51 protein-coding genes (1 of these 51 cut by a window edge) are annotated in these 56,239 nt (G+C 69.7%); 24 read left to right on the forward strand and 27 right to left on the reverse strand.

Annotation, left to right across the window (positions count from 1 at the left end; all coding sequences use genetic code 11):
* Nucleotides 1-88 precede the first annotated feature (88 nt).
* Complete coding sequence (locus tag ACFV9G_RS10670; RefSeq protein WP_378727423.1) at nucleotides 89-799, reverse strand: TetR/AcrR family transcriptional regulator; 711 nt, start codon at nucleotides 797-799, stop codon at nucleotides 89-91.
* Between the two features lie 135 nt (nucleotides 800-934).
* Between ACFV9G_RS10670 and ACFV9G_RS10675 the strand changes: the two genes are divergently transcribed.
* On the forward strand, nucleotides 935-1,864 hold the full coding sequence (locus tag ACFV9G_RS10675) for an NAD-dependent epimerase/dehydratase family protein (RefSeq protein ID WP_378727424.1): 930 nt from the start codon (nucleotides 935-937) through the stop codon (nucleotides 1,862-1,864).
* A 14-nt stretch (nucleotides 1,865-1,878) separates the two neighbouring features.
* On the opposite strand, the gene ACFV9G_RS10680 is transcribed toward ACFV9G_RS10675, so the two are convergent.
* Together ACFV9G_RS10680 and ACFV9G_RS10685 are read right to left on the reverse strand one after the other, a co-directional pair.
* Complete coding sequence (locus ACFV9G_RS10680; protein WP_378727425.1) at nucleotides 1,879-2,658, reverse strand: 3-hydroxybutyrate dehydrogenase; 780 nt, start codon at nucleotides 2,656-2,658, stop codon at nucleotides 1,879-1,881.
* Entirely contained in the window at nucleotides 2,655-4,040 is a 1,386-nt protein-coding gene (locus tag ACFV9G_RS10685; protein WP_378727426.1) for an MFS transporter, read from the reverse strand. Before ACFV9G_RS10685 ends, ACFV9G_RS10680 begins: the two co-directional genes overlap by 4 nt.
* Nucleotides 4,041-4,134: 94 nt before the next feature.
* Between ACFV9G_RS10685 and ACFV9G_RS10690 the strand changes: the two genes are divergently transcribed.
* From ACFV9G_RS10690 to ACFV9G_RS10700, 3 genes are all read left to right on the forward strand, one after another.
* Nucleotides 4,135-5,043 carry a LysR family transcriptional regulator gene (locus ACFV9G_RS10690; RefSeq protein WP_378727427.1) on the forward strand — a complete coding sequence of 303 codons (909 nt, stop codon included), beginning with the start codon at nucleotides 4,135-4,137 and terminating at the stop codon, nucleotides 5,041-5,043.
* 93 nt (nucleotides 5,044-5,136) lie between these two features.
* A complete protein-coding gene (locus tag ACFV9G_RS10695; RefSeq protein ID WP_378727428.1) occupies nucleotides 5,137-6,303 on the forward strand; it encodes a hypothetical protein in 1,167 nt (388 codons plus the stop codon).
* The gene (locus ACFV9G_RS10700) at nucleotides 6,303-6,968 is read left to right on the forward strand and encodes a hypothetical protein (protein ID WP_378727429.1); all 666 of its coding nucleotides are present in this window, start codon (nucleotides 6,303-6,305) and stop codon (nucleotides 6,966-6,968) included. Before ACFV9G_RS10695 ends, ACFV9G_RS10700 begins: the two co-directional genes overlap by 1 nt.
* A 4-nt stretch (nucleotides 6,969-6,972) precedes the next feature.
* Here ACFV9G_RS10700 and ACFV9G_RS10705 read toward each other — a convergent pair whose 3' ends face one another.
* Nucleotides 6,973-7,893: a hypothetical protein gene (locus ACFV9G_RS10705; protein ID WP_378727430.1), complete on the reverse strand. Its 921-nt coding sequence runs from the start codon at nucleotides 7,891-7,893 to the stop codon at nucleotides 6,973-6,975.
* A 138-nt stretch (nucleotides 7,894-8,031) separates the two neighbouring features.
* Here ACFV9G_RS10705 and ACFV9G_RS10710 point away from each other — a divergent pair, with 138 nt between their 5' ends.
* Nucleotides 8,032-11,409 (forward strand): pyruvate carboxylase, encoded by a 3,378-nt coding sequence (locus ACFV9G_RS10710; protein ID WP_378727432.1) that lies wholly within the window; start codon nucleotides 8,032-8,034, stop codon nucleotides 11,407-11,409.
* A 97-nt stretch (nucleotides 11,410-11,506) separates the two neighbouring features.
* Here the strand turns inward: ACFV9G_RS10710 and erm are convergent, their stop codons facing one another.
* The 3 genes from erm to ACFV9G_RS10725 form a co-directional block, all read right to left on the reverse strand.
* Nucleotides 11,507-12,265 (reverse strand): 23S ribosomal RNA methyltransferase Erm, encoded by a 759-nt coding sequence (erm, locus tag ACFV9G_RS10715; RefSeq protein WP_378727433.1) that lies wholly within the window; start codon nucleotides 12,263-12,265, stop codon nucleotides 11,507-11,509.
* A 303-nt stretch (nucleotides 12,266-12,568) separates the two neighbouring features.
* Nucleotides 12,569-13,969, reverse strand: a complete 1,401-nt coding sequence (locus tag ACFV9G_RS10720) for an NAD(P)H-quinone dehydrogenase (protein ID WP_378727435.1) — start codon at nucleotides 13,967-13,969, stop codon at nucleotides 12,569-12,571.
* A 36-nt stretch (nucleotides 13,970-14,005) separates the two neighbouring features.
* Nucleotides 14,006-14,518 (reverse strand): DinB family protein, encoded by a 513-nt coding sequence (locus ACFV9G_RS10725; RefSeq protein ID WP_378727436.1) that lies wholly within the window; start codon nucleotides 14,516-14,518, stop codon nucleotides 14,006-14,008.
* Between the two features lie 120 nt (nucleotides 14,519-14,638).
* Between ACFV9G_RS10725 and ACFV9G_RS10730 the strand changes: the two genes are divergently transcribed.
* Nucleotides 14,639-15,172 carry a TetR/AcrR family transcriptional regulator gene (locus tag ACFV9G_RS10730; protein WP_378727437.1) on the forward strand — a complete coding sequence of 178 codons (534 nt, stop codon included), beginning with the start codon at nucleotides 14,639-14,641 and terminating at the stop codon, nucleotides 15,170-15,172.
* Nucleotides 15,173-15,178: 6 nt separating this feature from the next.
* Here the strand turns inward: ACFV9G_RS10730 and ACFV9G_RS10735 are convergent, their stop codons facing one another.
* Nucleotides 15,179-16,246, reverse strand: a complete 1,068-nt coding sequence (locus ACFV9G_RS10735) for an SDR family NAD(P)-dependent oxidoreductase (protein ID WP_378727439.1) — start codon at nucleotides 16,244-16,246, stop codon at nucleotides 15,179-15,181.
* Nucleotides 16,247-16,380: 134 nt separating this feature from the next.
* Here ACFV9G_RS10735 and ACFV9G_RS10740 point away from each other — a divergent pair, with 134 nt between their 5' ends.
* Nucleotides 16,381-18,186 (forward strand): flavin-containing monooxygenase, encoded by a 1,806-nt coding sequence (locus ACFV9G_RS10740; RefSeq protein WP_378727440.1) that lies wholly within the window; start codon nucleotides 16,381-16,383, stop codon nucleotides 18,184-18,186.
* A gap of 4 nt (nucleotides 18,187-18,190) precedes the next feature.
* Here the strand turns inward: ACFV9G_RS10740 and ACFV9G_RS10745 are convergent, their stop codons facing one another.
* A complete protein-coding gene (locus tag ACFV9G_RS10745; RefSeq protein WP_378727441.1) occupies nucleotides 18,191-19,006 on the reverse strand; it encodes an oxidoreductase in 816 nt (271 codons plus the stop codon).
* An 89-nt stretch (nucleotides 19,007-19,095) separates the two neighbouring features.
* Between ACFV9G_RS10745 and ACFV9G_RS10750 the strand changes: the two genes are divergently transcribed.
* Complete coding sequence (locus ACFV9G_RS10750) at nucleotides 19,096-19,665, forward strand: TetR family transcriptional regulator (protein WP_378727442.1); 570 nt, start codon at nucleotides 19,096-19,098, stop codon at nucleotides 19,663-19,665.
* Between the two features lie 62 nt (nucleotides 19,666-19,727).
* Here the strand turns inward: ACFV9G_RS10750 and lpdA are convergent, their stop codons facing one another.
* Complete coding sequence (lpdA, locus tag ACFV9G_RS10755) at nucleotides 19,728-21,131, reverse strand: dihydrolipoyl dehydrogenase (RefSeq protein ID WP_378727443.1); 1,404 nt, start codon at nucleotides 21,129-21,131, stop codon at nucleotides 19,728-19,730.
* Between the two features lie 72 nt (nucleotides 21,132-21,203).
* Between lpdA and ACFV9G_RS10760 the strand changes: the two genes are divergently transcribed.
* The 3 genes from ACFV9G_RS10760 to ACFV9G_RS10770 all read left to right on the forward strand — a co-directional run bounded on the left by ACFV9G_RS10760 (nucleotide 21,204) and on the right by ACFV9G_RS10770 (nucleotide 24,778).
* Nucleotides 21,204-21,656 carry a gamma-glutamylcyclotransferase family protein gene (locus ACFV9G_RS10760; protein ID WP_378727444.1) on the forward strand — a complete coding sequence of 151 codons (453 nt, stop codon included), beginning with the start codon at nucleotides 21,204-21,206 and terminating at the stop codon, nucleotides 21,654-21,656.
* A 29-nt stretch (nucleotides 21,657-21,685) separates the two neighbouring features.
* Nucleotides 21,686-22,483 carry a purine-nucleoside phosphorylase gene (locus ACFV9G_RS10765; RefSeq protein ID WP_378727446.1) on the forward strand — a complete coding sequence of 266 codons (798 nt, stop codon included), beginning with the start codon at nucleotides 21,686-21,688 and terminating at the stop codon, nucleotides 22,481-22,483.
* Between the two features lie 645 nt (nucleotides 22,484-23,128).
* Complete coding sequence (locus ACFV9G_RS10770; protein ID WP_378727447.1) at nucleotides 23,129-24,778, forward strand: phospho-sugar mutase; 1,650 nt, start codon at nucleotides 23,129-23,131, stop codon at nucleotides 24,776-24,778.
* 40 nt (nucleotides 24,779-24,818) lie between these two features.
* Here ACFV9G_RS10770 and ACFV9G_RS10775 read toward each other — a convergent pair whose 3' ends face one another.
* Nucleotides 24,819-25,388: a hypothetical protein gene (locus ACFV9G_RS10775; RefSeq protein WP_378727449.1), complete on the reverse strand. Its 570-nt coding sequence runs from the start codon at nucleotides 25,386-25,388 to the stop codon at nucleotides 24,819-24,821.
* A gap of 45 nt (nucleotides 25,389-25,433) precedes the next feature.
* Here ACFV9G_RS10775 and deoC point away from each other — a divergent pair, with 45 nt between their 5' ends.
* Together deoC and ACFV9G_RS10785 are read left to right on the forward strand one after the other, a co-directional pair.
* Nucleotides 25,434-26,102, forward strand: a complete 669-nt coding sequence (gene deoC / locus ACFV9G_RS10780; RefSeq protein WP_378727450.1) for a deoxyribose-phosphate aldolase — start codon at nucleotides 25,434-25,436, stop codon at nucleotides 26,100-26,102.
* A gap of 47 nt (nucleotides 26,103-26,149) precedes the next feature.
* A complete protein-coding gene (locus ACFV9G_RS10785; protein ID WP_378727451.1) occupies nucleotides 26,150-26,761 on the forward strand; it encodes a uridine kinase in 612 nt (203 codons plus the stop codon).
* Here ACFV9G_RS10785 and ACFV9G_RS10790 read toward each other — a convergent pair.
* A complete protein-coding gene (locus tag ACFV9G_RS10790; RefSeq protein ID WP_378727452.1) occupies nucleotides 26,736-27,815 on the reverse strand; it encodes an adenosine deaminase in 1,080 nt (359 codons plus the stop codon). The two genes, ACFV9G_RS10785 and ACFV9G_RS10790, sit on opposite strands and share 26 nt — an antisense overlap.
* Before the next feature lie 35 nt (nucleotides 27,816-27,850).
* Between ACFV9G_RS10790 and ACFV9G_RS10795 the strand changes: the two genes are divergently transcribed.
* Entirely contained in the window at nucleotides 27,851-28,306 is a 456-nt protein-coding gene (locus ACFV9G_RS10795) for a MaoC family dehydratase (RefSeq protein ID WP_091052783.1), read from the forward strand.
* Between the two features lie 7 nt (nucleotides 28,307-28,313).
* Here the strand turns inward: ACFV9G_RS10795 and ACFV9G_RS10800 are convergent, their stop codons facing one another.
* From ACFV9G_RS10800 to ACFV9G_RS10810, 3 genes are all read right to left on the reverse strand, one after another.
* Nucleotides 28,314-29,357 carry a S66 peptidase family protein gene (locus ACFV9G_RS10800; RefSeq protein ID WP_378727453.1) on the reverse strand — a complete coding sequence of 348 codons (1,044 nt, stop codon included), beginning with the start codon at nucleotides 29,355-29,357 and terminating at the stop codon, nucleotides 28,314-28,316.
* A gap of 163 nt (nucleotides 29,358-29,520) precedes the next feature.
* Entirely contained in the window at nucleotides 29,521-30,804 is a 1,284-nt protein-coding gene (locus tag ACFV9G_RS10805) for a thymidine phosphorylase (RefSeq protein ID WP_378727454.1), read from the reverse strand.
* A gap of 17 nt (nucleotides 30,805-30,821) precedes the next feature.
* Nucleotides 30,822-31,235: a cytidine deaminase gene (locus ACFV9G_RS10810; RefSeq protein WP_378727456.1), complete on the reverse strand. Its 414-nt coding sequence runs from the start codon at nucleotides 31,233-31,235 to the stop codon at nucleotides 30,822-30,824.
* 179 nt (nucleotides 31,236-31,414) lie between these two features.
* Here ACFV9G_RS10810 and ACFV9G_RS10815 point away from each other — a divergent pair, with 179 nt between their 5' ends.
* The 4 genes from ACFV9G_RS10815 to ACFV9G_RS10830 all read left to right on the forward strand — a co-directional run bounded on the left by ACFV9G_RS10815 (nucleotide 31,415) and on the right by ACFV9G_RS10830 (nucleotide 36,688).
* Nucleotides 31,415-32,503 carry a BMP family protein gene (locus ACFV9G_RS10815; RefSeq protein WP_378727457.1) on the forward strand — a complete coding sequence of 363 codons (1,089 nt, stop codon included), beginning with the start codon at nucleotides 31,415-31,417 and terminating at the stop codon, nucleotides 32,501-32,503.
* 95 nt (nucleotides 32,504-32,598) lie between these two features.
* On the forward strand, nucleotides 32,599-34,113 hold the full coding sequence (locus tag ACFV9G_RS10820) for an ABC transporter ATP-binding protein (protein ID WP_378727458.1): 1,515 nt from the start codon (nucleotides 32,599-32,601) through the stop codon (nucleotides 34,111-34,113).
* On the forward strand, nucleotides 34,110-35,399 hold the full coding sequence (locus ACFV9G_RS10825) for an ABC transporter permease (RefSeq protein WP_378727461.1): 1,290 nt from the start codon (nucleotides 34,110-34,112) through the stop codon (nucleotides 35,397-35,399). Before ACFV9G_RS10820 ends, ACFV9G_RS10825 begins: the two co-directional genes overlap by 4 nt.
* 5 nt (nucleotides 35,400-35,404) lie before the next feature.
* Nucleotides 35,405-36,688 carry an ABC transporter permease gene (locus ACFV9G_RS10830; RefSeq protein WP_378727463.1) on the forward strand — a complete coding sequence of 428 codons (1,284 nt, stop codon included), beginning with the start codon at nucleotides 35,405-35,407 and terminating at the stop codon, nucleotides 36,686-36,688.
* Between the two features lie 5 nt (nucleotides 36,689-36,693).
* On the opposite strand, the gene ACFV9G_RS10835 is transcribed toward ACFV9G_RS10830, so the two are convergent.
* The 7 genes from ACFV9G_RS10835 to ACFV9G_RS10865 all read right to left on the reverse strand — a co-directional run bounded on the left by ACFV9G_RS10835 (nucleotide 36,694) and on the right by ACFV9G_RS10865 (nucleotide 45,438).
* The gene (locus ACFV9G_RS10835; RefSeq protein ID WP_378727465.1) at nucleotides 36,694-37,878 is read right to left on the reverse strand and encodes an amidohydrolase; all 1,185 of its coding nucleotides are present in this window, start codon (nucleotides 37,876-37,878) and stop codon (nucleotides 36,694-36,696) included.
* Nucleotides 37,879-37,890: 12 nt separating this feature from the next.
* On the reverse strand, nucleotides 37,891-38,889 hold the full coding sequence (gene meaB, locus ACFV9G_RS10840) for a methylmalonyl Co-A mutase-associated GTPase MeaB (RefSeq protein ID WP_378727521.1): 999 nt from the start codon (nucleotides 38,887-38,889) through the stop codon (nucleotides 37,891-37,893).
* A 149-nt stretch (nucleotides 38,890-39,038) separates the two neighbouring features.
* Nucleotides 39,039-39,416, reverse strand: coding sequence for a type II toxin-antitoxin system VapC family toxin (locus tag ACFV9G_RS10845; RefSeq protein WP_378727466.1), 378 nt, complete (start codon nucleotides 39,414-39,416; stop codon nucleotides 39,039-39,041).
* Nucleotides 39,413-39,670, reverse strand: a complete 258-nt coding sequence (locus tag ACFV9G_RS10850) for a hypothetical protein (RefSeq protein ID WP_378727468.1) — start codon at nucleotides 39,668-39,670, stop codon at nucleotides 39,413-39,415. The genes ACFV9G_RS10845 and ACFV9G_RS10850 overlap by 4 nt, the downstream gene beginning before the upstream one ends.
* A gap of 49 nt (nucleotides 39,671-39,719) precedes the next feature.
* Entirely contained in the window at nucleotides 39,720-41,411 is a 1,692-nt protein-coding gene (locus ACFV9G_RS10855; protein ID WP_378727469.1) for a serine/threonine-protein kinase, read from the reverse strand.
* 53 nt (nucleotides 41,412-41,464) lie between these two features.
* Nucleotides 41,465-43,651, reverse strand: a complete 2,187-nt coding sequence (gene scpA / locus ACFV9G_RS10860) for a methylmalonyl-CoA mutase (protein WP_378727470.1) — start codon at nucleotides 43,649-43,651, stop codon at nucleotides 41,465-41,467.
* Nucleotides 43,648-45,438, reverse strand: coding sequence for a methylmalonyl-CoA mutase family protein (locus ACFV9G_RS10865; protein ID WP_378727471.1), 1,791 nt, complete (start codon nucleotides 45,436-45,438; stop codon nucleotides 43,648-43,650). The genes scpA and ACFV9G_RS10865 overlap by 4 nt, the downstream gene beginning before the upstream one ends.
* Before the next feature lie 89 nt (nucleotides 45,439-45,527).
* On the opposite strand from ACFV9G_RS10865, the gene ACFV9G_RS10870 reads away from it, so the two are divergent.
* Entirely contained in the window at nucleotides 45,528-45,983 is a 456-nt protein-coding gene (locus tag ACFV9G_RS10870; RefSeq protein ID WP_378727472.1) for a hypothetical protein, read from the forward strand.
* On the opposite strand, the gene ACFV9G_RS10875 is transcribed toward ACFV9G_RS10870, so the two are convergent.
* From ACFV9G_RS10875 to ACFV9G_RS10885, 3 genes are read right to left on the reverse strand one after another with little or no spacing between them, the layout of a single operon-like run.
* Nucleotides 45,980-46,333, reverse strand: a complete 354-nt coding sequence (locus tag ACFV9G_RS10875; RefSeq protein WP_378727473.1) for a DUF1707 domain-containing protein — start codon at nucleotides 46,331-46,333, stop codon at nucleotides 45,980-45,982. The genes ACFV9G_RS10870 and ACFV9G_RS10875 overlap by 4 nt on opposite strands.
* Entirely contained in the window at nucleotides 46,330-47,874 is a 1,545-nt protein-coding gene (locus ACFV9G_RS10880; RefSeq protein WP_378727475.1) for a sulfatase-like hydrolase/transferase, read from the reverse strand. Before ACFV9G_RS10880 ends, ACFV9G_RS10875 begins: the two co-directional genes overlap by 4 nt.
* A 48-nt stretch (nucleotides 47,875-47,922) precedes the next feature.
* Nucleotides 47,923-49,494: a sulfatase-like hydrolase/transferase gene (locus tag ACFV9G_RS10885; RefSeq protein ID WP_378727476.1), complete on the reverse strand. Its 1,572-nt coding sequence runs from the start codon at nucleotides 49,492-49,494 to the stop codon at nucleotides 47,923-47,925.
* Between the two features lie 104 nt (nucleotides 49,495-49,598).
* Here ACFV9G_RS10885 and ACFV9G_RS10890 point away from each other — a divergent pair, with 104 nt between their 5' ends.
* From ACFV9G_RS10890 to ACFV9G_RS10905, 4 genes are all read left to right on the forward strand, one after another.
* Nucleotides 49,599-50,702, forward strand: a complete 1,104-nt coding sequence (locus tag ACFV9G_RS10890; protein WP_378727478.1) for a glycosyltransferase — start codon at nucleotides 49,599-49,601, stop codon at nucleotides 50,700-50,702.
* A gap of 108 nt (nucleotides 50,703-50,810) precedes the next feature.
* The gene (locus ACFV9G_RS10895) at nucleotides 50,811-51,530 is read left to right on the forward strand and encodes a succinate dehydrogenase cytochrome b subunit (RefSeq protein WP_378727480.1); all 720 of its coding nucleotides are present in this window, start codon (nucleotides 50,811-50,813) and stop codon (nucleotides 51,528-51,530) included.
* Between the two features lie 13 nt (nucleotides 51,531-51,543).
* On the forward strand, nucleotides 51,544-53,598 hold the full coding sequence (locus ACFV9G_RS10900; protein ID WP_378727482.1) for a fumarate reductase/succinate dehydrogenase flavoprotein subunit: 2,055 nt from the start codon (nucleotides 51,544-51,546) through the stop codon (nucleotides 53,596-53,598).
* Nucleotides 53,595-54,335, forward strand: coding sequence for a succinate dehydrogenase/fumarate reductase iron-sulfur subunit (locus ACFV9G_RS10905; protein WP_378727484.1), 741 nt, complete (start codon nucleotides 53,595-53,597; stop codon nucleotides 54,333-54,335). Before ACFV9G_RS10900 ends, ACFV9G_RS10905 begins: the two co-directional genes overlap by 4 nt.
* Nucleotides 54,336-54,486: 151 nt before the next feature.
* Here ACFV9G_RS10905 and ACFV9G_RS10910 read toward each other — a convergent pair whose 3' ends face one another.
* Nucleotides 54,487-55,389: a hypothetical protein gene (locus tag ACFV9G_RS10910; RefSeq protein WP_378727486.1), complete on the reverse strand. Its 903-nt coding sequence runs from the start codon at nucleotides 55,387-55,389 to the stop codon at nucleotides 54,487-54,489.
* A 300-nt stretch (nucleotides 55,390-55,689) separates the two neighbouring features.
* Complete coding sequence (locus ACFV9G_RS10915; protein ID WP_378727487.1) at nucleotides 55,690-56,106, reverse strand: organic hydroperoxide resistance protein; 417 nt, start codon at nucleotides 56,104-56,106, stop codon at nucleotides 55,690-55,692.
* 48 nt (nucleotides 56,107-56,154) lie between these two features.
* Between ACFV9G_RS10915 and ACFV9G_RS10920 the strand changes: the two genes are divergently transcribed.
* Nucleotides 56,155-56,239: the 5' portion of a MarR family winged helix-turn-helix transcriptional regulator gene (locus tag ACFV9G_RS10920; protein ID WP_378727489.1), read on the forward strand. Its footprint extends 377 nt past the window's final position; the window shows 85 of its 462 coding nt (coding positions 1-85); it begins with the start codon at nucleotides 56,155-56,157; the stop codon falls past the right edge of the window.

The raw sequence follows: 56,239 nt of genomic DNA on the forward strand, positions 1-56,239 counted from the left end.
GGAGGTACCTCGGTGAACGGCCGCTTCTCTTGTGGAGCTCCACGAGGGAAGTACGCGCTCACCGAGTTACCTCGGTGAGCATTCCGGTTCACAACCCGAGCTCGTCCGCCAGCACGTCCAGATGGAGCTCGAAGAGGCCGGCGGGGTCGCCGAACGCGTCGGGGCCGAACTGACCGAAGACCTCGAAGCTGACCCGGCCGAAGAGGCTGGTCCAGACGAGTACGCCGCGGGTGAGCCCCGAGTCGGGCAGGTCGAGACCGAGCTGGTCGCGGATGCCCTGAAGACCCACCGCGAGCGCGGGCGAGATCTCCTCCGGCTCCTCGGGCAGTCGCAGCCGCCCGGCGGCGAGCGCGCCGCCACACACCCGCAGCATCGCGGTCGGGACCCGGGTGCCGGGCACGCTGGTGCGCTCATCGGGTGCGGCATAGCCGGGGACCGGTGACCCGAAGAGCAGGGCGTACGTTGCCGGCTCCGCGAGCGCCCAGGACCTGACCGCGCGGCCGAGGGCCTTGAACTGGGCGCGGTAGTCGTCCGTGGGGGCAGCGGCGACGGCGGCGTCGACGGCGTCGCCGAGCTCGTCGTACCCGGAGACGAGGAGCAGGGTCAGCAGCTCGTCGCGGTTCTTCACGTAGCGATAGACCGCCGACGAGACGACCCCGAGGTCGCGGGCGACCGCACGCAGCGAGAGCGCGGCGGCACCATCGACCGCCAGGTGCTCGCGACCGATCCGGACGATCTCGTCCATGGTCTGCGCCCGTGCCCGCTCGCGGGGCGTGCCGTCTCGTGAGGTCGCTGTCATGCCGCCATCGTGACCCGTCCCGGAGAGCGCTGTCAACAAAAGTGAGCACTGCTCTTGCTTTTGGCCCCAACCCGCGCCACACTCATTCCGAGAGCACTGCTCTCGGAATCCCGCCCCACACTTCAGGAGACAGCCATGAACAGCACCTACCTCGTCATCGGCGCCGGCCCCGTCGGCGCGACCATCGCCCAGCAGCTCGCCGCCCGCGGGGATCGCGTACGCCTCCTCACCCGCTCGGGCAGCGGCCCGGTGCACGCGAGCATCGAGCGGCTCCGCGGCGACGCCACGGATCTCGACACCGTCACCCAGGCGGCGGCGGGCGTGAGCGCCGTCTTCCACTGCATGCACGGCAGCGCCTACGCCGCCGACACCTGGCGCGCCGAGCTCCCGCGGGCCGAGAAGGTCGTGCTCGAGGCCGCCGGACGGGCCGGCGCCGTGGTCGTCTTCCCGGAGAGCCTCTACGCCTACGGCCACGTCACCGGACCGATGACCGAGCAGACGCCGCGCGACGCCGACTTCGGCAAGCCCGCGGTGCGGGTCGACCTGCTCCGCGCCCGCGACGCCTCCCCGACCCCGACGGTCAGCGTCGCGGCCTCGGACTTCTATGGCCCGCTGGTGCGCAACGCCCACGCCGGCGAGCGCATGGTCCCGACGGTTCTCGCCGGCCGGACCATGCGCGTCCTCGGCGACCCGGACGCGCCGCACTCCTGGACGTACGTCCCGGACCTGGGCGCCGCGATGATCAAGGCGGCCGACGAGGAGACCCTCTGGGATTCCTTCCTGCACGCCCCCACCGCTCCGGCGATCTCACAGCGTGCCCTGGTGCAGCTCTACGCCGACGTGGCGGACGTCGCCGCCCCCAAAGTCAGCCGCATCCCCACCTGGACGATGAAGGCGGTCGGCGCGGTGCACGGCGGCACCCGGGAGCTGGCCGAGATGATCTACCAGTTCGACAAGCCGTTCGTGCTGGACTCCTCGGCCAGCGAGTCCCTGCTCGGCCTGGCTCCCACCCCGCTCGAGACCGGGGCCAAGGCGACGGTGGACTGGTGGCGTACGCAGGCCTGAGCGGGAGGCTGGGGCTAGCGGGCGCTCCAGCCGCCGTCCATGGCCCACGAGGCACCGGAGACCATCGAGGCGTCCGGGCCGGTGAGCCAGCCGACCAGGGAGCCGACCTCGTCCGGCTCGACCAGCCGCTTCACCGCGACGTCCTGCAGGAGCACCTGCTCGACGACCTCGGAGGCAGGGACACCGTGCACCCTGGCCTGGTCGGCGATCTGCTTCTCCACCAGCGGCGTACGCACGTAGCCCGGGTTGATGCAGACGCTGGTCACCCCGTGCGGACCGCCCTCGAGGGCGGTCACCTTCGAGAGTCCCTCCAGGCCGTGCTTGGCCGAGACGTAGGCGCTCTTGAAGGGGGAGGCGACCAGGCCGTGCACGGAGGAGATGTTGACGATGCGACCCCAGCCATTGGCGTACATGTGCGGCAAGGCGGCTCTGACCAGCAGGAACGGAGCGACGAGCATGATCGAGTGGATCCTGCGGAAGTCGTCGGGGTCGAACTCCTCGATCGGGCTGACCCGCTGGATGCCGGCGTTGTTGACCAGGATGTCGACCTCCAGCGAGAGGTCGTCCAAGGCCTCGGTGGCGGTCAGGTCCACCACCCACGCCTCGCCGCCGATCTCCTCGGCGAGGGCATGGGCGGCATCGCCGGCCAGGTCGGCGACGACGACCCGCGCGCCGCGGGCGGCGAGCTCGCGAGCGACTGCCGCACCGATCCCCGAGGCGCCGCCGGTGACCAGGGCCTTCCGGCCCCGCAGCGTACGTCCGGAAGGACCGCCACCCGAGACGGCCGAGGTCACGCCGGGCTCACCTCGCGCTCGGCCTCACGTGCGGCGTCGGCACGGTCCAGGGCCCGCAGCGACGTTCCCCTGGTCTCCTTGAGCGTGAGCACGACGAGCGCGGTGAGGATGCCGGCGACCGCGAGGTAGATCGCGGTGTTGGTCCAGGTGCCGGTGTCCTTGAGCCAGGCGATGGCCAGGAGCGGCGCGAGTGAACCGGCGAAGATCGAGGTCACCTGGTAGGAGATCGAGATGCCGGAGTAGCGCATCCGGGTCGGGAACATCTCGGCCATGATCGCGGGCTGCGTGGAGTACATCAGCGCGTGGATGGCCAGACCGGCGATCAGCGCCGCCACGATCGCGAGGTTGTTCTTGGTGTCGAGCATCGGGAACGCCCAGAAGCCCCAGGTCGCGCCCAGCACCGCACCCACCAGGTAGACAGGCTTGCGGCCGATACCGTCGGCGATCCTGCCGACGGCGAGGATGAAGAAGAAGTGGCAGGCGTGGGCGACCGCGATCAGGCCGAGCAGCGCGCCCTGGTCCATCTTCTGGTCCTCGACCAGGTAGACGATCGAGAAGGACACGACCAGGTAGTACATGATGTTCTCCGCGAACCGCAGTCCCATGCCCTTCAGCACGCCCAACGGGTAGCGGCGGAGCACCTCGAAGACTCCGTAGCCGGTCGAGGCGGCATCGCTCTGCTCCGCCTTCGCCTCCTCGAAGATGGGCGAGTCGGTCACCGAACGGCGGATGAAGTAGCCGACGACGACCACCACGGCCGAGAGCCAGAACGCGACTCGCCAGCCCCACGCCAGGAAGGCGGCGTCGGAGAGCGCGAGGGTCATCACGGTGAGCACCAGCGTGGCGAGCAGGTTGCCCACCGGCACCGCGGCCTGCGGCCAGGCCGCCCAGGTCGCGCGCCTGTCGTCGGGGGCGTGCTCGGCGACCAGCAGGACAGCACCGCCCCACTCACCACCCAGCGCGAGCCCCTGCACGAACCGGAGCACCACCAGCGCGATCGGCGCGGCGAGGCCGATCTGGTCGTACGTCGGCAGGCAGCCCATCAGCACGGTGGCGACACCGATCAGCATGATGGTCAGCTGCAGGGTGTACTTGCGGCCGAGGCGGTCGCCGATGTGGCCGAAGACGACGCCGCCCAGGGGGCGGGCGACGAACCCGATGGCGTACGTCACGAAGGCGGCGATGATCGCGTCGTAGGCGTTGCCGGTGGCCGGCATGATCACCTTGGCGAAGACGAGCGCCGAGGCGGTGGCGTAGAGGAAGAAGTCGTACCACTCCACGACCGTGCCGGCCATGGAGGCCGCCACGGTCCTGCGGAGCAGGCCCTGCTCGTCGACTGGGTCGTTGGGGGCGGCGGTGGCGCCCGGCTGTGTCGTGGACATGGCTCGGAGTGTGACAGCGATCATAATGTGCTTGCAACGCGCATGTTGGCACACGGCATGAACGAAAATGCACATTCGCCGATAGGGTCAACTCATGGCCACCCCTCCGTCGACGCCGCCCTCCGCCGACCAGCTGCTGGTGCTGCTGGAGGTGGCCCGCAGCGGCCGCTTCACCACCGCCGCGCGCTCGCTCGGCCTGACCCACACGACGGTCAGCCGCAACATCTCCGCCCTCGAGCGCGCCCTCGGCGGCCGGGTCCTGGTGCGCGGCTCCGACGGGTGGGCGCTGACCGCTCTCGGTGAGCGCGCCGCGCGGGCCGCCGAGGGAGTCGCCGAGTCGCTGGCCCGGCTGGCGGCCGACGAGCCGGCCGACCCGGTGGCCGGCGTGGTCCGGATGTCGACGACCGACGGGTTCGCCGCGTACATCGCCTCGCCGGCGGTGGCCGCGCTGCGGCAGGACCACCCCGAGCTCTCGGTCGAGATCGTCACCGTGACCCGGCAGGCGGCGCAGCACCGCTCCGGCGTCGACATCGAGGTGGTGGTCGGCGAGCCGGCGGTGAACCGTGGCCGGGCGATGCACCTGGGCGAGTACGAGCTCGGCCTCTACGCCTCCCCCGGCTATCTGGAGCGTCACGGCGCCCCCGGCACGATCGAGGAGGCCGTACGCCACCGCCTGGTCTACTTCGTCGACTCGATGCTCCAGGTCGACGACCTCGACATCCCCCGGCGGCTGCTGCCCGGCATCCGCGACGCGGTCACCTCGACGAACGTGTTCGTCCACGTCGAGGCGACCCGGGCCGGAGCCGGCCTGGGCCTGCTGCCCTGCTTCATGGCCGACCGACACCCCGACCTCGTCCGGATGCTCCACGAGGACATCCACCAGCGGCTGCCCTACTGGGCGGTCGTGCATCCGGAGTCCTGGCGGCGGCCCGCCGTGGCCGCCGTCGTGGGCGGCCTGCGGGAGCAGATGGACGAACAGCGAGACACCCTGATCGGCCGGTGACGCCCGCGGATTCGTTGGTACCGGCCCGGCGCCGGATGCCTGATCCTGGGCCCATGCTCCGCCGTTCCGCCGACCATCAGCGACAATTCACGGGTGCCACATTCGACTCGGGCAGCCGCCGTGCGTCTGGTGGCGTTCTTCGTGGCCGGGATGCGGCTGGCGACCCTCGCACAGATGGCGCCGTCGCTGCTGACGGCGATGCCCGCGCTCTCCCGTGTCGACCACCCGTGGCTGACCGGGGCCAGCTGGATCCTGGCCACCGGCATGCTCGTCGCCATCACGGCGATCACCCTGGTCACCCGGCGGCCGCCGGGGGTGACGTACGCCGTGCTCGACGTCGCCGTGGCCGTGGCGCTGTTGGTCGTGGGGCTGTGGACGGTCCCTGTGGAGCTGCGGACAGGCACCTGGGTGGGGTTCCAGCTGGGCTACGCGCTGTGCGTGTCCTGCGGGCTCTCGGCCGTACGCTCGCGATGGCTGTGGATGTTCCTGCTCGCCTCGCTGGCGGTCGCCGAGGTGGTCTACATCGCGCCGACCGTGGACGGCTGGGCCGACCTCACCGGCGCACTGAGCACCTGCCTGACGCTGCTGGTGCTCGGGCCGCTGGCCTGGTTCGGCTGTCAGACGATCGTGCGGATCGGGACGGAGGCCGATGAGGCGCGGCGCTATGCCGCTGAGGCGGCCAAGGCCGAGGAGGAGCGGCGTGCCCGGCTCGCGATCCACAACGGCACCGCGATGATGCGGCTGCTCGTGGAGACCGACTCCGCCGGCGGCAACGGCGCGCTGCGGTCGCAGGCCGAGGTCGAGCTCAACCGGATGCGCGCGTATCTGAGTGGTCAGACCCCGCCGCCGGTGAGCGAGGCGACCAACCTGGCCGCGGTGGCCACCGCCGTCGGCGCGGAGTTCGACGACCTCCCGATCACGGTCGTCGCAGACCTCGCCCAGGACGTCGCGCTTCCGCGGGATCTCGCCGACGACCTGGCCGCCGCGCTGCGCAGCCTGCTCCTCAACGTACGCCAGCACGCGCAGGCTGGCCGGGTCGTCCTGCACGCCGCCGAGGACGAGGACGGCACCGGCTGGGAGGTCACCCTGCACGACGACGGCATCGGCTTCGACACCTCGGCGACCGCCTTCGGCGTCGGCCTGCGGGAGGTGGTCGTCGAGCAGCTGGCGCGCTCGGGCGTCTCCGTCGAGATCAGCAGCATCCGCGACCTCGGGACCACGGTCACGCTCACGCAGACGACCGTCGCGGAGGTGTCGTGATGTCTGAGATGACCTCCGGGCCGCGGTTCACCCATGTGGACGACGCGACCGCGATGCGCGCCTCGCTCGGTCTGCTCCTGCCCGATCTCACCTTCGTGTCCAGCCACGGATCCGTCGAGGACCTCCTGGGCGCACGGCCGGAGGCCGACGTGGTGATCCTCGACCTCCACCTCGCCAACACCGGTCAGCCCGACGCCTCCCAGGGAACCACGGCCATCCGGCGCATCGTCGAGGCCGGGTACCGGGTCTGCGTCTACTCCCAGGAGGAGCGCCGGTTCGTGCTCGCGGCCTGCCTCGCCGCCGGCGCGACGGGCGTGGTCTCCAAGTCGGCCACCCTGGCCGAGGCCGAGGCGGCCTTCCGGGCCGTGGCCTCCGATGAGCCGGTGATCCCCCCGGGCATCACCGGCCTCATCGAAGTTCTCGTACGCCGCCGCACCATCACCGTCCTCACCCCCCGGCAGCGCGAGGTCCTCGCCCATCGCGCCCGCGGACTGACGTACGCGGAGATGAGCCGGTCGATGTATCTGTCCGAGTCGACGCTGCGCGGCTACTGGATGGAGCTGGCCCAGCTGGTCTCGGAGTATCTGCGCGAGACCTCGCCCGGCGACATCGAGCACGCCCTCGGGCTGCGCCCGGGGGACCTGCTCGATCTCTGGCCGGAGTGAGCAGCTAGTTGCTGATCCCGGTCCACTTCCAGGTGCCGTCGGTGCCGACCTTGGACGAGGCCGAGAAGGTCGTGCTGTGCCCGATCCCGCTGCTCTGGCGGATGCGCACCGCGTTGCCGGTCGTCGGGTTGATCAGCACGATGTCCTTGGCCGCGACCGAGCCGTCGGCGTCGTAGCAGTTGTGCACCGACAGGTAGCGCCACCCCGTGCCGAGGCTGCGGACGACGTACTTCTTCGCCTCCGCCGGACGGTCGGGGCGGACGACGATCTGCTCGAGCTTGTTGGTGCTCGGGTTGATCGAGTAGAGCAGGTTGTACATCACCCCGTTGTGGCTGGTCCACACGCCCGCGACGGTCGTCGTGCTCGGCAGGGTGACCGGCAGGTTCGTGACCGTACCGAGGCGGGCGCCCGCGCTGGAGTAGGAGAGCGCGGTCTGCTGGACGACGCCGGAGGTCGTGACGCTGTAGACCTCCGTCGTCGGGCCGTTGACGACCTTCTTGGGACTCCAGCCGGTCACCGCGGAGCCGTTGGTGCGGTAGAGCTGCGCGGACTTCGTCTCGGTCAGCACGGACTGCCCGATGGTCCCGCCGATGGTCACGGTGCGGCCGGTGCCATCGGTGCCGGGCACGATGTAGCCGCTCTTCCAGGAGGTCTCGTCACCGGCCCCGCCGACCTCGATCCAGGCCCGCGGGGACCAGGAGACCGTGGCAGCGCTGCGGTAGTTCCCGGTCACCGTGCTGTTGGTGATGGACCGCTTGCGGACATAGCCACTGGCCTTGCCGTTGATCGAGCCGGAGCAGTTCACGGTGCCGGCCGCGGCGGCCGGCGAGCTCGCCGCTCCGATCGCGGTGAGCGATCCGGCGAGCAGGGCGGTGCCCGCGAGGGCGACCAGAGCCGAGCGACGCTGTCGAGTCATGTGCTTCATGACCGCGACGCTATCGACGCGAGCGGTCGAACGGTCCCAACGAATCCACACACTTCGCACGAGCTTAGGTGTCCACCAACTGAAAGGAAACGTCCCATAACCTGGGACGGCGTACTTCGGATGGGTAGCGTGACCGCCATGTTCAAGAAGGTGTTGGTAGCCAACCGCGGCGAGATCGCGATCCGAGCTTTCCGTGCGGGCTTTGAGTTGGGTGCGAAGACGGTTGCCGTCTTCCCATATGAGGACCGGGGCTCCGAGCACCGGCTGAAGGCCGATGAGGCCTACCAGATCGGAGAGCTCGGCCATCCGATCCGGGCCTACCTCGATCCGGACGCGATCGTCGAGGTCGCCAAGCAGAGCGGCGCGGACGCCATCTATCCCGGCTACGGGTTCCTCTCCGAGAACCCGGCACTGGCCGAGGCCTGCGCCCGGGCGGGGATCACCTTCGTCGGGCCGTCGGCGGAGGTCCTCACACTGACCGGCAACAAGGCCACCGCCATCGCGGCGGCGAAGGCCGCCGGCGTACCCACTCTTCAGTCCGTCGAGCCCTCCACCGACGTCGACGCGCTCGTCTCCGCCGCATCCGCCCTCCCCTACCCGTTGTTCGTGAAGGCCGTCGCCGGTGGTGGCGGCCGCGGGATGCGCCGGGTCGACGACCCCGACAAGCTGCGCGAGGCCGTCGAGACCTGCATGCGCGAGGGCGAGGCCGCCTTCGGCGACCCGACCGTCTTCATCGAGCAGGCCGTGGTCGAGCCGCGTCACATCGAGGTGCAGATCCTCGCCGACGGCACCGGTGAGGTGATCCACCTCTTCGAGCGGGACTGCTCGGTGCAGCGCCGCCACCAGAAGGTCGTCGAGATCGCGCCCGCGCCGAACCTCGACCCTGAGCTGCGCGAACGCATGTGTGCGGACGCGGTGCGGTTCGCGAAGAAGATCGGCTACTCGTGTGCCGGCACCGTCGAGTTCCTGCTCGACCCGGCCGGCAACTACGTCTTCATCGAGATGAACCCACGTATCCAGGTCGAGCACACCGTGACCGAGGAGGTCACCGACGTCGACCTCGTCCGCTCACAGATGCGGATCGCCTCCGGCGAGACGCTGGCCGACCTCGGACTGACCCAGGACTCCGTGCAGCTGCGCGGCGCGGCGATGCAGTGCCGGATCACCACCGAGGACCCTGCCAACAACTTCCGCCCCGACACGGGCATGATCACCACCTACCGCTCCCCCGGCGGTGCCGGGATCCGGGTCGACGGCGGCACGACGTACGCCGGGGCCGAGGTCTCGCCCCACTTCGACTCGATGCTCGCCAAGCTCACCTGTCGCGGGCGCACCTTCGAGGACGCCGTCACCCGAGCCCGACGGGCCGTGGCGGAGTTCCGGATCCGTGGGGTCGCGACGAACATCCCCTTCCTGCAGGCGCTGCTCGACGACCCCGACTTCATCTCGGGCTCGATCACGACCTCGTTCATCGAGACCCACCCGCAGCTGCTGACTGCGCGGGCCTCCGGTGACCGCGGCACCAAGCTGCTCACCTATCTGGCGGACGTGACCGTCAACCAGCCCCACGGCGCCGCCCCGGTCTCGCTCCACCCGGTCGAGAAGCTGCCGAAGCTCGACCTGTCGGTGGCTCCGCCGCCGGGCTCTCGCGACCTTCTTCGTGAGCTCGGGCCGGAGGGCTTCGCCGCCGCGCTGCGTTCCCAGGAGCCCGTCGCCGTCACCGACACCACCTTCCGTGACGCCCACCAGTCGCTGCTGGCGACGCGGGTCCGTACCACCGACCTGCTCGGCGTCGCCGGCCATGTCGCCCGGCTCACGCCGCAGCTGTGGTCGCTGGAGGCATGGGGTGGCGCGACGTACGACGTGGCTCTCCGGTTCCTCTCCGAGGACCCGTGGGAGCGGCTGGCCGCGCTGCGCGAGGCGGTGCCCAACGTCAACCTGCAGATGCTGCTGCGCGGTCGCAACACGGTGGGCTACACGCCCTACCCGACCGAGGTCACCGACGCGTTCGTCTCCGAGGCCGCCTCGACCGGCATCGATGTCTTCCGGATCTTCGACGCGCTCAACGACGTGTCCCAGATGCGGCCGGCGATCTCCGCTGTTCGCGAGACCGGGACGGCCGTCGCCGAGGTGGCCCTGTGCTACACCGGCGACCTCTCCTCGCCTGACGAGAAGCTCTACACGCTCGACTACTACCTGCGACTGGCCGAGGAGATCGTCTCGGCCGGGGCGCACGTGCTGGCGATCAAGGACATGGCCGGGCTGCTGCGGGCACCTGCCGCACGGACGCTCGTGACCGCGTTGCGGGAGCGGTTCGACCTGCCGGTCCACCTGCACACCCACGACACCGCCGGTGGCCAGCTGGCCACGCTGACGGCCGCGATCGAGGCCGGTGTCGACGCTGTCGACGCGGCCACCGCGTCGATGGCCGGGACCACCTCCCAGCCGCCGCTCTCCTCGCTGGTCGCGGCCGTGGACCACACCCCGCGTGCCACCGGGCTGTCGTTGGCCGCGGTGAACTCGCTCGAGCCCTACTGGGAGGCCGTACGCCGCGTCTACGCTCCCTTCGAGTCCGGACTGCCCGCACCGACCGGCCGGGTCTACCGTCACGAGATCCCGGGCGGCCAGCTCTCCAACCTGCGCCAGCAGGCGATCGCGCTCGGCCTGGGCGAGAAGTTCGAGCAGATCGAGGACATGTACGCCGCGGCGAACTCCATCCTCGGCCGGGTCCCGAAGGTCACGCCGTCCTCGAAGGTCATCGGCGACCTGGCTCTGTCGTTGGTCGCCGCCGGGGCTGATCCTTCTGCGTTCGAGGCGGACCCGGCTGCGTACGACATCCCGGCCTCCGTCATCGGCTTCCTCAACGGGGAGCTCGGTGACCCGCCGGGCGGCTGGCCCGAGCCGTTCCGTTCGAAGGCGATCGGTGGCCGCACTTGGAAGGCGCCGTCGCCGACCCTGTCGGCCGAGGACGCCGCCGGGCTCGCCTCCGACCGCCGTGGGACGCTCAACCGGCTGCTCTTCCCCGGACCGACGAAGGACTTCACCGAGGCCCGCTCGAAGTGGGGCGACGTGTCGGTGATCTCGACGCTCGACTACCTCTACGGCCTGCGCGAGGGCGAGGAGCACGTCGTCGAGATCTCCGAGGGCAAGACGGTCATCTTCGGCCTCACCGCCGTCTCCGAGCCCGACGAGCGCGGCATCCGCACCGTCATGGCGACCATCAACGGTCACCTGCGTCCGATCGGGGTGCGGGACCGCTCCGTCGCCGCCGAGGTCGCTGCCGCCGAGAAGGCCGACCCCGCCGTTCCCGGCCAGGTCGCGGCGCCGTTCCAGGGCGTCGTCACCATCGCGGTCGCGGCCGGCGATGCGGTCAAGGCCGGCGACACCGTCGCCACCATCGAGGCGATGAAGATGGAGGCGGCCATCACCGCGCCCGTCGACGGCACCGTCTCCAGGCTCGCCTTCTCCGGCACCCAGGCGGTCGACGGGGGTGACCTGGTCCTCGTGCTCGGCTGAGGCGGTTCCTTCGTCAAGGTATGCAGGGAAAGGCACACATCCCCAGCGGAACTCCGCTGGGGATGTGTGCCCTTCGGCTGCATACCTTGACGAAGGATCAGAGCGCCGCGTACGCCTCGACCCAGTCCTCCGCCCGCAGATCCCGCGGCAGCACGGGCGCCTGGGATCGCCGGCGTCGCCGGGCGATCCGATCGGCGAGCGCACCGGGTACGCCGTTGCGGCGCAGGATCTCAGCGACCCCGCGGCCTCGGCTGCTGAAGACCTTCGCCACCCACGACTGGAAGTCGCGCAGGTCCCCCTCCGGCAGCAACGGAGCGGGCCGCCGGTCGATGAGCAGCAGTCCGCCGTCGACGTTCGGCCGCGGCCGGAACGCCGTCGACGGGACGCGGCGGTCGAGGGTGAAGGTGAACCACGGCCACCACTGCGCGGTGAGCTGGGTCGTGCCGCCGACGCCCGCGCGCTTGCGGGCGACCTCCCACTGGGTGAGGAGTACGGCATGGCGCCACGTCGTCGAGGCGAGCAGGTGGCGCAGGATCGGTGTGGTCAGGTGGAACGGGACGTTGGAGACGACGACCGCGTCCTGCGGTGGCGCGTGACGCAGGATGTCGCCCTCGGCGATGCACACGTGCGTACCGGTTCGTCGGCGCAGCTCGGCGGCCCGGCGGGAGTCGATCTCGACCCCCTCCAGCGGACGGCCCAGCTCGGCCAGCGCCAGGGTGACGGCACCGTTTCCGGTGCCCCACTCGACCAGCGGACCCCGCCGCTGCGAGACGAGATGGACGATCCGGTCGAGTACCGACCTGTCGGTGAGAAAGTTCTGGCCGAGCTCGTGCCGGCCAGGGCGTACGTCGGACATGGATGCTCCTCGAGAGACGAAGGAGCCGGGCGGCATGCGGGTAGCACTCGAGAGCCGCCCGGCAGGGTGCCAGGTGGCGGCGCGAATGCGACGAGTTTGTCTGTGAGATCCGCGCCGGTCAGCGGCGGCGGATCCGAACGATCATCGTCATGCAGCAGTTACCCATGGCGCTCACGCTAGCGAAGCAGCAGCTGTGCGCGCACACGGTTTAAACACCATGCCGAGGCGTCACTTCGGTCGTTCGAGGTGGCAGCTTCTTGCCATCTCGGCCGACGTCGGTGACGTCTCGGCCGACGTGGGTGACTACTCGACGTGGTGGAGGCGGCGGGCGGCCTCGGCGGTGGAACCCGAGATCGACGGGTAGACCGTGAAGGTGTTGGCGATCTGGTCGACGGTGAGCCCGGTGGAGACGGCGAGGGTGATCGGGTGGATCAGCTCGGAGGCGCGGGGGCCGACGACGACGCCGCCGATGACGACGCCGGTGCCGGGGCGGGAGATGAGCTTCACGAAGCCGTCGGAGATGCCCTGCATCTTCGCCCGCGGGTTGCCCTTGAGGTCGAGGCGGAGGGTGTCGGCGACGACCTCGCCGGAGTCGACCTGCGCCTGCGAGTAGCCCACGGTGGCGATCTCCGGCGAGGTGAAGACGTTGGCCGCGACCTCCTTGAGGTCCATCGGGATGACCGCGTCGCCGAGGAAGTGGCGCATCGCGATCCGGCCGGCCATGGCGGCCGTCGAGGCGAGCATGAAGCCACCGGTGCAGTCGCCGGCTGCGTACACGCCGTAGGCGGAGCTGCGCGAGACCTTGTCGGTGCGGATGAACCCGCCCTCGTCGAGCTCGATGCCGGCCTCCTCGAGGCCGAGGCCCTCGGTGTTGGGGATCGAGCCGAGCGCGAGGATGCAGTGACTGCCGGTGACCTCGCGGCCATCGGTGAGCCTGACGGTGACGACGTCGCCCGAACGGGTCACCGACTCCATCCGCGACTTGCTGAGGATGTTCATCCCCTGCCGCTCGAGTACGTCCTGGAGGACCGTCGCCGCGTCCGCGTCCTCACCGGGGAGGACACGGTCGCGAGAGGAGACCAGGGTGACCTGGGCGCCGAGGTTGAGGTAGGCGTTGGCGAACTCCACACCCGTGACACCCGAGCCCACGACGATCATGTGCGAGGGCAGCTCGTCGAGGTCGTAGACCTGCTCCCAGGTCAGGATCCGCTCGCCGTCGGGCTGGGCGGTGGGCAGCACCCGCGGCCGGGCGCCAGTGGCGATCAGGACCGCGTCGTTCTCGATCGCCTCCTCGGTGCCGTCCTGGGCCCGGGTCGCGATCACCTGACGCTTGTCGGCGTCGATGCGCCCGGTGCCCTTGACGATGCGGATCCCGCGGCGGGTCAACCGGCTCTCGATGTCGCTCGACTGCGCGAGCGCGAGCGACTTCACCCGCTTGTTGACCAGACCGAGGTCTGCGTAGAGCTCGGTGGCCGGGTCGCCGTGGTGGTCGCGGAAGTTGATGCCCAGGTCGCGGGCGAGCGTCATGTCCGACATCAGTTCGGAGGTGGCGATCAGGGTCTTGCTCGGCACGCAGTCGGTGAGCACCGCGCTGCCGCCGAGGCCGTCACGGTCGACGACCGTGACCTCCGCCCCGAGCTGCTGCGCGACCAGCGCCGCCTCGTATCCGCCAGGACCCCCACCAATGATCGTCACCCGCGCCATGGGCCGCATTCTTCCACGCGGTCTGGAGCGGCAGAGTCAGCCCATCGTCTTCTGACCGTCGATGGTCTCCCGGATGATGTCGGCGTGGCCGGCGTGCTGGGCCGTCTCGGCCAGGATGTGGGCGATGGCGCGGCGGTTGGACCACCGGGCAGAGGCCTCGAACCAGGGGGCCTCGGGGAGGGCATGGTCCGCGTCGAGGTCGACGGTCCGGATCAGCTCGTCGGTGGCGGCGGCCACGTCGTCGTACGCCTTGAGGACACCTTCGAGCGTCTCGTGCTCGGCGAGCACGAAGTCGGCAGCGAACTCGGCGTACTTCTCGGGGCTGAGCTCCTGGGCCACCGTGCCACGGACGATGAAGTCGGCCCAGCCCCGCTCGACGGAGGCGACGTGCTTGACCAGACCGCCGAGACTGAGGACGGAGGCGGTCGGGGTGAGCCGCGCCTGCTCGTCGGTCAGGTTGCGGACGGTGAAGCGGAGGAAGCCGCGGTGCTTCGCCAGGGTCTCGAGCAGGTCGGTGCGCTCGCGGGACGAGGTGGCGGTTGCGTTCATGACATGGACTCCTTGGTGGTGTTTCCCTCTGACACCTCCAACGCTATGAGCCTTTCAGGTCAGTTTCTGTCCGTATTCGGCGGGCACCCGAAAAGATTCGAGGACCATTACCCTGCTGGGATGACGAGCCCCGCGAACCCGACCCGCAGCGACGCGGTCCGCAACCGTGACCTCCTGGTCACCGCGGCCCGCGAGGTGCTCGCCGAGCAGGGTCTCGACGCCCCGATGTCGGCGGTGGCCAAGCGCGCCGGCGTCGGCCAGGGCACCCTCTACCGGCACTTCCCCGACCGTCTCGCCCTGGCGACCGCGGTGCTGGAGGAGAACGTACGCGACATCGAGCAGGTCGCCGCCCGCCCAGATGCCACGCTGGCCGACGTGCTCGGCGTCGTCACCTGGCAGATGATCCACTCGACCGCCTTCCTCGGCATCATCCGTTACGGCGGCGAGGAGTCCTCCCTCTTCCTGGCCGACCGCGTGCGCACAGCCGTCGACGGGCTCCCGAAGGGGGCCTACAGCACCGATGACCTCATGCTCGCCGTCGCGATGGTCTCCGGCGGGGTCCACGGCCCGACGCCCGAGGCGCGCGAGACCACCGCCCGCCGGGCGTGGGGGCTGCTCGGGATCGAGATCGGCTCGGTCACGCCCGGCGTCTAGCCGGGTTCAGGCGGCCGACCAGCCGCCGTCGGAGGCGACCACGGCCCCGTTGATGTTGACCGAGTCGCGCGAGAGCAGGAAGGTGATCGACGCGGCGAGCTCCTCGGCGGTGGCGATCCCCGGGATCGCGACGCGCATCCGGGCCGTCCGGGACGAGCCGTAGGGCGCGCCCTCGGGCACGTGGATGCCGGTCGCGACCGCGCCAGGAGCGAGCGCGTTGATGCGCACCCCGGTCCCCGCATACTGGAACGCCGCCGACTTCGTCAGACCGACGAGGGCGTGCTTCGAGGTCGTGTACGCAGCACCGGCCGCCGAGCCGCGGAGTCCTGCCTCGGAGACGACGTTGACGATCCGGCCCTCGCCCGCGGCGAGCATCCCGGGCAGCACCGCGCGCATCAGCCGCATCGGCCCGTCGACGTTGACCGACAGGCAGCGCGCCCAGATCGTGTCGTCGATCTCGTGCGGCGCGGCGTCGTCGTCCATCACCCCGGCCACGTTGGCGAGCGCGTCGATGCGCTCCCCCGCCTCGGCCAGGACCGCTGCGGCGGTCTCGGGCGCGGTGATGTCCGCGGCCAGCGCATGGAACCTCTCGCCCAGCTCGGCCGCGGTCGCGGACAGCTTCTCGGCCGAGACGTCGATGCCGACCACCCGTCCGCCCTCGCCGACGATCCGGGCCGCGACCGCCTTCCCGATCCCACCCGCGGCCCCGGTGACGACTACCGTCTGACCCGCGAATCGGCCACCGGTGAGCACCTCGGCCCAGGGCTGGGGCGAGCCGATCTCGACCCCCAGGTCGACGGCCGGCCCCGCGGCCGCGACAGCCGGAGCGGCCTCGGCCGTCGGCACCCCCTCCGGGATCACGCCGGTCTCGGCGACACCGACCAGCAGCCCGACGACCTCGGCCGGGAACCTGCCACCGGACATCTCGACGAGCTTGTCCAGCGGCAGCCCGAGCGCCGGCGCGAGCGCCTCCTCGGTGCCGCCGCCGGCCGCGATGATGCCGCGCAGGACTCTCCCGGCCACCGGATGGGCCAGGAAGCTGCGTACGGGCGAGGAGGGGGTGAGGGTCGACATGGCGGCGGCCTTTCGTCGGAGCGATCCGGACACACTTGTCCGTTTCGGCTATCGTAGCCCCGAACTGCCGCTCGGGGCACTTCGCGACCCTCGCCGGCGTCCCCGGGCTCCCACCCCACGAGAGGAGCCGCGCGATGACCCTGCCGCGCTGCCAGAACCCGGTCACCCACGAGCGCGCCGTCGAGATCAGCAAGCGCTACACCGCCGAGCGCGAGCGCCGGGTCCGTCCCGACGGGACCGCGCAGTATCGGCCGGCCGCGGCCGAGTTCGGCTACTTCGCCGAGGACCCCTACACCGCGCGCGCCGAACGCGATCCGGTCCGCGACGTGGTCGATGTCGCGGTCGTCGGCGGTGGCTTCGGCGGCATCCTCGCCGGCGCGCGGCTGCGCCAGCAGGGCATCGGGTCGGTGCGCGTGGTCGAGAAGGGCGGCGACTTCGGCGGCACCTGGTACTGGAACCGCTACCCCGGCATCCACTGCGACATCGACGCGGCCGTCTACCTGCCGCTGCTCGAGGAGACCGGGTACGTCCCGCGATGGAAGTACGCTCCCGGCGAGGAGATCCGACAGCACGCCGTGCGCATCGCCGAGAAGTTCGACCTCTACGAGAACGCGCTCTTCTCGACCGCCGTGACCTCGCTGACCTGGGACGACGTCGACCAGCGCTGGCTGGTGACCACCGACCGCGGCGACGAGTTCCGGGCGACGTACGTCATCACGGCGACCGGCACGCTGACCGAGCCGAAGCTGCCCGGCATCCCCGGGATCGAGTCGTTCACGGGTCACACCTTCCACACCTCGCGCTGGGACTACGGCTACACCGGCGGCACCCCCGAGGGCGGCATGACCGGCCTCGCCGACCGGAAGGTCGGCATCGTGGGCACCGGTGCGACCGGCATCCAGGCGGTGCCGAAGCTCGCCGAGGACGCCGAGCACCTCTACGTCTTCCAGCGCACTCCCTCCACCGTCGGCGTACGTGGCCAGCGCCCGCTCACCGCCGCCGACCTCGGCGCGGACCGCCCGGGCTGGGCCGGCGAGCGCCGCGAGAACTTCCTGCGGCTCGTCTCCGGCGAAGCCGTCCCGGGGGTCGACGAGGACCTCGTCGACGACGCCTGGACCGAGTCGGCGGCCCTCCTCGAGAAGCTGCTGCCCAGCTTCCGCCGCGACTTTGAGCCGAGCTTCGAGGCCGCGTACGAGGACCTCGACCACGCCACGATGGAACGGATCCGCGCCCGGGTCACCGAGATCGTCGAGGATCCGGCGACCGCGTCGGCGCTCCAGCCCTGGTATCGCTATGCCTGCAAGCGGCCGACGTTCTCCGACACGTATCTGCCGGCGTTCAACCGCGACAACGTCACCCTCGTCGACACCGCCGACTCCCACGGCATCGAGCGGATGACCGAGCGCGGCGTGGTCGTGGGCGGGGTCGAGTACGAGATCGACGCTCTGGTCTTCGCGACCGGGTTCTCCGTCGGCGTCTCGGGGATCACCTCGGGCAGGCTGCCGGTGACCGGTCGCGGCGGGCTCCAGCTCCTCCACGCCTGGGCGACCGAAGGGCCGCGCAGCCTCCACGGCTTCGCGTCCAACGGCTTCCCCAACCTGCTCAAGATGGGCTCGCTCCACAACGCCAACAGCGTGAACTTCAGCCACATCCTCGACGAGCAGGCCGTCCACGCCGCGGCGCTCATCGCCGCCGCCGAGACCCGCGGCGCTCTCGTCGAGCCGTCCCGCGAGGCCGAGGACGCCTGGGCCCGCCGGCTCGCCCAGGGCGCCCCGCAGCACGCGTGGTTCCACGCCGAGTGCACGCCGGGTTACTACAACGCCGAGGGCGCCGGACGTTCCGACGTCCCCACCGGCTACCCGGGCTCCGCCGTCGCCTTCCACGAGGAGCTCCGCGCCTGGCGCGAGACCTCCATCGAGGAGGCGCTGAGCGTGCGCTGAGGGATCAGCCGACGACTCGCTGCTGGATCCAGTCCATCGCCCGGTCGGGGAGCACCCTCCGCGCGGCCAGGATCGGCTTGGCACCGAAGCCGACGGCGTACCGGGTCCGGGGTCGCTTCGCAGTCACCGCCTTCTCGATCGCGCGGGCGACGACGTCGGGGTCGGAGGCCAACCGGGTGACGCTGCCGTCCATAGAGGACGCCATCTTCTCGACGAGATCCGCGTAGGGGCCGTCGCCGGAGACCTTGCGGCCAGACTCCATCGCAATGTCGCCCCACTCGGTGGCGATCGCCCCGGGCTCGACGACCACGACGTCGACGCCGAACGGCGCCAGCTCGACGCGTAGCGCGTCCGAGAGACCCTCGACCGCGAACTTGCTGGCGTGGTACCAGCCGCCGAACGGCGTCGTGATCTTCCCTCCGATCGAGGTGATGTTGACGATCGTGCCGCTGCCGCGCTCACGCATCCCCGGCACGACCAGCTGGGCCAGCCGGGCCAGGCCGAAGAGGTTGACCTCGATCTGGCGTCGCGCCTCCTCCAGGGGCACCTCCTCGATCGAGCCGTAGGACCCGTAGCCGGCGTTGTTGACCAGCGCGTCCACCCGGCCCTCCTCGGCCAGGATCCTCTCGACGCCGGCCACCATCGCGGCGTCGTCGGTCACGTCGAGCGCCAGAGGTCGTACGCCATCAGGCTCGAGCTCCGCCAGGCGGTCGATGCGCCTGGCGGCGCCGTAGACGATCCATCCGGCCCGCGCCAGGCGGCGAGCGGTGGCAGCACCGATGCCCGACGAGGCACCGGTCACGAGGGCGACCCTGGTCATGTCCCAACTCCTAACTGAAAGGTTAGTTAGAAGTGAACACGCCCTCTACCCCTTTGTCAACCAAACGGTTAGAAACTACGCTGACCCTCATGCCGCCACGTGACGCCGACGCGACCCGCGCCCGGTTGCTGACCGCTGCCGCAGCCGAGTTCGCCCGATACGGCGTCGCCGGCGCGCGGGTCGAGCGGATCGCGGCCGCAGCACAGTCCAACAAGGCGCAGATCTACCACTACTTCAACAGCAAGGACGGCCTCTTCGCGGCCGTCATCGGCGCCCATGTCGAGGCGACCTTCGCCACCGACTATTTCGATGCCACCGCCCTTCCAGAGACCGCCGCGGCGATCTTCGACACCTTCGTCGACAACCCCGAGCTCGCCCGCCTCGCCAGCTGGCTTCGCGTCGAGGCAACGAGCCTGGACGCCCCGATGCCCGCGCTGGAGGACGCCAACGCGGCCAAGATCCGCGCCATCGAGAAGGCACAGGCGGACGGGATCGTCACCGACCGCCTGCCCGCGGCCGTTCTCCTCGGCCTCATCGTCACCGTCGCCTCGGCCTGGACCGACCTGCCGCCCGGTTTCGACATGATCGAGCGGGACTTCACCGTCGCTCAGCAGCGGGAGTTCGTCATCGAGTCCGTACGCAGGCTCGTCGCTCCGTAGGCCGCGGAAATGCCACGTGGTCGGCACCCCAGAGGGGCGCCGACCACGTCGGTTCAGCAGGATCAGAGGTTGATCATGTGACCCGCGATGCCGTGGATGGCCTCCTTGACGGCCTCGGAGAGGGTCGGGTGCGCGAAGATGTTGCGCCCGATCTCGTCGGCGGTGAGGTCCCACTGCTGCGCGAGGGTCAGCGCCGGGAGCTGCTCGGTGACGTCGGGACCGATCAGGTGGGCGCCGAGGAGCTCGTTGTGCTCGGCGTCGGCGACGATCTTCACGAAGCCGACCGCGTCGCCCAACCCCATCGCCTTGCCGTTGGCCGAGAACGGGAACTTCGCCGTCTTGACGTCGTAGCCCTTCTCCTTGGCCTGCTCCTCGGAGTAGCCGAAGGAGGCGATCTGAGGCTGGCAGTAGGTCGCCCGCGGCACCATGTCGAAGTTGATCTCCATGGTCTCGGCCCCGGCGATGGTCTCGGCGGCGACGATGCCCATGGCCTCGGCCACGTGGGCGAGCATGAACTTCCCGGTGCAGTCACCGATGGCGTACACGTTCTCGACGTTGGTGCGGCCGCGGCCGTCGATCGCGATGGCCTTGCGGTCGGTCAGCTCGATGCCGACGTTCTCGAGGCCGTAGCCCTCCACCCGCGGCGCGAAGCCGAAGGCGGCCAGGAACTTGTCGGCCTCGATGACGGTCTCTTCGCCCCCGGCGGCCGGCGCGACGGTCACCTTGACGCCCGAGCCGGTGTCCTCGACGCCCTTGACGGCGGTCGAGGTGAGCACGTTGACGCCCAGCTTCTTGTAGTGCTTCGCCAGCTCCTTGGACACCTCGGCGTCCTCAGTGGGCACCATCCGGTCGAGGAACTCGACGATGGTGACGTCGACACCGAAGTTCTTCAGGACGTACGCGAACTCCACACCGATCGCGCCGGAGCCGCCGATCACGATGGACTTCGGCAGGTTGGCGTCGAGGATCTGCTCCTCGTAGGTGACGATGTTCTGGCCGTTCGGCACGACGCCCGGGACGCTGCGGACCGTGGCGCCGGTGGCGATGATCAGGTTGTCGAAGGTGTAGTCGGTGTTCGCACCGTCCTTCGCGACCGTGATCGACTTCGGACCGGTCAGCGTGCCCCAGCCGTCGATCTCGGTGATCTTGTTCTTCTTCATCAGGAAGTGGACGCCCTTGACGATCCCGGCGCTCACCTGGCGGGAGCGCGCGTGGGTCGTGGAGAACTCGAGGTGGGCGTCACCGACGATCCCGAACTTCTGCTTCTCCTTCGGGTCGTTCAGCGTGTGGGCCAGCTCCGCGTTCTTCAGCAGCGCCTTGGACGGGATGCACCCGACGTTGAGACAGACACCGCCCCAGTACTTCTCTTCGACGACGGCGACGGACTTGCCGAGCTGAGCGGCACGGATGGCGGCGACGTAGCCACCAGGGCCAGCGCCGAGGACGAGAACATCAAAGTGGGTCACGCGGTCAAGGGTAGTCCGGCAATACCAGATAGATCCCAAGCGGGTGAGGACTGGGCGGTAACCTCGTGACCTGTGACTCTCTACGCGGCCTATGGCGTCAATCTCGACCCGGCGTTGATGAGCGAGCGGTGCCCGCATTCGCCGTTGCGTACGACCGGGTGGCTGGGCGGTTGGCGGCTCACCTTCGGGGGCGAGGACAACGTGCTCGGCGACGGACCGACGGCCACGATCGTCCAAGACCCGTTCGAGCAGGTCTTCGTCGCGGTCTACGACGTCGTGGACCAGGACATGGAAGCGCTGGAGAAGTGGGAGCTGGCCGACATCGGCCTCTACTTCAAGACCAAGGTGCGGATCTCCGCTCTCGCCGAGGATCTCCTCTGCGAGACCTACGTCCTGGACACGTACGAGGGTGGCATCCCGGACGCCCGCCAGCTGGGCGCGCTGGCCGACGCCGCCGAGGCGGCCGGGGCGCCGGCCGACTACGTGCACGCGATACGTACGCGGCCCTGCCGGTCCAACGACTGAGCCGGTCCGGTCAGGTCTAAACTCAGCGAGTGACCACGCCTTACGAACTCGCCAAGGAAGCCGCCTCCGCTCTCGCGGAGAAGACCGGCGTCGAGAAGCACGACATCGCGCTGGTGCTGGGCTCGGGCTGGCTGCCCGCAGCCGACGCGCTCGGCGAGGACTACACCGAGATCGCCACCACCGACCTGCCCGGCTTCAGCGCCGCCGCGGTCGCCGGTCACAGCGGCAAGATCCGCTCGATCCGGTCGGCGAGCGGTCGCAACCTGCTGGTCTTCCTCAGCCGTACGCACTACTACGAGGGCAAGGGCGTCGCCGCGGTCGTGCACCCGATCCGCACGGCGGCCGCGGCCGGCTGCTCGACGATGGTGCTCACCAACGGCTGCGGCGGGCTCAACCCGTCATGGACGCCGGGCACCCCGGTGCTGATCAAGGACCACATCAACCTCACCGCCACCTCTCCGCTGGTCGGCGCCAACTTCGTCGACCTCACCGACCTCTACTCCTCGCGCCTGCGAGGGCTGGCGAAGCAGGTCGACTCCTCCCTGGACGAGGGCGTGTACGTCCAGTTCCCCGGTCCCCACTACGAGACCCCGGCCGAGGTGAAGATGGCCGGCATCATCGGCGGTGACCTGGTCGGCATGTCGACCACCCTCGAGGCGATCGCCGCCCGCGAGGCGGGGATGGAGATCCTCGGGATCTCGCTCGTCACCAACCTCGCCGCCGGCATCTCCGACCAGCCGCTCGATCACACCGAGGTCCTCGAGGCCGGCCGGAACGCCGCGACCCGGATGGGCGCGCTTCTCGGCGATCTGTTGCCCAAGATCTGAGTCAGCGCTTGGTTCGTCGCTTGTCGCGGCTGTGTTTTGGGGTTGGTCTGGGCCGCCGACCCGTTCTTGATTGTTTCTCGACCTGCCCCGGAGTAAAGGACGGCCTGCGGCCGCCGGCTTACGCCGGTCGCCTTCGGCGATCCTTGACACCGGACCATGTCGAGAAAGATTTGGCTGGCTATCGGGGCGGCGGCCCGGGTGTGGTCGCCGGGTGCTGGCTCCTCCGGAGGTAGCTGTGTCCGAGGCGAACGAAAGTTCGTTCACCCCACGCCGTACCAGGACCGCCCCCTCCGGGGAGGGGTGCCCGGGCCCGAACGAAAGTTCGTTCACCCCACAGGCTGGCCAGCCACCCGTCCCAAGCCCGTGCCCGACCGAATCGCCGCACCAAACCCCTGCCGCCGGCCCGATAACCAGCCAAATCTTTCTCGGCGACGGCCGGTGTCAAGGACCGCGAAGCGGCCGGCGAAGCCGGCGGCCGAAGGCCGTCCTTTACTCCGGACGCCGCCGAGAAGACCCTCCAAGAAAGGGTCGGCGGCAAACACCAGCCACCAAAACACAGTCCGAACAAGGCCAAAATCACCGCGGCCCAACCGACCCGGTGCCTGATCTTCGATCTTCAGGCACCCGATGACCTAGGGTCAGATCATGGTCCCCACAGATCGCTCTGCGCTCGTCGTCCGGGCCCGGGAATGGCTTGCCGATGACCCGGATGCACAGACCCGAGCAGAGCTCGAGAGCCTCCTGACCTCCACCGCCCCGGGGGCGACGGCCGAGCTGGCCGACAGGTTCTCGGGCATGCTGCAGTTCGGCACCGCCGGGCTGCGGGGCGCGCTCGGGGCCGGGCCCAACCGGATGAACCGGGTGGTCGTGATCAAGGCCGCCGCGGGGCTGGCGCGTTACCTGCTCGCGACCGGCGCGCAGGGACCGGTGGTGATCGGCTACGACGCCCGGCACAACTCCGACGTCTTCGCACAGGACACTGCCCAGGTGATGACCGGAGCGGGCCTCCACGCGTTGGTGATGCCGCGCTCGCTGCCGACCCCGGTGCTGGCGTACGCCGTCAAGGCGCTGGATGCAAGCGCCGGTGTGATGGTGACGGCCAGCCACAACCCGCCGCAGGACAACGGCTACAAGGTCTACCTCGGTGACGGGTCGCAGATCGTGCCGCCGGCCGACGTCGAGATCGCGAAGCGGATCGCAGCGGTCGACAAGGTGAGCTCGGTCCCGCAGGGTCCGGCTGGCCAGACGATCAGCGAGGACCTCGTCGACAGCTACCTCGACACGGTCGTCGGGCTCCTCGCCGAAGGCGGCCCGCGCGACCTCGAGACCGTCTACACGCCGCTGCACGGTGTCGGCGGCGACCTGGTGCACCTGGCGATGAAGTTCGCCGGCTTCCACGAGCCATTCGTGGTCAAGGAGCAGGAGCGGCCCGACCCCGACTTCCCGACCGTCGCTTTCCCCAACCCCGAGGAACCCGGCGCGATGGACCGGGCGATGGCGCTGGCGAGCAAGAAGGGTGCCGACCTGGTCATCGCCAACGACCCCGACGCCGACCGCTGCGCCGCCGCCATCCCGGTCGGCAAGAAGTGGCGGATGCTGTCCGGTGACGAGGTCGGCGCGCTGCTGGCGACCCACCTGATCCGTAAGGGCGTGAAGGGGACGTACGCCGCCTCGATCGTCTCCTCGTCGTTGCTCGGCAAGATCGCCGCGGCCGCCGGGCAGGCGTACGCCGAGACGCTCACCGGCTTCAAGTGGATCTCCCGCGCACCCGGGCTCGCGTTCGGCTACGAGGAGGCGCTGGGCTACTGCGTCGACCCCGAGCACGTACGCGACAAGGACGGTATCTCGGCGCTGCTGCTCCTGTGCGAGCTGGCCGCGTCGCTGAAGGCGGAGGGTCGTGACCTGGCCGACCTGCTCGACGAGCTCGCGGTCGAGCACGGCCTGCACGCCACCACCCAGCTCTCCGTCCGGCTCGAGGACCCGGCTCAGATCGCGGGCGCGATGCAGCGCCTCCGTGACCGGCCGGTGACCGCCCTGGCCGGGGCCGCCGTGCAGCAGCTCGACGACCTCACGACCGGTACAGGCGGCCTGCCGCCGACCGACGGGATCCGCTATCAGCTGGCCGGCGGGTCACGGGTGATCGTGCGGCCGAGCGGCACCGAGCCCAAGATCAAGTGCTACCTCGAGGTCGTCGAGCCGGTCGGCTCGCCGGAGGCCCTGGCACAGGCCCGTACGGACGCCGAGATCGCCCTCGGCGCGCTCAAGGTCGACATCCGCGCCGCCCTCGGCGTCTAGCGTCCCGGCCGGCTCGACCAGCGTTGTCAGACCGGCGTCGTCAGACCAGGAGCAGGACCACGAAGGCGACGGCCACGACGCCGGTGACCGCGATCAGCGGCCAGTCCCAGCTGCGGCGTACGTCCTCGGCCAGGGCGAACTGCTCGTCGGAGTCGCGCTTGATCCGGCGCCGGTCGCGGGCATCCGAGGCCAGCGCGTTGAGCCGGTCCTCGATGAAGTCGGCGTGGTTGCTCAGCGGCTTGTGGTCGCGCTTGGTGCCCTTGATCGCTTCCCGCATCGGACGCCCGACGGCGCCGCTGACGTAGGTGCGGCCGCCCGCGTAGGCGCCGAGGGTGCGGCCGACCGAGACGCTCTCCAGGGCGGCCATCGGGAAGCGCACCGTCGAGAACAGGTGGTGGAGCACGAAGTCGCCCTCGCTGACCCCGACCTTGGTGCGGATGAACGCGGCGTACGCGACCAGCGCGAAGAGCACCCCGCCGGCCGTCGTCTCGGGGTGCCAGCCGGTGACGGCATCGATCACGATGACCGCGACCGCGCCCCCTGCCGCAAGGATTCCCCACGTGGTGCTGCTGGAGTTGCGGAACCACTCCTCGGGCTGATCTTCGTTCACGGCGCAAACCTTAGCCTTCGCGAGGTAGATGCATATGCTGAGCCTGTGCCTACCCCCGCAGAGATCGCGAAGCTGATCGATCACACCCTCCTCAAGCCCGAGGCGACCCGCGCCGACGTCGACGCGCTGATCGCTGAGGCCGCCGAGCTCGGCACCTACTCGGTGTGCGTCTCGCCGTCGATGCTCCCGGTCACGGTCCCGGACGGCCTGAAGGTCGCCGTGGTCTGCGGCTTCCCGAGCGGCAAGCACCTCTCCACCGTCAAGGCCGCCGAGGCCGCGGCCGCGGTCGAGGCCGGTGCCGACGAGATCGACATGGTGATCGACATCGGTGCCGCGAAGGAGAAGCGCTACGCCGACGTGGAGGCCGACATCGCCGCCGTGCGTGCCGCGGCTCCGGCGCCGACGGTGCTGAAGGTGATCATCGAGTCCGCCGCGCTGGCCGACGACGAGATCGTGGGCGTCTGCCAGGCCGCCGTCAACGCCGGCGCGGACTTCGTGAAGACCTCGACCGGCTTCCATCCGGCCGGTGGCGCGACGGTCGAGGCGGTCGCGCTCATGCGCAAGACCGTGGGCCCCGACCTGGGCGTCAAGGCGTCCGGCGGTGTCCGCACCAGGGAGCAGGCCGAGGCCATGATCGCCGCCGGCGCAACCCGGCTGGGCGTGTCCGGATCGCGGGCTCTGCTCTCCGGCGCGGCGCCGGCAGCGGGCTACTGACGTCGCCGACTGAAAGAAAAGTTTCTTTCACGGGATAATCATCTTCCGTGCATGCTCAGGTCATCGTCCTCGCCGGTCCCTCGGGTGCCGGCAAGTCCCGCCTGGCCGAGCGGCTGGGCCTCCCGGTCCTGAGGTTGGACGACTTCTACAAGGACGGCTCCGACCCCTCGCTCCCCCGGATCACCGAGGGCCCCAACGCGGGCCTGGTCGACTGGGACCACCCCGACTCCTGGCATCCCGATGACGCGATGAAGGCGATCACGGCGCTCTGCGAGACGGGCACCGCCGACGTACCCGTCTACGACATCGCCCACGACGGCCGCACCGGCTGGCAGTCGCTGACCCTCGGCGACGCGCCGTTCTTCGTCGCCGAGGGGATCTTCGCCCAAGACATCGTGGCCGAGTGCCGCGAGGCGGGCCTGCTGGCCGCCGCCTACTGCGTCACCCACTCACCGACGGTGACCTTCTGGCGCCGGCTCACCCGCGATCTCCGCGAGCGCCGCAAACCACCGTTCGTGCTGGTCAAGCGGGGCCTGGCGCTGATGCGCGCACAGCCGCAGGTCGTCGCGGACGCGGTCGCCAAAGGCTGCACCGCGGTCTACCCGAAGCACGGCTACGTCGCCATCGGACGCCTCACAGGGCCGCGTACGCGTCCTTGATCTCGTGGATCAGGTCGACCCGCTCGTCGTAGGGCAGGAACGCGGACTTCATCGCGTTGGTCGTCAGCCGCTGGAGCTCGGGCAGCCCCCAGCCGAAGGCCTCCACGATGCCGGCCATCTCCGCCGACATCGAGGTCCGTGACATCAGTCGGTTGTCGGTGTTGATGGTGACTCGGAACCCGAGGTCGTAGAGCAAGCCGATCGGGTGCTCGGCGATCGACTTCGCCGCCCCGGTCTGCACGTTGGAACGAGGACAGAGCTCGAGCGGGATCCGCCGGTCCCGGACGTACGCAGCGAGCCGGCCGAGCCGCGGCGCCTCGCCCTCCTCGAGCGTGATGTCGTCGACGATGCGTACGCCGTGCCCGAGCCGGTCGCAGCCGCAGGGGTGCACCGCCTCCCAGATCGAGGGCAGCCCGAAACCTTCGCCGGCGTGGATGGTGAAGCGCATGTTGTCGGCGGCGAGCTGCTCGAACGCCGCCAGGAAACGGCTCGGCGGGAAGCCCTTCTCAGGTCCCGCGATGTCGAAACCGGCGACGCCGCGGTCGCGCCAGGCGACCGCGAGATCGGCGATCTCGGTGGCATGGGCGGCCTGCCGCATGGCGGTGAGCAGCTGGCGTACGACGATCTTCCGACCGCTCGCCGCGACCCTCGCCATGCCCTCGTCGAACCCGGTCTGGACTGCCGCGACGACTTCCTCCAGCTCGCCACCGTTGGCCAGGTGCAGCTCCGGTGCCCAGCGGACCTCGGCGTAGACGACGCCGTCCTCGGCGAGGTCCTCGACGCACTCCCGAGCCACCCTCGTCAGCGCGGGCAGCGTCTGCATGACCGCCAGCGTGTGCGCGAAGGTGTCGAGGTAGCGCTCCAGCGACCCCGAGTCCGCGCTGGTCACGAACCATTCCTCCAGCGCGACCGGATCGTCCTGGGTCCCCTCCGGCAGCTGGTGACCCACCTCAGCGGCGAGCTCGACGAGTGTCGAGGGACGTACGCCACCGTCGAGGTGGTCGTGGAGCAGCACCTTCGGGGCGGCCTTGATCTGCATGTCGGACGGTTCCATGGGCCCATTATTCCGTATGCCGCTAGATTCCGGGGGTGCGTACATTCACCACTCTCCAAGAAGTCTCCGACGCCGCAGGCACCGAGATCGGCACCGGCGAATGGCTCCAGGTCGACCAGGACCGCGTCAACGCCTTCGCTGACGCCACCGGCGACCACCAGTGGATCCACGTCGACGAGGAGCGGGCCAAGGAGGGTCCCTTCGGGGGCACCATCGCCCACGGCTACCTGACGCTGTCGCTGATCCCCTACCTCGGTGTCAGTGTCTACTCGCTCGAGACTCCCGGCGCGAAGCTCAACTACGGCCTCAACAAGGTCCGGTTCCCCACCCCGGTCCTGGTCGGCTCCCGCATCCGTCCGGTCATCACCTTCGGCGAGGTCACCGAGCTCCCCACCGGCCTCCAGCTCGTCGTGAAGACCACGATCGAGATCGAGGGCTCCGCCAAGCCGGCATGTGTCGCCGAGTCGGTCGTGCTCCTGCTGGAGGCCTGAGCCCCGCTCAGGAGTAGTCGGCCCACAGACGCTGGGTCGTGCCGTCGACGGTCATCTCGCCGCCGTAGGGCACGATCCACTGCGGTCGGGTGTGCCCGAACGGTGGGCCGACGACGACCACGGCGTCGGGGTTGTAGCGGGCGACGGTCTCGATCGCCGCGTCGCGCTGCTCGGCGCGCTTGGTGGCGCGCTCCTCGGCGCTGGGCTGTCGTTCGAAGTCCGAGGTCGGCGGGCGGGCGACGACCACCGCGTCGATCGCCTCGAGCAGCCCGCGCTCGCCCAGCGAGCGCGCGATCCAGCCGAACTCCTGCGCCGGGATGAGCTCCTCGGAGGTCTCCAGCAGGAGTACGCCGCCCGCCACCACCCCCGGGTCGGCCGGGAAGCGTCCGGCAGTGAGCGCCCACTGGAGGATCTCGATGCAGCCGCCCCAGGTGCGGCCGGTCACCTCGCGGGCCGGCCCGGCCCAGGTCCACGGCTCGGTCGCCTCACGCTCGCCGTACTCGGACAGCGCACGCGGGTCGCTCCAGTCGTGGCCGATGTCCTCGGACTCCCCGGGCTCGGTGATCTCGAGCCGCTCGCCGGTCAGCAGCGCCGCCTTCAGCGAGGCCTCGTGGATCGGGTCGAGCCCCGGGCCCGGCCCGAGGTGGACCTGGGTCGAGCCGCCGTGGAATGCCGCGACGCCGTTGGTCCACAGCCAGTTGAGCAGGTTGGTGTTGTCGCTGTAGCCGAGGAACGGCTTCGGGTCCTTACGGACCAGATCCGCATCGAGGTGCGGGATCACGGTGATCTGGTCCTCGCCCCCGATGGTCGCCAGCACCGCCCGGATCTCCGGGTCGGCGAACGCGGCGTTCACGTCCGCCGCCCGCTCCTGCGCCGACGCCCCGACCTTCCGGGTCGTCGGATACTCCACCGGCACCAGCCCGGTCGTCTCGGCCAACCGCGTCAGGGCCTGCTCGTGGATCGCGGGGCCCACCCCCGGCGCGGCGAACGAGGGTGACAGGACGGCGACCTTGTCGCCCGCGACGGCCTTGGGTGGCTTGACGATCTTCATGGGTGAAGTCTGGCCTCTGGCTGTCCCACGGGGCGACTGGTTATCGCCCGCCCTCCGCTGGTCGAGCCGGATTCGTGAGGGACGAACGAATCCGTGTCGAGACCAACACGGTGCCCTCCGCGCTCGATGGGACTGTGTTGGTCTCGACACGCTCGACCGGCGGCTAGCCGATCCGGTCGAGGATCAGCGGCGTCGCCTCGTACGCAGCGCCGTCCCCGATCTCGTAGCCACCCTCCAGCGCGGCGAGCGCGCGGTCGAAGCGCTCAGGGGTGTCGGTGTGCAGCGTGAACAGCGGTGCCCCGGCAGCCACCGAGTCGCCCGGGCGAGCGTGCCAGGTGACGCCGGCCCCGGCCTGGACGGCGTCCTCCTTGCGCTCCCGCCCGGCGCCGAGGCGCCAGGCCGCGAGGCCTACGGCCATCGCGTCGAGCCGGGTGAGCACGCCGGACGAGGACGCGGTGACCACATGGGTCTCGCGCGCGACCGGCAGCGACGCCGAGGGGTCACCGCCCTGCGCGGAGATCATCGCCCGCCAGGCGTCCATGGCCCTGCCGGAGGCGAGTACGTCGGCGGGGTCGGGGCCGGACACGCCGGCGGCGGCCAGCATCTCCCGCGCCAGCGCGACGGTGAGCTCGACGACGTCGGCGGGCCCGCCGCCGGCCAGGACCTCGACGGACTCGGTGACCTCGATCGCGTTGCCGGCGGTCAGGCCGAGCGGGGTGGCCATGTCGGTCACGAGCGCGACCGTGTTGACGCCCGCGTCGGTGCCGAGGTCGACCATCGTGCGCGCCAGCTCCTGCGCTGCGCTGCGCGTCTTCATGAACGCCCCGGCGCCGACCTTGACGTCGAGCACCAGTGCCCCGGTGCCCTCGGCGATCTTCTTGGACATGATCGAGGAGGCGATCAGCGGGATCGACTCGACGGTGCCGGTGACGTCGCGCAGCGCGTAGAGCTTGCGGTCGGCCGGGGCCAGCCCCTCACCGGCCGCGCAGATCACCGCGCCGACGGAACCGAGCTGGACCAGCATCTCCTCGTTGGACAGCGACGCGCGCCACCCGGGGATCGACTCGAGCTTGTCGAGCGTGCCACCGGTGTGCCCGAGCCCGCGGCCGGACAGCTGCGGCACCGCCACCCCGCACGCCGCGACCAGGGGCGCCAGCGGCAGCGTGATCTTGTCGCCCACGCCGCCGGTGGAGTGCTTGTCGGCGGTAGGCCGGTCCAGGGAGGAGAACGACATCCGCTCTCCCGAGGCGATCATCGCCGCGGTCCACCGCGCGATCTCCCGCCGGGACATCCCGTTGAGCAGGATCGCCATGTTGAGCGCCGACATCTGCTCCTCGGCGACCTCCCCGGCCGTGTAGGCCGCGATCATCCAGTCGATCTGCGAGTCGCTCAGCTCGCCACCGTCGCGCTTGGCGAGGATCACCTCGACCGCATCATGCTGTGACATGGGTACCACCCTAGGCATCAGGCCAGAGCCTCCGGCCCGAAGGCGTCCGGAAGGACCTCGGACATCGGCCGCACGCCCGAGACGGTCATCAGCAGCAGCTCCGGGCCGCCGTTCTCCCAGAGCAGCTGACGGCAACGGCCGCAAGGCATGATGACCTCGCCGGAGCCGTTGACGCAGACGACGTGGGTGAGGCGGCCGCCGCCGGTCATGTGCAGCGAGGAGACCAAGCCGCACTCGGCGCACAGCGTCACACCGTAGGCCGCGTTCTCCACGTTGCAGCCCTGGAGCAGGCGCCCGTCGTCCGCGTATCCGGCGACTCCGACGCGGAACTCCGAGTAGGGCGCGTACGCATGTTTTGCGGCCTCGACCGCGTGCGCACGCAGGCCTTCCCAGTCAAAGCCCTCTGCGGCGTACGTCTGCTTCTCGGTCATGGTTCGACCTTAAAGCCTGTCCGGACAACCAAGCACAAGCTAGGAGGCTTAGGCTTCGTCGAGATCAAAAGTTGGTAACCGTTCGCGTAATCCCTGGCAATGCTCGGTCTTTGGGGAGAACGTTCGGACATGAATGTCCTTTGCGCCGCGTTCCGCGGAGCAACGACCTGGAGGCACCAGTGAAGAACAACATCAAGAAGGCCGCCGCCGGCGGCTTCGCCGCGGTCCTGACCGCTGCCGCGCTCGCCGCGTGCGGAGAGGCGCCGGCCGAGCGCGCCGGGGAGGGCAACAGCGACTACCTTCCCTGCATCGTCTCCGACGAGGGCGGGTTCGACGACAAGTCGTTCAACCAGCTCAGCTACGAGGGTGTGAAGGAAGCCGCCGACGAGCTCGGCTCGAAGTTCAAGGACGTCGAGTCCAACAGCCCCAACGACTACACCTCCAACCTGGAGAGCCTGGTCGGACAGGGCTGCGACACCATCGTCACCGTCGGCTTCGCGCTCTCGGCCGCGACGATCGAGTCCGCGAAGGCCAACCCCGAGACCGAGTACGTCCTGATCGACGACGCGGCCGACGCCGACTTCGACGGCAAGACGGACGCGGAGAACATCAAGCCGATCCTCTACGACACCGCGCAGGCCGCGTTCCTGGCCGGCTACGTCGCTGCCGACTACACCAAGACCGGCGTCGTCGGCACCTACGGCGGCCAGCCCTTCCCGACCGTGACGATCTTCATGGACGGGTTCAAGCAGGGCGTCGAGTACTACGCGAAGACGAAGAACAAGGACGTCAAGGTCGTCGGCTACGAGGGCGGCGAGAAGGGCTCCTTCACCGGCGAGTTCGTCGCCAACGAGAAGGCCACCAACACCGCCCGCCAGATCATCGACCAGAACGCCGACGTGATCCTGCCGGTCGGCGGCCCGATCTACCAGGGTGCGCTCACCGCGATCGACGACTCCGGCAAGGACGTCGCCCTGATCGGTGTCGACGCCGACTTCTACGAGACCGACCCGAACACCCAGGACGTCGTGCTCACCTCCATCCTGAAGAACATGAAGACCTCCACCACGGACGTCATCCTCGCCGCGGGTGAGGACAAGTTCGACGCGACGCCGTACGTCGGCACGCTCGAGAACGACGGGGTCGGCCTGGCGCCGTTCCACAACTTCGAGTCGAAGGTCTCCGAGACCCTCCCCGACGAGATCGAGGAAGTCACCGCCGGCATCAAGGACGGCTCGATCAAGGTCAACTCCTACCTGGCCGAATGATCTAGCTCTCACGAGCAGTGCGAGGGGGCCGGGGACCCGGCCCCCTCGCGACGTACCTCTGGAATCTCTCCACCCTGCAAGGAATGATCCGTGCCATGAGACTCGCGCTTCGCGACATCACCAAGCGCTTCGGCTCCCTGGTCGCCAACGACCACATCTCCCTGACCGTCGAGCCGGGTGAGATCCACTGCCTCCTCGGTGAGAACGGCGCGGGCAAGTCCACGCTGATGAACGTGCTCTACGGCCTCTACCAGGCCGACGAGGGCGAGATCGTCATCGACGACGAGCCGCAGCGCTTCAAGGGTCCCGGCGACGCGATGGCCGCCGGCATCGGCATGGTGCACCAGCACTTCATGCTCATCCCGGTCTTCACCGTCGCCGAGAACGTCATGCTCGGCCACGAGGCCACCGGGTTCGCCGGCAGCCTCGACCTCGATGCCGCCCGCAAGCGGGTCCGGGAGATCTCCGACCGCTTCGGCTTCCACGTGGACCCCGACGCGCTCGTCGAGGATCTCCCCGTCGGCGTGCAGCAGCGGGTCGAGATCATCAAGGCGCTCTCGCGCGATGCCGAGGTGCTCGTCTTCGACGAGCCGACCGCTGTGCTGACACCCCAGGAGACCGACGAGCTGATGGCGATCATGCGCCAGCTCAAGGAGTCGGGCACGGGAATCGTGTTCATCACCCACAAGCTGCGCGAGGTGCGCGAGGTGGCCGACCGGATCACGGTCATCCGCCGCGGCACGGTCGTCGGCGAGGCCTCCCCGGAGGCGTCCAACGCCGAGCTCGCGGCCCTGATGGTCGGGCGCCCGGTCGAGCTCAAGGTGCACAAGGACCCGGCGCAGCCGGGCGAGCGCGCACTCGTCGTCTCCGACCTCACGGTGACCGACGAGGACGGGCGTATCCACGTCGACTCGATCAGCTTCCACATCGACGCCGGTGAGATCCTGGCCGTCGCCGGGGTGCAGGGCAACGGCCAGACCGAGCTCACCGAGGCGATGGTGGGCCTGGCCCCGCACGTCGAGGGATCGATCAGTCTCGACGGCCGCGAGATCGTGGGCCGCTCGGTCCGCAAGGCGCTCGAGGCGGGGATCGGGTTCATCCCCGAGGACCGCCAGGTCGACGGCCTGGTCAGCAACTTCACCATCTCCGAGAACCTCATGCTCAACCGCAGCTATGACGAGCCCTTCGTCTCGCGCGGTTCGCTGAACCTGAAGAGGCTCGACACCTTCGCCAAGGAGAAGCTGGCCGAGTACGACGTACGCGCCCCCGGGGTCTCGACCCTGGCCGGGCAGCTGTCGGGCGGCAACCAGCAGAAGGTCGTCGTCGCCCGAGAACTCTCACGTGACCTGCGGCTTCTCGTCGCGGCACAACCGACGCGCGGCGTCGATGTCGGGTCGATCGAGTTCATCCACCAGCAGATCGTGGCCGCGCGCGACACCGGTGTCCCGGTGCTCGTGGTCTCCACCGAACTCGACGAGATCGCCGCCCTCGCCGACCGGATCATGGTCCTCTACCGCGGACGGGTCGTGGGCATCGTGCCCGCCGACACCTCCCGCGACACCCTCGGCCTGATGATGGCCGGCGAGTCTCCTGAAGGGAACGAGTCGTGAGTGAGAAGGGGCCGGAGAACGAGCCGGCCGAGACGACCGAGCCGACTGAGCCGACTGAGCCGACTGAGCCGACTGAGTCGGCCGATGCGGTGAAGGCGTCCTCCGACGCCGACCGGGTGCCCGAGGCGAGCCGTTGGCACCTGGCGATGCGCGAGATCACCACGGGCAACGCGCTGGTCGCAGTGCTCTCGGTGGTGCTCGCGATGTTCTTCGGGTCGCTGATGATCCTCTTCACCGACGAGGACGTCCGCTACGGGCTCTCCTACTTCTTCGCCCGCCCCTCCGACACGTTCGTCTACGCGTGGGAGGCCATCTCGGGGGCGTACGTCTCGCTGTGGCGGGGTGCGGTCTACAACGACCTGGGCGGCACGTTCACCCAGCAGATCAAGCCGATCACCGAGACGATGAAGTTCGCCGCGCCGCTGACGCTGGCCGGGCTCGGCATCGGCCTGACCTTCCGCGCCGGGCTCTTCAACATCGGCGGCCGTGGTCAGATGCTGCTCGGCGGCGCCGCGGCCGCGTTCGTGGCGGTCAGGCTCGACCTGCCGATGATCGTGCACCTGCCGCTGGCGATCCTCGTCGGAGCGCTGGTCGCCGCCCTGTGGGGCGGGATCGCCGGCCTCCTCAAGGCGCTCACCGGTGCCCACGAGGTGATCGTGACGATCATGCTCAACTACATCGGCTACTACCTGGTCTTCTACGCGCTGACCCGCAAGTCGCTGCTCCAGGCGCCCGGGTCGGGCAACCCCAAGTCCTCGCCGATGCCGGAGTCGGCGATCCTGCCCGACCTCCTCGGGCCGCAGTTCAACCTGCATGCCGGGTTCCTGCTCGCGGTGCTGGCGACGTTCCTGGTCTGGTGGATCCTCAATCGCTCCTCGCTCGGCTACCGGTTCCGCGCGGTCGGCGAGAACCCCTCGGCCGCGAAGGCTGCCGGCATCAACGTCGGGGTCGCCTACCTCAGCGCGTTCCTGATCTCCGGCGCCCTGGTCGGGCTGGCCGGGGTCAACCAGGTGCTCGGCTCGGTGACCGACGGCGCGACCAGCGGCCTCGATGCCGGGATCGGCTTCGACGCGATCACCGTCGCGCTGCTGGGCCGCTCGCGCCCGTTCGGCATCCTGGCCGCCGGGCTCCTGTTCGGCGCGTTCAAGTCCGGCGGCTTCTTCATGCAGGCCTCCGAAGGCATCCCGGTCGACATCGTGCTGGTCATCCAGTCCCTGATCGTCCTGTTCCTCGCCGCGCCACCTCTGGTGAAGGCAATCTTCCGACTCCCCACGAAGGAGGCCTGAGGACCGTGTCTACCGTCGATCTTCCGGTCAACTCCGACGCTCCAGTCGTCGCCGAGCGCATCCCGGGCCTGTGGAAGACGCCCATCGTCATGGCGGTGTTCACCGTGCTGGTGGCGCTGCTGGTCATCCTGGCTCCTCGCACCGGCGACTCCACCTTCAGGTGGAGCCGTGACGGTGACTGGTTCGCCATCCCCGACATCACGCTGCCGGCCAACGCCGTCGTGTGGACGGCCGTGGTGCTGTGCCTGCTGTGCACGGCGTACGCGGCATGGAACGCTCACGTCGGCCGCAAGACTCCCCTGGTGCTGGTCGCCGCCTTCGCCGTCATCGCGGTGTCCGGGTTCCTCGCCTGGGCGGTCGCCGGCAAGACGCTTCCCGTGGTCGGCCTGCTCGCCGGCGCGCTGGCGCTCGCGGTGCCGCTCGTGTTCGGTGCGCTCGGCGGCGTACTCGGTGAGCGGTCGGGCGTCGTCAACATCGCCATCGACGGCCAACTGCTCTTCGGCGCCTTCGGCGCCGCGATCGTCGCCTCCCTCACCGGCAGTCCCTGGGCCGGCCTGGTGGCCGCGATGGTCGCGGGGATGCTGGTCGCGCTGCTCCTGGGCCTCTTCGCGATCACCTACTGGGTCGAACAGGTCATCGTCGGTGTCGTCCTCAACGTGCTCGTGATCGGCTTCACCAGCTTCATGTTCTCCCAGGTCCTCTCGGAGAACGCCGCGGCGCTCAACAACCCGCCCCACTTCCCGCGCCTGGAGATCCCGCTGCTGTCGGGCATTCCGGTGCTCGGCCCGATCTTCTTCCGCCAGACGGTGCTGGTCTACATCATGTACGCCGCCGTCTTCCTCATCGCCTGGGCCCTCTACCGGTCCAAGTGGGGCCTGCGCGTGCGCGCGGTCGGCGAGCACCCGAAGGCGGCAGACACCGTCGGCATCAACGTGATCGCCACCCGCTACCGCACCGTGATCATGGCCGGCGCGATCGCGGGCATCGGCGGGGCCACCTACACGCTCGTCTCGGTGCCGTCCTTCGGTCGTGAGATGACCGGCGGCGCGGGCTATATCGCGCTGGCCGCGGTGATCTTCGGCAAGTGGGACCCGATCAAGGCGACCCTGGCGGCGCTGCTCTTCGGCTTCGCGTCCAACGTCGAGTCCGTGCTCTCGGTGATCGGCTCTCCGGTGCCGTCGCAGTTCATGCTGATGCTGCCGTACGTCGTGACGATCTTCGCCGTCGCCGGCCTCGTCGGGCACTCACGTGCCCCGGCCGCCGACGGGGTGCCGTACCGAAAGGGCTAGCCGGGCTAGCCCAGTGCGCGGTGGGCGGCGGCGGCCAGGACCTTGGCGCCGACGCCCACGGCGCGCTCATCGACGCGCAGATCGCCCTGATGGAGGTCGTAGGTGGGGCCACCGGGGGTGCGTACGCCGAGACGGAACATCGAGCCTGCAACCTGCTCCTGGTACCAGCCGAAGTCCTCGCCACCGAGGCTCTGCGCGGAGACGACGGCACCCCGCTCCCCTAGAACGGCGCGGACGCTCTCGACGAGGATCTGGTGGGACTCCTCGTCGTTGCTGACCGGCGGGACACCGCGGGTGTAGTCGACGGCGGCCGTCACGCCGTAGGGCGCGATGATCTCGGCGACGACCTCGCGGACGACGTGCTCGACCTCGCTCCAGGCGTCGCTGTCGAGGATCCGCACGGTGCCGCCGACGGACCCGTGGGCGGGGATCACGTTGTGGATCTGGCCGGCGGTCACCTTGCCCCAGACCACGCTCACGCCGGCCCGGGGGTCCATCCGCCGGCTCAGGATCACCGGCAACTCGGTGGTCACCTTGGCGAGCGCGAAGACGAGGTCGCCGGTCAGGTGCGGGCGGGAGGTGTGACCGCCGGTGCCGCTGAGGTGCACGTCGATCAGGTCGGCCGCACTGGTCAGCGCGCCGGAGCGGATCCCGACGCGGCCGACGTCGACGGTCGGGTCGCAGTGCAGCGCGAAGATCCGCTCCACGTCGTCGAGCGCACCCAGGCTCATCAGGTGCAGCGCCCCGCCCGGCATGACCTCCTCGGCGGGCTGGAACAGCAGGCGTACGCCACCGGGCAGCGGTGACTCGCGATGCAGGTCGGCCAGGGCAAGGCCGGCGCCGAGCAGGGCCGTGGTGTGCACGTCGTGGCCGCAGGCGTGCGCGACCCCGGGGACGGTGCTCGTCCAGATGTCGGTGGTGACGTCCTCGACGGGCAGGGCGTCCATGTCGCCGCGCAGCGCGACGACCCTCGAGTCCTGCCCGTCCCCGCCCAGGTCGGCGATCAGACCGGTCGCCGACGGCCGGTCGACCTGCCAGCCCGCCTTCTCCAGTCGCTCGGCGATCAGCTCGGTGGTGCGATGCTCCTGCCAGGAGAGCTCCGGGTGCGCGTGGATGTCCCGGCGCAGGTCGGTCAGCTCGGCGTCGTAGGCATCGACTCGCTCGGCGAGGAAGGCAGCAGGCTCCAGCATGGTCCCGTCAGACTAATCCTTGTCGTAGGCGGCGAGGATCCTGTCCGCGGCGACGGTCGCCGGAAGCTCCCCGGAGAGCACCTCGTCACGCACCTCGTCGCGGATCGCCTTGACGCCTGCGGAGTGCTTGAGCCGCTGGTCGAGCTCATCGCGGACGAGCGCCCAGGTGAAGTCGAGCTGCTGCTCGGCGCGCTTGGTGCGCAGCCCGTCCTCGCCGAGGTGGGTGCGGTGGGCCATCACCTGCTCCCAGACCGAGTCGACCCCGTCGTCGTGGAGCGCCGAAGCGGTGACCACCGGCGGCGCCCACTCCTCGCGCGAGCGCACCAGCCGCAGGGCGCCGGCGAGCTCGCGGGCGGCCGCGCGGGCCTCCTGGGCCCGGTGGGGGTCGTCGGGGTCGGCCTTGTTGACCGCGATCACGTCGGAGATCTCCAGGATGCCCTTCTTGATCCCCTGCAGCTGGTCACCGGTGCGCGCGATGGTGAGGAACAGGAACGTGTCCACCATCCCGGCCACGGTCACCTCGGACTGCCCGACACCGACCGTCTCCACCAGCACCACGTCGTAGCCGGCCGCCTCCAGCACCGCCATCGCCTGCACGGTCGCCCTGGCGACCCCGCCGAGCGTCCCGGCGGACGGGGAGGGCCGGATGAAGGCGTTGGGGTCCACACTCAGCCGGGCCATGCGCGTCTTGTCGCCCAGGACGGAGCCGCCGGTGCGTACGGAGGACGGGTCGACCGCCAGCACCCCGACCTTGAGGCCGTTGGCGGTCAGCCGGCTGCCGAGCGCCTCGATGAAGGTCGACTTGCCGACCCCCGGCACCCCGGAGATGCCGACCCGCACGGTGTCGCCCGCCGGGAGCTTGGTGAGCAGCTCGCGCGCGATGTCGCGGTGCTGGGGCTTGGTCGACTCCACCAACGTGATCGCCCGTGACACCGCCGCCCGCTTGCCGTCGCTGATGCCGTCGAGAAGGTCTTGTACGTCGGGCCCTGGCATGGCCAGCACCTTAGCCAACTCGTCGAGCCCCGAGCGGTCCGACTCGACCAGCGAGCCTGGCGGGCGCCAGTCCACTCAACCAACGTGACCGAGATACGGTGGTTGTGAAGCTGAGAGTGACCCATAGACCACGCTCAGCTTCACAACCCCTTCGCTGCGCTGCTGAGTCACGGCAGAACGTGAAGCCCACGTCTTCGCGCGACGTCCCGAAGCCGCTCGTCGAAGCTCGCGAGCGACGCCGCATGCGCGGTGGCGGCCATGAGGACACAGCAATCCGGCATCTTGAGCGGCGTGGAGACTCGCATGTCGGCCAGCTCACGCGCTTCGTCGGGCACCCGTTCCAGTTCACCGATCCCGATCGCGGTGACCTTGTTGATGAGCTCCGCGGCCCGCCCCTCTCGGGTCGGCCGAACCAGCACTTCGGCAAGGGTCAACGTGTGGATCCGGTAACGCTCGGTCGTCGAGAGCACCTTCAACGCTTGGACGTGACGAACATCGGACTCGTCGAGGTACGCGATCAAGACGCTCGCGTCGAGAACGATCAAGCTGGCCAGTCCCCGCGCAGCTCGTCGAGGTAGCCCTCACCGAACTCGAAACCGCCGGCGTTGGCTTCGACCACGCGGCGCCGCGCTGCGAGCTGATCAGCCTCCTCTCGTTCGAGGACCTTCGCGCCCTCCTCGGCAAGGGCCGCGATCAGGGCACTACGAGACTTTCCGGGCCAACGACGTTCCGCCGCCTCGAGGGCAGCAGCCAGTTCGTCGGTCTCGGTCACCTGGTGACGCGGGCGAGAGGTGGGCATAACCGGAAGTGTACCACCTTGATCACCGGTGACACACCGATGTGAACCGTCAGCGGATCCGCGGCAGGACGTTGCGGACGGCGTCGGGCAGCCAGCTCGATCGGACGTCGTCCAGCGGGACCCACGAGACACCCACCTGCAGCACGTACCAGGCTACGGCAGCGGCGATGATCGCCAAGCCGACGACGGCCACGACCCATCGTTGGGACGGCGAAGAGGCGGCGCGGGCGACCGGGCCCACGATGTCGCGGACCCGCTGCGAGGCGAGCCAGGCGGCGGACATGAACGTCATCGCGGCGGCGTAGAGCACGGCAGCCAGCGGCACCCCGAGCGCCAGGAACCCCACGCCGACGGCGGCCGCGATCACGCCGGTCAGCACGGTCAGCGCTGCGGTTCCGGGAGTGGCGCGCACCAGGTCCCACGGCGAGCGGATGAGCGCCCACGGCCCGTCGTACCACTTCCGTCCACGCGCCTCGCGACGCTTCGCCAGGTGGTCCGAGGCGAGCGACGCGGCCCTCAGCAGCCAGACTCCGAGGCCGAGCAGGACCGCGCCCAGGAACGGGTACGCAGCGACGACCCCGGCGAGGATCGCGGCGAGCGCGATCAGGATCAGGAAGTGCATCGGACCCGGCCAGCGCTTGAGGTTGGCGTGCTTGCTGGGCGGGCTCCACCCGGGTTCGGGCGACGGAGCCGGTGGCGGCGGCTGCGGGTCGAACCGGCGCACCACCAGGGGCTCGGCCGGCGCGTCGGCGACGGTCACCGCCGTCGGCGGCACCTCCTCCACCTCCGTCATCGCATCGGACGCGGCGTCCGGATCGACCAGCGTCGGCTTCAGGTCGGAGCCCGCGGGCGCGGCGGCCAGCGGCAGCGTCACCGGCAGCACCTTCGTGACCGCCGAGGCCTCTCCTCCCGGCCACGGCACCTCGGGCTCCATCAGCCACTCCCGCAGCTCCTCCAGGCCCGGCCGGTCGGCGGGATCCGTCGCCAGCGCCGCCGTCAGGACCTCCCGCATCGAACCCTCGATGCCGTCGAGGTCGTGCTGGCCGCGGCGTACCCGGTCCAGGACGGCCATCGACGGCCCGGTCCCGAACGGAGGCCGGCCCAGCAGCGCGTAGGCGGTCGTCGCCGCCCACGAGTGCACGTCGCTGGCCGGCGTCGAGGGCGTCCCCTCCAGGATCTCCGGCGCCAGATAGCCCGGGGTGCCGACCAGCCAGCCGGTGAGCGTGATCTTGGGATCGTCGGCGACCCGGGCCAGCCCGAAGTCGATGAGCACCGGCGTACGCCCCTCCATCACGACGTTGGAAGGCTTCACGTCACGGTGCAGCACGCCGGCGTCGTGGCAGGCCGCGACACCGCCGGCCAGGCAGCGCGCCAGCCAGAACCGGTCCTCGCCGACGACGGGTCCGTCGTCCTTGATCCGGTCGTGCAGCGTCGGCCCGGGCACGTAGCGGGTCGCGACGTAGGGAAGGTCCGCGTAAGGGTCGGCATCGACGATCTCGGCGATCCACGGGCTGCGCACCTGCCGCAGCGACCGCACCTCGCGCTCCAGCCGGGTACGGGTCTCCTCGTCCCCCACGACATGCGTACGCAGCACCTTCAGCGCCACCCGCTCGCCGGTCTCCTCGTGGCGGGCCAGATGGACGACTCCCATGCCGCCCTCACCGAGCTTGGTGAGGAGCTCGTAGGCGCCGACCCTCACCAGCCCGTCCCCGGATGCCCGCCCGGGGCGTAGGTCCGTCACAGCTCTGAGGCTAGACGAGCCCGACGCCCCCGGCGAGGACATACCCGGGAGGGTCAGTGATCGAGCTGCTCCCGCAGGCGACCGAGGAGATCGATGGCGGAGTCGGCGATGACCGTGCCCGGCAGGAAGACCGCGGCGGCGCCCATCTGCTCGAGCGTGGCGACGTCGTCGGGCGGGATGACCCCGCCGATGACGATCATGATGTCCGGGCGCCCCTGCTCCTCCAGCGCCGCCTTCAGCGCGGGGAGCAGTGCGAGGTGACCGGCAGCCAGCGACGAGACCCCGACGATGTGTACGTCGGCGTCGACCGCCTGCTGCGCGACCTCCTCGGGCGTGGAGAACAGCGGGCCTACGTCGACGTCGAAGCCGAGGTCGGCGAAGGCCGAGACCACGACCTTCTGGCCACGGTCGTGGCCGTCCTGGCCCATCTTCGCGACCAGGATGCGCGGTCGGCGACCCTCGGCCTCCTCGAACTCCTTGGTCGCCTTCAGCACGTCGGCCACCTTCGAGTCGCCCGACGTCGTCGCCTCATCCCGATACACACCGGAGATGGTACGGATGACGGCCTGGTGCCGCCCCCAGGCCTTCTCCATCGCGTCGGAGATCTCGCCGACGGTCGCCTTGGCCCGGGCGGCGTCGACGGCCAGCGCGAGCAGGTTGCCCTCCAGGTTCGCCCCGGACTTCTCGGCGCCGGCGGAGTTCGTGATGGCCTCCAGGGCCCGGCGTACGTCCTCGTCGTCACGCTCCGCGCGCAGCCGCTCGAGCTTGGCGAGCTGCTGCTTGTAGACCTGGTCGTTGTCGACCTTGAGCACGTCGAGCGGGTCCTCGGAGGGGAGCCGGAAGGTGTTGACGCCGATCAGCTTCTGGGCACCGGAGTCGAGGCGCGCCTGCGTGCGGGCGGCCGCCTCCTCGATGCGCATCTTCGGGATGCCCTGCTCGATCGCCTTGGCCATCCCACCGGCCGCCTCGGCCTCCTGGATGTGGGCCCAGGCCCGCTCGGCGAGGTCGTGGGTGAGCTTCTCGACGTAGTAGGAGCCGCCCCACGGGTCGATGATCTCGGTCGTGCCGCTCTCCTGCTGCAGCAGCAGCTGGGTGTTGCGGGCGATGCGGGCCGAGAAGTCGGTCGGCAGCGCGATGGCTTCGTCCAACGCGTTCGTGTGCAGCGACTGGGTGTGGCCCTGGGTCGCGGCCATCGCCTCGATCGCGGTGCGGCCGACGTTGTTGAAGACGTCCTGGGCGGTCAGCGACCATCCGGAGGTCTGCGAGTGGGTCCGCAGCGACAGCGACTTGGGGTTGGACGGGTCGAACTGCGAGACCAGACGCGACCACAGGGCACGAGCCGCGCGCATCTTGGCGACCTCCATGAAGAAGTTCATCCCGATCGCCCAGAAGAAGCTGAGCCGCGGTGCGAACGCGTCGACGTCGAGGCCCGCAGCCAGACCGGTCCGCAGGTATTCGACGCCGTCGGCCAGCGTGTAGGCGAGCTCGAGATCGGCCGTCGCCCCGGCCTCCTGCATGTGGTAGCCGGAGATCGAGATCGAGTTGAACCGGGGCATCTTCGCGGCGGTGTAGGAGAAGATGTCGCCGATGATCCGCATCGACGCCGCCGGCGGGTAGATGTAGGTGTTGCGGACCATGAACTCCTTGAGGATGTCGTTCTGGATGGTCCCGGCGAGCTTCTCGGGCGCGACGCCCTGCTCCTCGGCCGCGGCGATGTAGAGCGCCAGCACCGGCAGCACCGCGCCGTTCATCGTCATCGAGACTGACATCTCGTCGAGCGGGATGCCGTCGAACAGCGTCCTGGTGTCGTAGATGGAGTCGATCGCGACGCCCGCCATGCCGACGTCCCCACGCACCCGCGGGTGGTCGGAGTCGTAGCCACGGTGGGTGGCCAGGTCGAAGGCGACGCTCAGGCCCTTCTGGCCCGCCGCCAGGTTGCGGCGGTAGAACGCGTTGGACTCCTCCGCGGTCGAGAACCCGGCGTACTGCCGGATCGTCCACGGCTGGGTCGTGTACATCGTCGGGTAGGGCCCACGCAGGAACGGGCTCAGCCCGGGGAAGGTGTCGAGCGCGTCGAGACCCTGGAGATCCGCAGGGCCGTACGCCGGCTGGATCTCGATGCCCTCGGGGCTCAGCCACGGCGTGCCCCCGCTGGTTGAGCCGCGAGCGCCAGCGAGCGTGTCGAAACCAACACGGTCACTCTGCAGCGGCAGCCCCTTGAACGAGCCGGGAATCGTCATGAGAGCTTCTCCCTCGTAGCGGTCAGGAAGGCGAGTGCGTCGACACCCATCGAGGCGGCGTCGTCCACCTCGGCGTCGACGGCGTCGGGCTTCCCGGCGATGATCACGTGCGTGGCGCCGGCCTCGCGGAGGGCCGCGACCGCGGCCGAACCCCACGCGGCGTACGTCTTGTCGGACCCGGCCAGGCAGACGACCGGTGGCGTGCCGGCCGCACGATACCTTCCGGCCAGCTCCTCGGCGTCCGCGGTCGCACCCGCGACCTCGACGCCGATGCCGCCGGCGGCGAGCAGGTTGGTCGCGAAGGTCGCCCGGGCGGTGTGCTGGGCGACCGTGCCGAGGGTGGCGAGGAAGACCTTGGCGGTGGCCGGGGTGTCACGCAGGGCCTCGAAGGAGGCGCCGTAGCGCACGACCCGCTCGTTGAGCGGATCGTTCGGCCGCGAGGGCAGGGTCTCGGCGAGGTTGGGGAACTCGGTGAGCCCGGTGATCGGCCGCTTGCGCCGCGCGATCGCCTTCTCGCGCGCGGCGGAGACCGCGGCGATCCGGTCGCGGAAGGGCGAGAAGTCGTGGCCTCCGACGGCGTTGGCCCCGGTCCATTCCTCCTCGAGCTGGATGAACGCCTCCCAGCCGGCGGCGGCCATGTCGGCGGTCAGCTGCTCGACGGCGAAGGAGCCACCGGCGGGGTCCGCGACGGCCGCGACGTGGGACTCGTCGATCAGCAGGTGGGACACGTTGCGGGCGATCCTTCGCCCGAACCCGTCAGGGACGCCGTTGGCGGAGTCGAACGGCAGCACGGTCACCGCGTCGGCCCCGCCGACGCCGGCCGCGAAGGCGGCGACGGTGCCGCGCAGCATGTTCACGTAGGGGTCGTACTTCGACAGCATCGGCCGCGAGCTCACCGCGTGGATGCGCATCTCGACGCCCTCGGCCCCGGAGAGCTCGAGGACCCGGGCCCACAGCTGGCGGGCGGCCCGCAGCTTGGCGATGGTCGGGAACTGCTCGTCGGTGGCGGCGTAGCGGAACTCGATCAGCGCCGCCGCCACGGCGGGCGAGAAGCCGGCCTCGGTCAGTGCGCGCAGGTAGGCGACGCCGACCGCGATCGACCAGCCGAGCTCCTGGACGTCGGACGCACCCAGATCGTGCGCAGCCGTGGCGTCGACCACGATCGCGCGCACCCCGATCCCCTGCGCGAGACGGGCGAGGTCGACCAGCTCGGCGAACGCCTCGTCGGGTGCCAGCGGCAGGTCGCGCAGCAGCGCGCCCATCGGGTCGGCACCCAGGTTGGTCGCGGCGTGCAGCCCGGCGCCACGCTCGGCGATCAGCGCGAGCAGGTTCTGGGCGACCTTGACCGCACCGATCGGCGCGTCGAGCACGATCGGTGCCAGGTCGAGGAGCACCTTGTCCAGGAGCACCGCGAGGTCGGTCGTCTCGTCGGCGGCCACCCACAGCGAGGAGACCCCGCCGTCCAGGTCGACCAGTGCGGCCTCGTTGGCCGCCTTGGCGTCCACCCCGGAGAGACCGGAGACGAGAGAGCGGATGTCCCAGGCGCCGGCGCGCGTGGGACGGGCCGCTTCGTCGTAGGACTCCCCGGGAAGGCCCAGCGGGGCGATCCGGAGTCCGTCGAGAGAGGTGCGGGTCAGCTTGTCCCAGACGAGCGAGTCGGCGTCGTCGGCGCTTAGCCGACCGCCCTTCCGGAGGACGGCAGCAGTCGCCGCCTCCCACTCTGCCTGGGAATGGGCATCCGCCGGCTGGGCAAGGCGCAACGAGTCGTCGCGAGCGGCGTCGTTCATAAATCGAACCTTAGGCCGATGAAGTGGCGGTGACCACAAAGTGTGAGGTTTACAACCGCTAACTGAGACGCGCCGTTAGGTTGACCGCCGTGAAGGTACGCACTCCAGGCGGGCAGGCCCATCGCGTCACCCGTCGCTGGGTCCCGTGGCAGCGGAAGTCTCGTCGGTTGAGTCTCGACGGGCTCGAGGTCCCGATCGACGCGCCGGGCGGCGACGACCCGATCAGCGCGATCCTCATGGTGCTCTGGCTCGTCATCGCACTGCCGATCATCGGCTTGGCCGTCGTCGTCATGCTCCTGACCAGCATCGAGCTCATCCTCCTGCTCGCGATCCTTCCTTTCGCCATCGGCGCCCGGGTCGTCTTCGGCCGCCACTGGACCGTCGAGGTACGCCGCGGCTTCACACCCATCCACGAGGAGCGCGCGGGCAGCTGGACCGCCAGCGGCGTACGCATCAAGGAGCTGGCGCGCGAGATCGAGTCGGGCAACGTCCCGGCCGACACCCTCGCCAAGCAGTCGGCCAAGCAGTCGGCCGAGCAGTCCTAGTCGCGCCAGAGGCGCAGCAGCGGCAGCCCGGTGTAGACGAGCACCCACACCGGCCAGAAGAACCCCCGCCCGGTGACGTGCCAGGCCACCACCGCGATCGCACCACAGAGCAGGAACACCAGAACATCCCGTACGAAGCCCCGGCCCGCACCGGGCGAGGAGACGGGTTCCTCCTCCCCCAGGTCGTCGACCACCGCGGCGAGGTCGGCGGCCATCGCCGCGCCCCACACCGCCTCGGCACGCGACTCCAGCTCGGGCGCGTCGATCCTCCCCGCGGCGTACGCCTCGACGAGCCGCGCCCGCGCGGCCTCGCGCTCCAGGTCGCCGACCCTGGTCACAGCACTCGTCACAGCCCCTCCAGGTCGAGAGCGCGACCGGCGGCGTACAGGTCCTTCGGGCAGGTCGAGGCGGCGCAGTCCTGATAGCGATCGGCGAGCCGCTCGAGCGCCTTGACGGTCTCCGCGACCGACGGGTCGGCGGCGAGGTTGTGCTGCTCGTAGGGGTCCGAGGAGCGGTCGTAGACCTCGACCTGGCCGGTGTGCAGGCGGGCGTAGGTCCAGGAGCCGACCCGGACCCCGGACCACAGCTGCCTGCTCCCGTCGGTGACCCGCCAGCCCGCGACCGGGATCGCGCGGACCTGCTCGGGCGCGCTCAGCCACGGCATGATGTCGATCCCGTCCAACGGACCGGGAGCGCGCGCACCGGCCGCCGCCAGCAGCGTCGCGGCGATGTCCGGGTTGGTGACCGGGGTCCGGACCGTCCGCCCGCGCGGCACTCCGGGTCCGCTCATCAGCACCGGGATCCGCAGCGACTCGTCGTAGTGCCACAGCTTGCCGTTGAGGTTGTGATAGCCGTTGGAGAAGCCGTTGTCAGAGGTGAACACGACCAGCGTCCGCTTCAGCTCACCGCTCTTCTTCAGCCCGCTCAGGAGCGAAGCGATGTTGCGATCCAGGCTGCGAATGGCCTCGAGCCGGCGCTGGTAGGCGATCCGGAGGGCGTCCTTCTTCCGCGGGTTGAACTTCCCGCGCCCCGGCGAGCCCTTCGCATACCCGGAGGTGTCCTCGGGAAAGAGGTTGGGCCGCGCCGGGATCCGCACGTTGTCGTAGTAGCCGCGGTCCTGGGTGTCCGGCACGGTCACCGACAGCGCGGCGTCGGTGCCGGGGTAGACCTTCTTCGGGTCATCGGGCCCCGAGGGCCCGCCGTGGTGCGGAGCGACGTAGTTGACCCAGGTGAACCAGGGCTTCCCCGACCCCCGCTCGGCCGCGATCCCCGCCTTCGCGTGGTCGGTGATGACGGTCGAGGAGTAGCCCTTCGACTTGATGATCTCGCCGTTGACGTTGAACTTCGGCGAGCGGAAGTTGTAGGTCGACGGGTCGACGGTCGCGCGCCACTGGTCCCAGCCGGGCGGCACGTCGCCGCGGCTCGAACCCTCGCCGTAGCCGTTGAGGTACTTGCCCGCCAGGATCGTCGAGTAGCCCGCGTCCTGCAGCGACGTCGCGACCGTCGAGGAGTCGTCGAAGGCCTGATACCCGCCGTAGGGACCCTCGATCGTGCGCGCACCGTGGTTGTGGGCGTACTGACCGGTCAGCAGCGACGCCCGCGCCGGCACACAGATCGGCGTCGGCGCGATCCCCTCGGAGAAGGAGACCCCGGCCCGCTCCACCAGCTTCCGCACCTGCGGGAGGTACTCCATGTCGAGGTAGGAGAGGTCGTCGACGGTCACCATCAGCAGGTTCGGCTTCTCCGCGGGCCGCTCCAGCACAGGCGTACGCGTCGGGGCCGCCGCCACGGCGGCCGGCTCGTGGACGAGGCCGGTCACCGCGAGGGCGCTCATCGCCATCGTCGCCACAGCAGCACGCTTGCGACGGGTGAACAGGTTGCCTACCGGCATGACCAAACACTCCCAAGTAATAAGAGTTATTTAGTCTACTTTAACCCGTTAGATGCCTGTCAGATCAAGCGGTCCATCCGCGGCGTACATCTTCTTGGGGCACTCGTCGCCGGCGCAGTCGCGATACTTCTCGGTCAGAGCGGCCAACCGCGAGACCGTCTCGGCGTGGCCCGGGTCGTCGGCGAGATTCGTCATCTCGTACGGATCGTTGGTGCGGTCGTAGAGCTCGACCCCACCGTTCTCGAGCTCGACATAGGTCCACCGCCCCACGCGCACGCCGGACCAGAGCCGCGAGGTCCCGTCGGTGGTCGGCCACGCCTCGATCGGGACGACGCGGGTCTGCTCGGGCGCGCGCAGCCACGGCATGATGTCGATGCCGTCGGGCTCGTGCGGGTCACCCGCACCGGCCGCCGCGAGCAGCGTCGTGGCGATGTCCGGGTTGGTCAGCGTGGTCCCGACCTCACGCCCCTTGGGTACGCCGGGTCCGCTCATCAGCACGGGGATCCGCAGCGACTCCTCGTAGTACCAGAGCTTGCCGTTGAAGTTGTGGTAGCCGCTGGAGAAGCCGTTGTCGGAGGTGAACACGACCAGCGTGCGCGCCAGGTCGCCACTCTTCTTCAGCCCGCCGAGCAGGGAGGCGATGTTGCGGTCCAGGCTGCGCGCCGACTCGATCCGCCGCTGGTAGGAGAGCCGGTAGGCGTCCTTCTCGATCTGCGAGGGGTTCTTCCGCGACGGCGACCCCTTCGGGAACTTCTTGCGCGCTTCCGGAAACAGGTTGGGCTGCTGCGGGATCGGCTTGTCGGCGTACGCGTCCCGGTCCTGCTTGTCCGGCACCGGTACGCCGATCGCACCCTTGGTGCCCGGGAAGCGCTGCTTGGGGTCGCCCTTCTCCGTCGGGCCGCCGATGTGCGGCGCCACGTAGTTGACCCACTGGAACCACGGCTTCTCCGCGGCCTTCTTCCTGGCGTCCTTCAGCGCCGCCTGCGCCTGCTGGGTGATGACGGTGGTCGAGTAGCCCTTCGGCTTCACCAGGCGTCCGTTGACGTTGAACTTGGCGCCCAGGTAGTTGTAGGTCGAGGGGTCGACGGTCGCGCGCCACTCGTCCCACCCCGGAGGCAGGTCGCGCTCGCTCCCCGCCTCGCCGTACTCGTTGAGGTACTTTCCGGTGAACACGGTCGAATAGCCGGCCTCCTGCAACGAGGTGGCCAGGGTCGCGGAGTCGTCGAAGGACGGATAGCCGCCCTCGGGACCGTGGATGGTGTGGGCACCGTGGTTGTGGGCGTACTGCCCCGAGAGCAGCGAGGCGCGGGCAGGCACGCAGATCGGCGTCGGCGCGACCGCGTCGGTGAAGGTCACCCCGCTCTCGCCGACCAGCTTCTGCACGCTCGGCAGGTAGTCCATGTCGAGGGAGGAGAGGTCATCGACCGTGATCATCAGCAGGTTGGGCTTCTCGACCGGCATCTCGAAGGCCGGCGTCGCGGTCGAGGGCTGCTCAGAGACGTGCTCGGCAGACGGCTGCTGGGTCGGCGCCCGGCCACAGCCCGCCATTCCGACGCCACCCACGACCGCCGCCATCGCGAGTGCTGCCGAAAGCGTCCAGACCCGTCTGGGTACCGCCACTGATTGTCCTCATCACGCTGGTCGTCTACTGGTCGTGCCGATGGTTCATCCCAGGTCAACGCACATGTCGTGCTCTCGCCATCCCCGGGCAGGACGCTGGTCCTATGAAGATGGCGCTGGTCACCGAGAGCTTCTTTCCTACCATCGATGGTGTCACAACCACGGTGAAGGCCATCGCCGACCGCATGATCGAGTCGGGCCACGAGGTTCGGTTCATCGCACCCGGCCCCGGACTCCCCGTCTACCGCAACAGCAGGGTCGTCCGCGTCTCGCCGATCGCCAAGACCGGCCGCCAGGTGCGCAGTGCCCTGGAGGCCTTCGAGCCGGACGTCGTGGTCACCTTCGATCCGGGCCGGCTGGGCCGCAAGGCGCTCTCGTCTCCGACGGCGGCCACGGCGACCACCGTGGTCGTCCAGCAGTCCCCGCTCTCCCCGAAGGCGGCGCTCACCTGGAGCACCTCGATCGCCGCGCACGCCGATGAGATCTTTGTCACAAGCGAGTTCCTGCGCCGCATGCTTGCGGCGATCGACGTCGCCGACGAGGTGTGGGAGCCGGGGGTCGACACGGCCGCGTTCTCGCCCAGTCTGCGCGACGACTGGCTCCATCGCCGCTGGTCCAGGTCGAAGTCGCGCCCGACACCTCTGGTCGTGGTCGGCTACGCGGGCAACCTCGCCAAGAGCCATGGCGTACGCCGCCTCGCCGAGCTCACGGTGGTGCCCGGGATCCGCCTCGTCATCATCGGCGACGGGCCCCAGCGCGGCTGGCTCAAGCAGCGGATCCCGCAGGCGAAGCTGACCGGCCCGCTCGGCACCGGCGACCTGGCCATCGCCCTGGCCTCGCTCGACGTTCTCGTCCACCCCGGCGAGGAGGAGGGATGTGGCCACATCCTGCGTGAGGCCGCGGCCAGCGCCCTCCCGGTGGTCGCCCCGCGGGCCGGCGCGGCGGCCGAGATCGTCCAGCACATGGAGACCGGGGTGCTCTACAACCCGGCCCGCGTCCGCGAGCTCGCGGACGCGGTCGCCTCGGTCGTCTCGGACCCCCGGCGGCACCTGCTCGGCGACCGCGGTCGGGAGCTGGTCGCGACGCGGCCGTGGACCGATGCGGCCGACGAGCTGCTGGCCCGTCTGGTCGCGCTGCGCGAGGTCCGGTCCTCACAATCTCACGCTGTCACCACGGAGAATGCGCACCCTGCTGTTAGGCTTGCCTAACCCGTTGCCAAGATACTGATCAGTAACCCCACCCGCCCGCGCAGCGACGAAAATGTCACATACTCCCTGCGTACAAGTTCGGGTATGAGGGGTAGTAGCGTGCGTGCCGTGGCAACCACGACTCTGATCAAAGGCGCGCGGTCGACGCGCTCGACGATCGCCCTGAAGCTCCTTATGGCGGCCAGCGGCATCGTCTTCATCCTGTTTGTGCTCCTGCACATGTACGGCAACCTCAAAGCCTTCAGCGGCGAGCTGGCCTACAACGAGTATGCCGAGCACCTGCGTACGTTCGGGGAGCCGATGCTGCCGTACGGCGGCCTCCTCTGGATCCTGCGAGTGGTGCTCCTGGCGTCGCTGGTGGCTCACGTCGGCTCGGCGGTGGCGCTCTCGATGCGCGCTCACGCGCAGCGCCCGGTGAAGTACGCGGTGAAGAAGAACAAGGCTTCGTCGCTCTCCTCGCGCACCATGCGCTGGGGCGGCGTGGCCCTGCTCCTCTTCGTCGTCTGGCACCTGCTCCAGTTCACCATCGTCAAGATCAACGTGGGCGAGGGCGGACAGGCTGCGGGCATCACCGAGAACCCGTACCGGCTGTTGACCGCGGCGTTCCAGCCGGAGCAGTGGTGGATGGTCCTCATCTACCTGTTCGCCATGCTCGCGCTCGCGTTCCACCTGCACCACGGCACCTTCAGCGCCATCCAGACGCTCGGGTTCACCAACTCCGCTGAGTCGCGTGCCAGGGCCCGCGTCGCCGGCTGGGTCGTCGCGATCGTGATCGCCGGCGGCTTCTCGCTGGTCCCCCTGTTCACCGTCTTCGGCGTCATCTCGTAAGGACATCTGACACATGGCTGCTGGAACCCACTACCTGCCCGGCCTCACCCCGACCAACGAGGCCTCGGTCCAGAAATCCGACGACGCAGCGGGCTACTACGTCCTCGGCGACAAGCTGGTCGACCCGAAGACGCCCACCGGGCCGATCGCGGACCGCTGGACCACCCGCAAGTTCGAGAACCGTCTGGTCAACCCGGCCAACCGACGCAAGCTCGACGTCATCATCGTCGGCACCGGCCTGGCCGGTGGCGCCGCGGCTGCCACCCTCGGCGAAGCCGGCTACAACGTGAAGTCCTTCTGCTACCAGGACTCCCCGCGTCGTGCCCACTCGATCGCCGCCCAGGGCGGCATCAACGCCTCCAAGAACTACAAGTCCGACGGCGACTCCGACTACCGGCTCTTCTACGACACGGTCAAGGGCGGCGACTACCGCTCGCGCGAGTCGAACGTCTACCGCCTCGCCGAGGTCTCGACCAACATCATCGACCAGTGCGTGGCGCAGGGCGTTCCCTTCGCCCGCGAGTACGGCGGCCTGCTGGACAACCGCTCCTTCGGTGGCGTCCAGGTGTCGCGTACGTTCTACGCCCGCGGCCAGACGGGGCAGCAGCTCCTCATCGGCGCCTACCAGGCCATGGAGCGTCAGGTGGCCGCCGGCACCGTCGAGCAGTTCACCCGGCACGAGATGCTCGACGTGATCATCGTCGACGAGCGTGCCCGCGGCATCGTGGCCCGCAACATGGTCACCGGCGAGATCGAGACCCACCTGGCCGACGCGGTCGTGCTCGCCACCGGCGGCTACGGCAACGTCTTCTACCTCTCGACCAACGCGATGGGGTCGAACGTGATGGCCGCCTGGCGTGCGCACCGCAAGGGCGCGTACATGGCCAACCCCTGCTACACGCAGATCCACCCGACCTGCATCCCGGTGACCGGCGCGCACCAGTCGAAGCTGACCCTGATGTCGGAGTCGCTGCGTAACGACGGCCGCATCTGGGTGCCGAAGAACGCCGAGGACTGCACCAAGGACCCGCGTGAGATCCCGGAGGAGGACCGCGACTACTTCCTGGAGCGGATCTACCCGGCATTCGGCAACCTGGTCCCCCGCGACATCGCCTCGCGTGCCGCGAAGTACATGTGCGACGAGGGCCGCGGGGTCGGGCCGGAGGTCGACGAGACCCAGGCCGACGGCACGGTGAAGAAGTTCCGCCGCGGCGTCTACCTCGACCTCGGTGCCGCGATCGAGCGCCTCGGCAAGGACAAGATCGAGGAGAAGTACGACAACCTCCTCGACATGTACGAGCGGATCACGGGCGAGAACCCCTACGAGCTGCCGATGCGGATCTACCCGGCGGTGCACTACGTCATGGGCGGCCTCTGGGTCGACTACGAGCTCCAGACCAGCATCACCGGTCTGTTCTGCACCGGCGAGGCGAACTTCTCCGACCACGGTGCGAACCGCCTCGGCGCCTCGGCGCTGATGCAGGGTCTCGCCGATGGCTACTTCGTGCTGCCGAACACCATCACCGACTACCTCGCCGACGGGCCGTTCGACAAGATCGACGAGTCCCACCCGGCCGTGGTCGAGGCTCTCGAAGGGGTCACCTCCCGGGTCGAGAAGCTGATGAACATCAACGGCGAGCGCTCCGTGGAGTCCATCCACAAGGAGCTCGGTCAGATCATGTGGGAATACTGCGGGATGGACCGTCGCGAGGAGGGCCTCAAGAAGGCCATCGGCCTGATCCGCGAGCTCAAGAAGGAGTTCTGGACCAACGTCAAGGTCCTCGGCTCCGCCGAGTCGCTCAACCAGGACCTGGAGAAGGCCAACCGCGTCGCCGACTTCATCGAGCTCGGTGAGCTCATGTGCATCGACGCGCTCAACCGCCGCGAGTCCTGCGGCGGCCACTTCCGTGGCGAGTCCCAGACCGACGAGGGCGAGGCGCTGCGTCACGACGACGAGTTCGCCTACGTCGCGGCCTGGGAGTTCGGTGGCGAGGACGGCGCCCCGGTGCTCCACAAGGAAGACCTGATCTACACCGCCATCGAGATGAAGCAGAGGTCCTACAAGTGAAGCTGACGCTGAAGATCTGGCGGCAGGCCGACGCCTCCGACAAGGGTGCGCTCAAGACGTACGAGCTGGACGGGGTGTCCTCGGACATGTCGTTCCTCGAGATGCTCGACCTGCTCAACGAGCAGCTCCTGCACAACGACGAGGAGCCGGTCGCGTTCGACTCCGACTGTCGCGAGGGCATCTGCGGCATGTGTTCGCTGATGATCAACGGCGAGGCACACGGCCCGGAGGTCACCACGACCTGCCAGCTGCACATGCGCTCGTTCAACGACGGTGACACCATCACCATCGAGCCGTGGCGCGCCTCGTCGTTCCCGATCGTCAAGGACCTGATCGTCGACCGCTCCGCGTTCGACCGGATCATCCAGAACGGCGGCTACATCTCGGCCAACACCGGCTCGGCCCCCGAGGCCAACTCGGTGCCGGCCCCGCGCGACAAGGCCATGCGGGCGTTCAACACCGCCACCTGCATCGGCTGCGGCGCCTGCGTCGCCGCCTGCCCGAACGGCTCCGCGTCGCTGTTCCTCGGCGCGAAGATCACACACCTCGGTGAGCTGCCGCAGGGCCAGCCGGAGCGCTACTCCCGCGTGCAGTCCATGGTCGGCCAGCACGACGCCGAGGGCTTCGGTGGCTGCACCAACATCGGTGAGTGCGCCGCCGCCTGCCCCAAGGAGATCCCGCTCGACGTGATCTCCCAGCTCAACAAGGACCTGCGCAAGTCGCTGATCCTCGGCTGACCGTCTGGTCTCCGAACACCAGAAGGGCCGCTCTCCTGTTCGGGAGAGCGGCCCTTCGGCATCCGGCCGGGCGCCGGTACGACGGGACGTCCCTGTCCGTTACCGGGGAGTAGAACGACCAGAACGTCCCGTCGTATCCACCAACACCGCCTCATGCGACTCCTCTCAGGAAGCGCCTTCGTTGGGCTTTCGTCAGGGCCCGGCGCTGTTCGACCGTGACGGTTGGGGTCCACCATGCGGGCGGGTCCGATGTCCATCTGCGTTCTTGACCTTGGCGCAGCGCTCGCGCTCGCGCTTCTTGCGTACGCTGCAGGAAACGAGTCGGATCACGCCGGTCGAACGACGTCATCGTGACGTACTCCAGACCTGCCCTGCGAAAGAGGCTCTCCCGCTGGATGTCGCCTGCCCGCCGCTCGCCGGCGAGGTGGAAACCGCCGTCGTACTCGCCGACGACTCCGGCCTCGACATCCAGCAGGTCCGGGGTGCCGATGTGATCTCCGGCGAGATCGAAGATCGGATGGTTGCACAGTGGATGCGGAAGACCGAGGTCGAGCTGCCAGTGCAGGCGCATCTCGGGCTCCATCGGCGACCAGCTGTTCTCGTCGGCGAGCCCGATGGCCTGACGGAGCTGTTCCACTCCGTACCAACCGTTAAGCGTGCCCGCATACTCGACCAGCTCGGCGATCGAGACACGGTCGGTCTGCAGCGCCATGTCGAGCAGGGCCACCGCGTGCCGGAGCGTCGTCGCCCGACGCGCCTCGAACGCCGCAGACCGCAGCGGATGGGTTCCGCTGACGCCATCGAGGACGTACCACTGGCCCAGTGGCAGGCGCTCGGCCGAAAGCAGGATTCCAGGCCGGGTCCGATAGCGATGATTGGTGACGACGATCGGCACCGGCCTCGCATTGCCGTTCCCGTCGACCCCATCGAACCAGCGCGCGCCGGCCCAGGCGAAGGCCGCCCAGCCGGTGACGTGTCCTCCAGGGATCTCTGTGGCCGCCTCCAGAACACGCTGCTGCGGTCGATCGGAGTCGACAGAGGAAGGGACGTACAAGCCAGGGCCGGTCCTCCGCCAAGCGCTCCCCCGTACCTGCCGGGGCGTCGGCCCGTTCTCCCCGGTCGGATCCACCCGCACCGGCGCGACGAGCCCCAGCGCCCGGCCCCCGTGAGGAGCTGGCTGGAAGTGGGCGACCCGAGACATCACAGAGCGATGGTCCGCCACATGCGATCAACCCGCACCCAGTTACGAGCGCCCCTGTGGATAACCACCACACAACGGATACGACGGGACGTTCTTGTCGGCCTACCAGGCGGTAATGGACAAGTACGTCCCGTCGTATCGCTAACGGGAACCTCAGGCGACGGTGAGCTTGACCTCGATGTTGCCGCGGGTGGCGTTGGAGTACGGGCAGACCTGGTGGGCCTGCTCGGCGAGCTGCTGGGCAGTGGCCGCGTCGGCGCCGGGGATGGTGACCTCGAGCTGCACGGCGAGGCCGAAGCCGCCCTCACCGTTGTTGCCGATGCTCACGTCGGCGACGACCTCGGAGTCGGTCATGTCGACCTTGGCCTTGCCCGCGACCAGCTTGAGCGCGGAGTGGAAACAGGCGGCGTACCCGGCGGCGAAGAGCTGCTCGGGGTTGGTGGCGCCACCCTCACCACCCATCTCCTTGGGGATGCGGACGTCGGCGTCGATGAGACCGTCGGTGGACTGGACGTGGCCGTTACGGGCGTCGCCGGTGCTGACTGCGGTGGCTGTGTAGATCGGTGTCATGTGCACAACTATATTGCGCACAACTCAATAGCGCAAGGGAGTAGACTGATGGATGTGTCCGGACGTACCTATCCGCAGCTCGCGCTCGACCTGCAGCTCTGCTTCCCTCTGTACGCAGCGACCCGAGCCGTCA

Origin of the sequence: Nocardioides sp. NPDC059952 (genome assembly GCF_042730435.1) — a bacterium.
Taxonomy (GTDB): Bacteria; Actinomycetota; Actinomycetes; order Propionibacteriales; family Nocardioidaceae; genus Nocardioides.

Excerpts from the sequence above, each read along its gene's own strand:
- scpA (WP_378727470.1), bottom strand. The coding sequence starts at position 43,651 with ATGACGATTCCCGGCTCGTTCAAGGGGCTGCCGCTGCAGAGTGACCGT.
- ACFV9G_RS10820 (WP_378727458.1), top strand. The coding sequence starts at position 32,599 with ATGAGACTCGCGCTTCGCGACATCACCAAGCGCTTCGGCTCCCTGGTC.
- ACFV9G_RS10745 (WP_378727441.1), bottom strand. The coding sequence starts at position 19,006 with ATGACCAGGGTCGCCCTCGTGACCGGTGCCTCGTCGGGCATCGGTGCT.
- ACFV9G_RS10740 (WP_378727440.1), top strand. The coding sequence starts at position 16,381 with ATGACCCTGCCGCGCTGCCAGAACCCGGTCACCCACGAGCGCGCCGTC.
- ACFV9G_RS10730 (WP_378727437.1), top strand. The coding sequence starts at position 14,639 with ATGACGAGCCCCGCGAACCCGACCCGCAGCGACGCGGTCCGCAACCGT.
- ACFV9G_RS10735 (WP_378727439.1), bottom strand. The coding sequence starts at position 16,246 with ATGTCGACCCTCACCCCCTCCTCGCCCGTACGCAGCTTCCTGGCCCAT.
- ACFV9G_RS10865 (WP_378727471.1), bottom strand. The coding sequence starts at position 45,438 with ATGAACGACGCCGCTCGCGACGACTCGTTGCGCCTTGCCCAGCCGGCG.
- ACFV9G_RS10675 (WP_378727424.1), top strand. The coding sequence starts at position 935 with ATGAACAGCACCTACCTCGTCATCGGCGCCGGCCCCGTCGGCGCGACC.
- ACFV9G_RS10770 (WP_378727447.1), top strand. The coding sequence starts at position 23,129 with ATGGTCCCCACAGATCGCTCTGCGCTCGTCGTCCGGGCCCGGGAATGG.
- ACFV9G_RS10725 (WP_378727436.1), bottom strand. The coding sequence starts at position 14,518 with ATGAACGCAACCGCCACCTCGTCCCGCGAGCGCACCGACCTGCTCGAG.
- ACFV9G_RS10850 (WP_378727468.1), bottom strand. The coding sequence starts at position 39,670 with ATGCCCACCTCTCGCCCGCGTCACCAGGTGACCGAGACCGACGAACTG.
- ACFV9G_RS10835 (WP_378727465.1), bottom strand. The coding sequence starts at position 37,878 with ATGCTGGAGCCTGCTGCCTTCCTCGCCGAGCGAGTCGATGCCTACGAC.
- ACFV9G_RS10900 (WP_378727482.1), top strand. The coding sequence starts at position 51,544 with ATGGCTGCTGGAACCCACTACCTGCCCGGCCTCACCCCGACCAACGAG.
- ACFV9G_RS10710 (WP_378727432.1), top strand. The coding sequence starts at position 8,032 with ATGTTCAAGAAGGTGTTGGTAGCCAACCGCGGCGAGATCGCGATCCGA.
- ACFV9G_RS10805 (WP_378727454.1), bottom strand. The coding sequence starts at position 30,804 with ATGTCACAGCATGATGCGGTCGAGGTGATCCTCGCCAAGCGCGACGGT.
- ACFV9G_RS10800 (WP_378727453.1), bottom strand. The coding sequence starts at position 29,357 with ATGAAGATCGTCAAGCCACCCAAGGCCGTCGCGGGCGACAAGGTCGCC.
- ACFV9G_RS10810 (WP_378727456.1), bottom strand. The coding sequence starts at position 31,235 with ATGACCGAGAAGCAGACGTACGCCGCAGAGGGCTTTGACTGGGAAGGC.
- ACFV9G_RS10720 (WP_378727435.1), bottom strand. The coding sequence starts at position 13,969 with ATGGCGCGGGTGACGATCATTGGTGGGGGTCCTGGCGGATACGAGGCG.
- ACFV9G_RS10880 (WP_378727475.1), bottom strand. The coding sequence starts at position 47,874 with ATGCCGGTAGGCAACCTGTTCACCCGTCGCAAGCGTGCTGCTGTGGCG.
- ACFV9G_RS10915 (WP_378727487.1), bottom strand. The coding sequence starts at position 56,106 with ATGACACCGATCTACACAGCCACCGCAGTCAGCACCGGCGACGCCCGT.
- ACFV9G_RS10790 (WP_378727452.1), bottom strand. The coding sequence starts at position 27,815 with ATGGAACCGTCCGACATGCAGATCAAGGCCGCCCCGAAGGTGCTGCTC.
- ACFV9G_RS10685 (WP_378727426.1), bottom strand. The coding sequence starts at position 4,040 with ATGTCCACGACACAGCCGGGCGCCACCGCCGCCCCCAACGACCCAGTC.
- erm (WP_378727433.1), bottom strand. The coding sequence starts at position 12,265 with ATGTCCGACGTACGCCCTGGCCGGCACGAGCTCGGCCAGAACTTTCTC.
- ACFV9G_RS10705 (WP_378727430.1), bottom strand. The coding sequence starts at position 7,893 with ATGAAGCACATGACTCGACAGCGTCGCTCGGCTCTGGTCGCCCTCGCG.
- ACFV9G_RS10750 (WP_378727442.1), top strand. The coding sequence starts at position 19,096 with ATGCCGCCACGTGACGCCGACGCGACCCGCGCCCGGTTGCTGACCGCT.
- ACFV9G_RS10700 (WP_378727429.1), top strand. The coding sequence starts at position 6,303 with ATGTCTGAGATGACCTCCGGGCCGCGGTTCACCCATGTGGACGACGCG.
- ACFV9G_RS10690 (WP_378727427.1), top strand. The coding sequence starts at position 4,135 with ATGGCCACCCCTCCGTCGACGCCGCCCTCCGCCGACCAGCTGCTGGTG.
- ACFV9G_RS10890 (WP_378727478.1), top strand. The coding sequence starts at position 49,599 with ATGAAGATGGCGCTGGTCACCGAGAGCTTCTTTCCTACCATCGATGGT.
- ACFV9G_RS10670 (WP_378727423.1), bottom strand. The coding sequence starts at position 799 with ATGACAGCGACCTCACGAGACGGCACGCCCCGCGAGCGGGCACGGGCG.